At 65.0% G+C, this 56,600-nt stretch carries 55 protein-coding genes and 2 tRNA genes (2 of these 57 running past the window's edge); 21 read left to right on the top strand and 36 right to left on the bottom strand.

Features of this window, described 5'->3' with window-relative positions:
- On the top strand, window positions 1-958 hold the 3' portion of the coding sequence (locus tag ACR9ZC_RS21325; protein WP_331573971.1) for a sigma-54-dependent transcriptional regulator. Its footprint begins 419 nt before the window's first position; the window shows 958 of its 1,377 coding nt (coding positions 420-1,377); its start codon lies beyond the left edge, outside the window; the stop codon is at window positions 956-958.
- Window positions 959-992: 34 nt separating this feature from the next.
- Here ACR9ZC_RS21325 and nagZ read toward each other — a convergent pair whose 3' ends face one another.
- The 22 genes from nagZ to ACR9ZC_RS21435 form a co-directional block, all read right to left on the bottom strand.
- Window positions 993-2,021: a beta-N-acetylhexosaminidase gene (nagZ, locus tag ACR9ZC_RS21330; protein ID WP_440562990.1), complete on the bottom strand. Its 1,029-nt coding sequence runs from the start codon at window positions 2,019-2,021 to the stop codon at window positions 993-995.
- Window positions 2,022-2,070: 49 nt separating this feature from the next.
- Window positions 2,071-2,478, bottom strand: coding sequence for a holo-ACP synthase (gene acpS, locus ACR9ZC_RS21335; RefSeq protein ID WP_440562992.1), 408 nt, complete (start codon window positions 2,476-2,478; stop codon window positions 2,071-2,073).
- Between the two features lie 38 nt (window positions 2,479-2,516).
- Window positions 2,517-3,281: a pyridoxine 5'-phosphate synthase gene (pdxJ, locus tag ACR9ZC_RS21340; protein ID WP_481581837.1), complete on the bottom strand. Its 765-nt coding sequence runs from the start codon at window positions 3,279-3,281 to the stop codon at window positions 2,517-2,519.
- The gene (gene recO, locus ACR9ZC_RS21345) at window positions 3,278-4,183 is read right to left on the bottom strand and encodes a DNA repair protein RecO (RefSeq protein ID WP_481581838.1); all 906 of its coding nucleotides are present in this window, start codon (window positions 4,181-4,183) and stop codon (window positions 3,278-3,280) included. The genes pdxJ and recO overlap by 4 nt, the downstream gene beginning before the upstream one ends.
- Window positions 4,170-5,069: a GTPase Era gene (gene era, locus ACR9ZC_RS21350; RefSeq protein ID WP_331573981.1), complete on the bottom strand. Its 900-nt coding sequence runs from the start codon at window positions 5,067-5,069 to the stop codon at window positions 4,170-4,172. The genes recO and era overlap by 14 nt, the downstream gene beginning before the upstream one ends.
- 65 nt (window positions 5,070-5,134) lie before the next feature.
- Window positions 5,135-6,211: a ribonuclease III gene (gene rnc, locus ACR9ZC_RS21355; RefSeq protein WP_481581839.1), complete on the bottom strand. Its 1,077-nt coding sequence runs from the start codon at window positions 6,209-6,211 to the stop codon at window positions 5,135-5,137.
- Window positions 6,212-6,380: 169 nt separating this feature from the next.
- Window positions 6,381-7,274 carry a signal peptidase I gene (lepB, locus tag ACR9ZC_RS21360; RefSeq protein WP_440562997.1) on the bottom strand — a complete coding sequence of 298 codons (894 nt, stop codon included), beginning with the start codon at window positions 7,272-7,274 and terminating at the stop codon, window positions 6,381-6,383.
- Window positions 7,275-7,292: 18 nt separating this feature from the next.
- Window positions 7,293-9,086 carry a translation elongation factor 4 gene (gene lepA / locus ACR9ZC_RS21365; RefSeq protein ID WP_481581840.1) on the bottom strand — a complete coding sequence of 598 codons (1,794 nt, stop codon included), beginning with the start codon at window positions 9,084-9,086 and terminating at the stop codon, window positions 7,293-7,295.
- Window positions 9,087-9,253: 167 nt separating this feature from the next.
- Window positions 9,254-9,514 carry a glutaredoxin family protein gene (locus tag ACR9ZC_RS21370; RefSeq protein ID WP_331573989.1) on the bottom strand — a complete coding sequence of 87 codons (261 nt, stop codon included), beginning with the start codon at window positions 9,512-9,514 and terminating at the stop codon, window positions 9,254-9,256.
- Window positions 9,511-11,031, bottom strand: coding sequence for a DegQ family serine endoprotease (locus tag ACR9ZC_RS21375; protein ID WP_481581841.1), 1,521 nt, complete (start codon window positions 11,029-11,031; stop codon window positions 9,511-9,513). Before ACR9ZC_RS21375 ends, ACR9ZC_RS21370 begins: the two co-directional genes overlap by 4 nt.
- A 19-nt stretch (window positions 11,032-11,050) precedes the next feature.
- Window positions 11,051-12,115 (bottom strand): MucB/RseB C-terminal domain-containing protein, encoded by a 1,065-nt coding sequence (locus ACR9ZC_RS21380; RefSeq protein WP_481581842.1) that lies wholly within the window; start codon window positions 12,113-12,115, stop codon window positions 11,051-11,053.
- A 4-nt stretch (window positions 12,116-12,119) separates the two neighbouring features.
- Window positions 12,120-12,734, bottom strand: coding sequence for a sigma-E factor negative regulatory protein (locus ACR9ZC_RS21385; RefSeq protein WP_481581843.1), 615 nt, complete (start codon window positions 12,732-12,734; stop codon window positions 12,120-12,122).
- A gap of 80 nt (window positions 12,735-12,814) precedes the next feature.
- A complete protein-coding gene (gene rpoE / locus ACR9ZC_RS21390; protein ID WP_173258364.1) occupies window positions 12,815-13,414 on the bottom strand; it encodes an RNA polymerase sigma factor RpoE in 600 nt (199 codons plus the stop codon).
- A gap of 100 nt (window positions 13,415-13,514) precedes the next feature.
- Complete coding sequence (locus ACR9ZC_RS21395) at window positions 13,515-13,979, bottom strand: hypothetical protein (RefSeq protein WP_481581844.1); 465 nt, start codon at window positions 13,977-13,979, stop codon at window positions 13,515-13,517.
- A gap of 15 nt (window positions 13,980-13,994) precedes the next feature.
- Window positions 13,995-15,233, bottom strand: coding sequence for a beta-ketoacyl-ACP synthase II (fabF, locus tag ACR9ZC_RS21400; protein ID WP_331573998.1), 1,239 nt, complete (start codon window positions 15,231-15,233; stop codon window positions 13,995-13,997).
- 155 nt (window positions 15,234-15,388) lie between these two features.
- Window positions 15,389-15,628 carry an acyl carrier protein gene (acpP, locus tag ACR9ZC_RS21405; protein ID WP_004197638.1) on the bottom strand — a complete coding sequence of 80 codons (240 nt, stop codon included), beginning with the start codon at window positions 15,626-15,628 and terminating at the stop codon, window positions 15,389-15,391.
- Window positions 15,629-15,783: 155 nt separating this feature from the next.
- Entirely contained in the window at window positions 15,784-16,533 is a 750-nt protein-coding gene (fabG, locus tag ACR9ZC_RS21410) for a 3-oxoacyl-ACP reductase FabG (RefSeq protein ID WP_331574000.1), read from the bottom strand.
- 134 nt (window positions 16,534-16,667) lie between these two features.
- Entirely contained in the window at window positions 16,668-17,606 is a 939-nt protein-coding gene (gene fabD / locus ACR9ZC_RS21415) for an ACP S-malonyltransferase (RefSeq protein WP_481581845.1), read from the bottom strand.
- Window positions 17,607-17,712: 106 nt separating this feature from the next.
- Window positions 17,713-18,702: a beta-ketoacyl-ACP synthase III gene (locus tag ACR9ZC_RS21420; protein WP_440562690.1), complete on the bottom strand. Its 990-nt coding sequence runs from the start codon at window positions 18,700-18,702 to the stop codon at window positions 17,713-17,715.
- Window positions 18,702-19,805, bottom strand: coding sequence for a phosphate acyltransferase PlsX (plsX, locus tag ACR9ZC_RS21425; protein WP_173258374.1), 1,104 nt, complete (start codon window positions 19,803-19,805; stop codon window positions 18,702-18,704). Before plsX ends, ACR9ZC_RS21420 begins: the two co-directional genes overlap by 1 nt.
- A gap of 195 nt (window positions 19,806-20,000) precedes the next feature.
- Window positions 20,001-20,180 (bottom strand): 50S ribosomal protein L32, encoded by a 180-nt coding sequence (gene rpmF / locus ACR9ZC_RS21430; RefSeq protein ID WP_007741736.1) that lies wholly within the window; start codon window positions 20,178-20,180, stop codon window positions 20,001-20,003.
- Window positions 20,181-20,297: 117 nt separating this feature from the next.
- Window positions 20,298-20,963, bottom strand: a complete 666-nt coding sequence (locus tag ACR9ZC_RS21435) for a DUF177 domain-containing protein (protein ID WP_331574006.1) — start codon at window positions 20,961-20,963, stop codon at window positions 20,298-20,300.
- A gap of 98 nt (window positions 20,964-21,061) precedes the next feature.
- Here ACR9ZC_RS21435 and ACR9ZC_RS21440 point away from each other — a divergent pair, with 98 nt between their 5' ends.
- Window positions 21,062-21,709, top strand: coding sequence for a Maf-like protein (locus ACR9ZC_RS21440; protein WP_481581846.1), 648 nt, complete (start codon window positions 21,062-21,064; stop codon window positions 21,707-21,709).
- Complete coding sequence (locus ACR9ZC_RS21445) at window positions 21,706-22,425, top strand: SAM-dependent methyltransferase (RefSeq protein ID WP_481581847.1); 720 nt, start codon at window positions 21,706-21,708, stop codon at window positions 22,423-22,425. Before ACR9ZC_RS21440 ends, ACR9ZC_RS21445 begins: the two co-directional genes overlap by 4 nt.
- A gap of 25 nt (window positions 22,426-22,450) precedes the next feature.
- Here the strand turns inward: ACR9ZC_RS21445 and ACR9ZC_RS21450 are convergent, their stop codons facing one another.
- From ACR9ZC_RS21450 to ACR9ZC_RS21465, 4 genes are all read right to left on the bottom strand, one after another.
- On the bottom strand, window positions 22,451-23,470 hold the full coding sequence (locus tag ACR9ZC_RS21450) for a S49 family peptidase (protein ID WP_481581848.1): 1,020 nt from the start codon (window positions 23,468-23,470) through the stop codon (window positions 22,451-22,453).
- Window positions 23,471-23,544: 74 nt separating this feature from the next.
- Window positions 23,545-23,961 (bottom strand): Rieske (2Fe-2S) protein, encoded by a 417-nt coding sequence (locus ACR9ZC_RS21455; protein WP_481581849.1) that lies wholly within the window; start codon window positions 23,959-23,961, stop codon window positions 23,545-23,547.
- Window positions 23,958-24,617, bottom strand: a complete 660-nt coding sequence (locus ACR9ZC_RS21460; RefSeq protein ID WP_481581850.1) for an HAD-IA family hydrolase — start codon at window positions 24,615-24,617, stop codon at window positions 23,958-23,960. The genes ACR9ZC_RS21455 and ACR9ZC_RS21460 overlap by 4 nt, the downstream gene beginning before the upstream one ends.
- Window positions 24,598-25,623, bottom strand: a complete 1,026-nt coding sequence (locus ACR9ZC_RS21465) for an RluA family pseudouridine synthase (protein ID WP_481581851.1) — start codon at window positions 25,621-25,623, stop codon at window positions 24,598-24,600. The genes ACR9ZC_RS21460 and ACR9ZC_RS21465 overlap by 20 nt, the downstream gene beginning before the upstream one ends.
- Window positions 25,624-26,350: 727 nt before the next feature.
- On the opposite strand from ACR9ZC_RS21465, the gene ACR9ZC_RS21470 reads away from it, so the two are divergent.
- From ACR9ZC_RS21470 to ACR9ZC_RS21490, 5 genes are all read left to right on the top strand, one after another.
- Entirely contained in the window at window positions 26,351-29,491 is a 3,141-nt protein-coding gene (locus ACR9ZC_RS21470) for an Rne/Rng family ribonuclease (protein ID WP_481581852.1), read from the top strand.
- 182 nt (window positions 29,492-29,673) lie between these two features.
- On the top strand, window positions 29,674-30,783 hold the full coding sequence (gene moaA / locus ACR9ZC_RS21475) for a GTP 3',8-cyclase MoaA (RefSeq protein ID WP_440562707.1): 1,110 nt from the start codon (window positions 29,674-29,676) through the stop codon (window positions 30,781-30,783).
- 7 nt (window positions 30,784-30,790) lie between these two features.
- On the top strand, window positions 30,791-31,417 hold the full coding sequence (gene mobA / locus ACR9ZC_RS21480) for a molybdenum cofactor guanylyltransferase MobA (RefSeq protein ID WP_414720342.1): 627 nt from the start codon (window positions 30,791-30,793) through the stop codon (window positions 31,415-31,417).
- 125 nt (window positions 31,418-31,542) lie between these two features.
- Entirely contained in the window at window positions 31,543-32,847 is a 1,305-nt protein-coding gene (gene moeA, locus ACR9ZC_RS21485) for a molybdopterin molybdotransferase MoeA (protein ID WP_481581853.1), read from the top strand.
- Between the two features lie 42 nt (window positions 32,848-32,889).
- Complete coding sequence (locus tag ACR9ZC_RS21490) at window positions 32,890-33,165, top strand: hypothetical protein (RefSeq protein WP_173258395.1); 276 nt, start codon at window positions 32,890-32,892, stop codon at window positions 33,163-33,165.
- A 21-nt stretch (window positions 33,166-33,186) separates the two neighbouring features.
- Here the strand turns inward: ACR9ZC_RS21490 and ACR9ZC_RS21495 are convergent, their stop codons facing one another.
- The 6 genes from ACR9ZC_RS21495 to ACR9ZC_RS21520 all read right to left on the bottom strand — a co-directional run bounded on the left by ACR9ZC_RS21495 (window position 33,187) and on the right by ACR9ZC_RS21520 (window position 40,619).
- A complete protein-coding gene (locus ACR9ZC_RS21495; RefSeq protein WP_481581854.1) occupies window positions 33,187-34,677 on the bottom strand; it encodes a DNA recombination protein RmuC in 1,491 nt (496 codons plus the stop codon).
- Window positions 34,674-35,663, bottom strand: coding sequence for a 2-hydroxyacid dehydrogenase (locus tag ACR9ZC_RS21500; RefSeq protein WP_481581855.1), 990 nt, complete (start codon window positions 35,661-35,663; stop codon window positions 34,674-34,676). The genes ACR9ZC_RS21495 and ACR9ZC_RS21500 overlap by 4 nt, the downstream gene beginning before the upstream one ends.
- 32 nt (window positions 35,664-35,695) lie before the next feature.
- Window positions 35,696-37,132: a sodium:proton antiporter gene (locus ACR9ZC_RS21505; RefSeq protein WP_481582734.1), complete on the bottom strand. Its 1,437-nt coding sequence runs from the start codon at window positions 37,130-37,132 to the stop codon at window positions 35,696-35,698.
- 131 nt (window positions 37,133-37,263) lie between these two features.
- Complete coding sequence (locus tag ACR9ZC_RS21510) at window positions 37,264-37,935, bottom strand: LutC/YkgG family protein (protein ID WP_481581856.1); 672 nt, start codon at window positions 37,933-37,935, stop codon at window positions 37,264-37,266.
- Between the two features lie 132 nt (window positions 37,936-38,067).
- Window positions 38,068-39,264, bottom strand: coding sequence for a nicotinate phosphoribosyltransferase (gene pncB / locus ACR9ZC_RS21515; RefSeq protein WP_481581857.1), 1,197 nt, complete (start codon window positions 39,262-39,264; stop codon window positions 38,068-38,070).
- Between the two features lie 104 nt (window positions 39,265-39,368).
- On the bottom strand, window positions 39,369-40,619 hold the full coding sequence (locus tag ACR9ZC_RS21520) for a hypothetical protein (protein WP_481581858.1): 1,251 nt from the start codon (window positions 40,617-40,619) through the stop codon (window positions 39,369-39,371).
- A 236-nt stretch (window positions 40,620-40,855) separates the two neighbouring features.
- Here ACR9ZC_RS21520 and fdxA point away from each other — a divergent pair, with 236 nt between their 5' ends.
- The 11 genes from fdxA (at window position 40,856) to fumC (ending at window position 50,023) form a co-directional block, all read left to right on the top strand.
- Window positions 40,856-41,179: a ferredoxin FdxA gene (gene fdxA / locus ACR9ZC_RS21525; protein ID WP_331574034.1), complete on the top strand. Its 324-nt coding sequence runs from the start codon at window positions 40,856-40,858 to the stop codon at window positions 41,177-41,179.
- Between the two features lie 187 nt (window positions 41,180-41,366).
- Window positions 41,367-41,442 (top strand) — tRNA-Asn (locus ACR9ZC_RS21530).
- A gap of 76 nt (window positions 41,443-41,518) precedes the next feature.
- A tRNA-Asn gene (locus ACR9ZC_RS21535) sits at window positions 41,519-41,594 on the top strand.
- A gap of 156 nt (window positions 41,595-41,750) precedes the next feature.
- Window positions 41,751-42,578 (top strand): helix-turn-helix transcriptional regulator, encoded by an 828-nt coding sequence (locus tag ACR9ZC_RS21540; protein WP_481581859.1) that lies wholly within the window; start codon window positions 41,751-41,753, stop codon window positions 42,576-42,578.
- Between the two features lie 170 nt (window positions 42,579-42,748).
- On the top strand, window positions 42,749-43,429 hold the full coding sequence (locus tag ACR9ZC_RS21545; protein ID WP_481582735.1) for an AzlC family ABC transporter permease: 681 nt from the start codon (window positions 42,749-42,751) through the stop codon (window positions 43,427-43,429).
- Window positions 43,426-43,749 (top strand): AzlD domain-containing protein, encoded by a 324-nt coding sequence (locus ACR9ZC_RS21550; RefSeq protein ID WP_481581860.1) that lies wholly within the window; start codon window positions 43,426-43,428, stop codon window positions 43,747-43,749. Before ACR9ZC_RS21545 ends, ACR9ZC_RS21550 begins: the two co-directional genes overlap by 4 nt.
- A 237-nt stretch (window positions 43,750-43,986) precedes the next feature.
- Window positions 43,987-44,754, top strand: coding sequence for a DUF4088 domain-containing protein (locus ACR9ZC_RS21555; RefSeq protein WP_331574040.1), 768 nt, complete (start codon window positions 43,987-43,989; stop codon window positions 44,752-44,754).
- A 136-nt stretch (window positions 44,755-44,890) separates the two neighbouring features.
- Window positions 44,891-45,112 carry an RNA-binding S4 domain-containing protein gene (locus tag ACR9ZC_RS21560; protein WP_331574042.1) on the top strand — a complete coding sequence of 74 codons (222 nt, stop codon included), beginning with the start codon at window positions 44,891-44,893 and terminating at the stop codon, window positions 45,110-45,112.
- A 189-nt stretch (window positions 45,113-45,301) separates the two neighbouring features.
- On the top strand, window positions 45,302-46,702 hold the full coding sequence (locus ACR9ZC_RS21565; protein WP_481581861.1) for an MATE family efflux transporter: 1,401 nt from the start codon (window positions 45,302-45,304) through the stop codon (window positions 46,700-46,702).
- A 188-nt stretch (window positions 46,703-46,890) separates the two neighbouring features.
- Window positions 46,891-48,552 carry a phospholipase D-like domain-containing protein gene (locus ACR9ZC_RS21570; RefSeq protein WP_481582736.1) on the top strand — a complete coding sequence of 554 codons (1,662 nt, stop codon included), beginning with the start codon at window positions 46,891-46,893 and terminating at the stop codon, window positions 48,550-48,552.
- Window positions 48,553-48,622: 70 nt separating this feature from the next.
- The gene (gene fumC / locus ACR9ZC_RS21575; RefSeq protein ID WP_481581862.1) at window positions 48,623-50,023 is read left to right on the top strand and encodes a class II fumarate hydratase; all 1,401 of its coding nucleotides are present in this window, start codon (window positions 48,623-48,625) and stop codon (window positions 50,021-50,023) included.
- A 59-nt stretch (window positions 50,024-50,082) separates the two neighbouring features.
- On the opposite strand, the gene ACR9ZC_RS21580 is transcribed toward fumC, so the two are convergent.
- Window positions 50,083-50,586, bottom strand: coding sequence for an acyl-CoA thioesterase (locus tag ACR9ZC_RS21580; protein WP_331574048.1), 504 nt, complete (start codon window positions 50,584-50,586; stop codon window positions 50,083-50,085).
- Window positions 50,587-50,673: 87 nt separating this feature from the next.
- Complete coding sequence (locus tag ACR9ZC_RS21585) at window positions 50,674-50,808, bottom strand: hypothetical protein (RefSeq protein WP_331574050.1); 135 nt, start codon at window positions 50,806-50,808, stop codon at window positions 50,674-50,676.
- A gap of 184 nt (window positions 50,809-50,992) precedes the next feature.
- On the opposite strand from ACR9ZC_RS21585, the gene ACR9ZC_RS21590 reads away from it, so the two are divergent.
- The gene (locus ACR9ZC_RS21590; RefSeq protein WP_481581863.1) at window positions 50,993-51,715 is read left to right on the top strand and encodes an ArsR/SmtB family transcription factor; all 723 of its coding nucleotides are present in this window, start codon (window positions 50,993-50,995) and stop codon (window positions 51,713-51,715) included.
- Between the two features lie 151 nt (window positions 51,716-51,866).
- Window positions 51,867-54,380, top strand: a complete 2,514-nt coding sequence (locus tag ACR9ZC_RS21595) for a DUF6600 domain-containing protein (protein WP_481581864.1) — start codon at window positions 51,867-51,869, stop codon at window positions 54,378-54,380.
- 116 nt (window positions 54,381-54,496) lie between these two features.
- On the opposite strand, the gene ACR9ZC_RS21600 is transcribed toward ACR9ZC_RS21595, so the two are convergent.
- Window positions 54,497-55,468, bottom strand: coding sequence for a thymidylate synthase (locus tag ACR9ZC_RS21600; RefSeq protein WP_481581865.1), 972 nt, complete (start codon window positions 55,466-55,468; stop codon window positions 54,497-54,499).
- A 101-nt stretch (window positions 55,469-55,569) separates the two neighbouring features.
- Window positions 55,570-56,600: the 3' portion of a sigma-54 dependent transcriptional regulator gene (locus ACR9ZC_RS21605; protein WP_440561799.1), read on the bottom strand. 340 nt of this gene lie beyond the right edge of the window; the window shows 1,031 of its 1,371 coding nt (coding positions 341-1,371); the start codon falls outside the window, past its right edge; the stop codon is at window positions 55,570-55,572.

A 56,600-nucleotide genomic window follows, 5' to 3' on the forward strand; every position in this document is an offset into this window, starting at 1 on the left:
CGGTCCGATGATAGGACGTAGCAATGCGATTCAGCACGTCTACGATTCGATCGAGCGCCTCGCACCCACCGAAAGTGCGGTACTGATTGCCGGCGAAGCCGGAGCCGGAAAAGAAGTGGCCGCCCGCACGCTGCACGAGATGAGCCGGCGTCGCAAGGGTCCGTTCGTGGTCTTCGATTGCCGCGGCTTCGCGCGCGACACCGACAACGATCGGCCGCTCGATAGCATCCTGCTCGGCCAGGAGCCCGGTATCGGCGCAGAGCGGCGCGAGCCGGGGCTGTTCGAGCAGGCGGCCGGCGGGACGCTGTTTCTGGACGAGATCGCCGAGCTGCCGCTCGCGCAGCAAGAAACGCTCGTTCGTGCGCTGGATTCGCAAACCTATACGCGTGTCGGTGGCGCGAATCCGATCAGTCTCGATTGCCGGATCGTCGCGACGATGCGCAAACCGCCTCGCGAAGCGGTCAACGCAGGCGTCTTGCGAGAGGACCTTTGGCTGCGGCTCGATGCGGCTTCCGTGGCGCTGCCGCCGTTGCGTGAGCGCGACGACGATGCGGTGCTACTGGCGGAAGCCCTCGTCGACGATCTCAACCGCGAAATCAACGCAAGCGGGCTCGCCACCGTCAACAAGCGCATCGGGCCGAACCTCATGCGTGAATGTCTCAGTTACGACTGGCCGGGGAATGTGCGCGAGCTCCATGAGCGCGTGCGGCGCGCCTACAACGTCTCGGACGATATCGTCGACACACTGCGCGCCGACGAGGCCGCCACGATCGGCGGCCGGCGTTTGAACGGCGGCAGCGTTCAGGTGACGGTCGGCACACCGCTTTCGGATGTCGAGGATTTGCTGATTCGCGCGACACTCGATGCGGTCGGCGGCACGCGCCACCGCGCGGCGACACTGCTCGGCATCAGCCCCAAGACGCTCTACAACAAGCTGCAGCGCATGAAGATGGCTTGAACCGAGCATCAGGCCGCGGCCTACCGGGGTCGCGTCAGCCCAGCGTGCTGCGCAGCAGCCTTTGCGCGGCCTGATAGTCGGCTCGCGCGACGAGCTTGCCCCATCGGGGCGGCTTGCCGCGCCCGCGCAATTGACCGATCCTGCGCCCCGATTCCTTCGACGGCGCATACCTGAGCTCCTCGAGCACCGTCTCGGCCGCTTGAGGCTGGTTGCAGATGAGCACCATGTCGCAGCCCGCTGCCAGCGCCGCCGCGGCCGCTTGCGTCAACGTACCGCCCGCGCGCGCAGCCTCCATCGACAGATCGTCGCTGAAAATGGCACCGGTGAAGCCCAGCTTGCCGCGCAAGATTTCTTCGAGCCAGATGCGCGAGAAGCCGGCCGGCTTGTCATCTACTTGCGTATAAATCACGTGTGCCGGGATGACCGAACCGAGCGCGAGATCGAGCCAGCCATAGGGTGCCGCGTCGTCACGCAGGATCGTATCGAGCGGGCGATCGTCGGTCGGCAACGCCACGTGCGAATCGGCCGTCGCGAACCCATGCCCGGGGAAGTGCTTGCCGCAGTTGCTCATGCCCGCCAGCGCGAGGCCGTGGCTCAGACTCTTGGCGAGCAAGGTTACGACGCGCGGATCGCGGTGAAACGCGCGGTCGCCGATCACCTGCGAATGACCGTAGTCGAGATCGAGCACAGGCGTGAAGCTGAGGTCCACGCCGCAAGCGCGCAATTCGGACGCCAGGATATAGCCCGTCGCGGTCGCGACCTTCGTCGCCAGTAGCACGTCCTTGTCCCAGAGCTCGCCCAGCCGGCGCATGGGCGGCAGCACCGTAAAGCCATCGGTGCGAAAGCGCTGCACGCGCCCGCCTTCATGATCGACCGCGATGATGAGCTCCTCGCGCACGGCGCGAATGGCGTCGGTCAGCGCCTTCAGCTGCGCGCGGTCCTCGAAGTGGCGGGCAAACAGGATGACGCCGCCCGTCATGGGATGCGAGAGACGTCGTACATCGTTTTCGTTGAGTACCGTGCTCTCGACATCGAGCATGACAGGCCCGGGAATCCGCTTCATCGATTGAGATCCGTTGCGAAAAATAAGGAGAGGAAAGCGTGCGGTGCGTTCAGTCCGCCGGGGCGCCCGTTTCGGCGACGACGAAGGAAACGGCATAGTCGCGTTCATCGCTGAGGGTCACGCTCGCGCTGATACCGCGCTCGGCGAGCCACGCGGCGAGCTCTCCCGACGCGACGACGAACGGCTTGCCGCTCGCCTCGTTCAGTGTTTGCAACGCGCGCCAGGTCATCGGCCAGTGCATGCCGAGCCCGATTGCCTTGGAAAAAGCCTCTTTCGCCGAAAAGCGCGTCGCCAGATAGGCCAGCCCCCGCGCTTCCGAGCGCGCGCGCCTGGCATGATAGACACGCAATTCGTCCGGGCCCAATACTTTTTCCGCGAAGCGCCCATTCGTGCGCGTCATCACCGCCGCGACGCGGCTTACCTGGATGAGATCCGTGCCGATGCCGTAGATCGCCATGCGTTTTTTTCGTCCTTGCAGCTTGCCCCGAAGGCCAATCAGTGCGTGGCCGCGAGCCGCGCGGCTACCATGATGGCTTTCATCTCGCGCACAGCGTTTTCCCATCCCGTGAACACGGCGCGCGCGACGATCGCATGCCCGATGTTGAGCTCGACGATGCCCTCGATCGCCGCGATCTGCTGAACGTTCGTGTAGTGCAGTCCGTGGCCGGCGTTGACCTTCAGACCGAGCGACGCGCCAAGCGCAACGCAGCGCACGATCCGCTCGTACTCCGCGCGTTGCTCGCGCTCGTCATGCGCATCGGCATAGCGTCCCGTGTGCAGCTCGATGACGGACGCGCCGGCATCGTGAGCGGCGCGAATCTGCGCTTCGTCCGCATCGATGAAAAGCGACACGCGCGCACCCGCATCGGCCAGTTGCCTGCAGGCCGAACGCACGGCTTCCAGATGGCCGGCGACATCGAGCCCGCCCTCGGTCGTGAGCTCGGCACGCTTTTCGGGCACGAGACAGACATCGTGCGGACGGACGTCGCACGCGATGTCGAGCATCTCCTGTGTCACGGCACACTCGAGGTTCATCCGCGTAGTGAGCTGCGAACGCAATGCTCGGACGTCGGCGTCGCGGATGTGGCGGCGATCCTCGCGCAGATGCAGCGTGATCGCGTCCGCACCGGCATGCTCGGCCAGCAGCGCAGCCTCGATCGGATCGGGGTAGGACGTGCCGCGCACGTTGCGCAGCGTGGCAACGTGATCGATGTTGACACCGAGATCGATCACGAGGGGCGACGTAAGAAAAAAGCTCATAGATTCTGGAGGTCGATCAGGATCTGGCGCGTCGCAAGCGGCGCGCCGCCAAGATAGGTGTTGAGCAAAAAGCGCATGAGCGTCTTGCTTTGCGCGACAGTCTGCACGCGATGGTAATCGTCGTTTTCCATATCGAGCAAGGTCTGTCCGGCGACGACGGGCCAGTGGGCGGGCATATCGGGCGACGCTTCGCACACGCCGCGTTCGGGATCGAAGACATAACGGCCCGCGGCGTTGACCGCACGGCGCGCGGTCGTGCGATCGAGGGCCATCGCATAGCCGGTTTCGCGCAGCAGAACCCGCTCGAACGAACGGAGCACCTGCACAGCCGGCTCATCGTGCGCAAGCCGGGTGAGCGTGACCACGTAGTGATGGAAAAGCTGGGGATGCGGGTCTTCGCGCGCGCAGAACTTGACGAGCAATTCGTTGACGTAAAAGCCGCACAACAGTGCGTCGCCGGAAAGCGGCAGCATGCCGCCCACCCACTCGGCGCCCGTCAGCGTACGCATTTCGGATTTGCCCGACCACGACATGGAAAGCGGCTGGAACGTCTGAAGCACGCCGCGCAATGCCGAATGTGGACGCTTCGCGCCCTTCGCCACGAGCGCGAGCCGGCCGTGATCGCGCGAAAACACATCGATGACGAGACTCGTTTCGCGATAGGGATAGCTGTGCAGGACGAATGCCGGCTGCTCCGCGATGCGGTATTCGGACGCGCGCGCGGATGTGCGGGTGTCAGCGCGGGACTCCCCGTGCGCCTGGCTGCCCTGACGCCGGGCGCGCCGGCGCGGCGGGGCGTTGGTCGGTGCGCTGCCGCCCTCGGGTTCACCGTGGCCAGATTGTCCGTCCGCGTCACCCGGCCCGAGGGCCGATTCGCTCACGCACGTGTCATTCGTACCCATAGGCACGCAGCCCGGCTTCGTTATCGGCCCACCCGCTCTTCACCTTGATGAAAGTCTCGAGGTAGACGGGCCCGTCGAACAGTTTTTCCATGTCCAGGCGCGCCTCGGTGCTGATCTGCTTGAGCTTCGCGCCCTTCTGACCGATGATCATCGCCTTGTGCGAATCGCGGTCGACGAGAATCGTCGCGAACACGCGACGCAGACGGCCCTCGGTCTCGAATTTTTCGATGAGCACCGTGCTCGTGTAAGGCAGTTCGTCCCCCGTCCAGCGAAACACCTTTTCGCGCAGAATCTCCGCGGCCAGGAAACGCTCGCTGCGATCGGTCAGATCGTCCTCGCCATAGATCGGCTCGCCTTGCGGCAGATACGGCTTGATCGTCGCGAGCAATCGCGTGATGTCGTCAGTATGCTTGGCCGAGAGCGGAACGATCTCTTTGAAATCGCGCAATGCGCCCATTTTCTGAAAAAACGGGAACAGCGTTTTCTTGTCGCCCACACGGTCCAGCTTGTTGGCGATCAGCAGCGTCGGCACCGACGGCGGAATCAAATCGAGTACCCGCTGGTCGTCGGGACCGAAGCGCCCGGCTTCGATGACGAACAGGATCGCATCGACCGAAGTGAGCGTCGACGTCACGGCACGGTTCAGCGAACGGTTCAGCGCACCGCTGTGCTGGGTCTGGAACCCCGGCGTATCGACAAAGATGTACTGAGCATCGTCGAACGTATGGATACCCGTGATGCGATGGCGCGTCGTTTGCGCCTTGCGCGACGTGATGCTGATCTTCTGACCGACGAGTGCGTTCATCAGCGTCGATTTGCCGACGTTCGGACGGCCGACGATCGCGATCATGCCGCAGCGAAAACCGGTGGAGAGGGGGTCGTTCATGTGGCTGGCTGCCGGTTCGGATAGGGGTGCGTCGTTCGCTCGGGGCGACGAACGCACGGTTTCGCTCATGGATGATCGGGTTCGGCCGCGTGCGGCCGGGCACCGCCGGCGATGTCGGAGACGAGTTCCGTATCGCCACCGGCGGCCGCGTCCGGCGCGACGTTCGAAGCGTCCGCCTTGGCCGCCACCTCCGCCGGCTTGGCCGGCGCCTCGCCTTGTCCGCGCGAAGCGGGCTTGTGCTCGACGTGTGCCGCGCGGATCATCGCCGGCGGCACGGCTGGCGCGCGCTCGGCCGATTCGGCGTCCGCCGTGGCGGCCCTGGCTTCGCCGCGCGCCGCTTTGTCCTTTCGCTCGGGCGTTCGCAGATCGAGCGCAGCCTGCACGCCCTTCACGCCCGGCACGACCTCGGGCTCACCCTGCTTGGCCGTACGCGCGCCGCGCGAGCGCTTCGTCTTTACGCCCATGGCCGGCATCAGAGCCAGCACTTCGTCGAGCGCCTTTTTCGCCGCGGCCTGCTCGGCCGCACGCCGGCTTGCACCGGACCCCGAGACCTTCACCTCGAGCTTCGGCACCGTGCATTCGACTTCGAACTGCTGGTTGTGGGCGGCACCGTGGGTAGCCACGACGGTGTATGTCGGCAGCGCGATCTTGTGGCCTTGCAGGTACTCCTGCAGCAGCGTCTTCGAATCCTTGCCGAGCGTGCGCGGGTCGATGTGATCGAGAATCGGCACGTACAGACGCTTGATGACCGTCTGGGCGGCCTCGAAACCGCCGTCCAGGAAGATGGCACCGAGAATTGCCTCGAACGCGTCCGCAAGGATGGAAGGGCGCCTGAAACCGCCGCTTCTCAGTTCTCCCTCGCCAAGCCGGAGGCTGTCCGCGATATTAAGGGCCTGAGCAATCTCGTACAGCGACTGTTGTTTGACGAGGTTGGCGCGCACGCGGGAAAGATCGCCTTCGTCCAATTTGCCGAATCGCTGAAACAATAGTGCGGCCACCGCGCAATTTAGAACGGAATCGCCCAAAAATTCGAGCCGTTCGTTGTGCGAGGCACTGTGACTGCGATGAGTTAACGCCTGGCGCAATAATTCCGCATTGCGAAATTCGTAGCGCAACCGGCTTTCCAGCGGAGATAGCGGCATGTGCAGAGTATAACGCGCACGTCAGCCCGGTCGATTGGGCGTGGTTGGTGCGCGCAAAGCGTAACGCGCGTGGCGTCGAAAACGATCCGACGCCACGATTGAACGCGAGGCGCGGTGTCGAGCGAGAGTGAGAACGAAACGGCGAGGCCGGCGAGGCCGGGCCTCGTAATCACTCGAACGAGCCGATGCGTTTCAGATTGCTGAAGTTCATCCAGATGAAGAACGCACGGCCCACGATGTTGGCATCGGGCACGAAACCCCAATAGCGGCTGTCGGCGCTGTTATCGCGGTTGTCGCCCATCATGAAGTAATGTCCGGGCGGCACCTTGCAGATGACGCCGCGGCTGTTGTAGGTGCAGTTGTCGCGATACGGGAAGTCCTCGGCGCCGATGACGAAAGGCGGCACTGCCGGATTGTTCAGAATCGCGTTCTTGCGCGAGCCGAACGACTCTTCGAACCGCTTGGCGTAACCGATGCGCTCTTCATCGAAATAATCGGGCAGCGGCGTCTCGGGCACCGGCTGGCCGTTGATCGTGAGTTTCTTGTCCTGGTAGGCGACGACGTCGCCGGGCAGGCCGATCGCGCGCTTGATGTAGTCGACCGACTCGTCCTTCGGATAGCGGAACACTACGACATCGCCGCGTGCGAGCGGCCGCCCCGCCGTGATCTTCGTATTGACGATCGGCAGCCGCAGACCGTACTCGTATTTATTGACGAGAATGAAATCGCCGACGAGCAGCGTCGGCACCATCGAACCCGATGGAATCTTGAACGGCTCGACGACGAACGAGCGCACGAGGAACACGACGAGGATCACCGGGAAAAAGCTTGCCGTGTATTCGAGCCACCAGGGCTGGCGCAGCTTTTCTTCGCGCAGCCGCGCACGGGTTTGCGGAGCGTTTTCGTCGGCGAAGCGTTCGCCGACGCGGGCTTGCTGGCGATCGAACTCGGCTACCGCGGCATCGGCCGCGCGCCGCCGCTGCGGCAGAAAGATCAGTTTGTCGGCAACCCAGGCCACGCCAGTCAAAATGACCAGCACAAAAAGAATCAGTGCAAAATTCATGAAAGTCGGGATCCTTTGTTATTTGTCTTCCACGCGCAAGATTGCGAGAAAAGCCTCCTGCGGGATCTCGACCGACCCGACCTGCTTCATTCGCTTCTTGCCTTCTTTTTGCTTTTCGAGGAGCTTCTTCTTGCGCGTGATGTCGCCGCCGTAACACTTCGCGAGCACGTTCTTGCGCAATGCCTTGATATTTTCGCGCGCAACGATATGCGCGCCAATGGCCGCCTGAATGGCCACATCGTACATTTGACGCGGAATGATCTCGCGCATCTTGGCCGCCACTTCGCGCCCGCGATACTGCGACTGCGAGCGGTGCACGATCACCGAAAGCGCATCGACCTTGTCGCCGTTGATCAGCATGTCGACCTTGACGACATCGGACGCGCGATACTCCTTGAATTCGTAATCCATCGACGCGTAGCCGCGCGAGACGGATTTCAGGCGATCGAAGAAGTCGAGCACGATCTCGGCCATCGGAATTTCGTAGGTGAGCTGCACCTGCCGGCCGTGATACTGCATGTTGATCTGCGAGCCGCGCTTTTGCGTGCACAACGTGATGACCGAGCCGACATAGTCCTGCGGCATATAGAGGTTCACCGTGACGATGGGCTCGCGAATCTCTTCGACTTTCGACGGGTCGGGCATCTTCGCGGGATTTTCGACCATCATCGTCGTACCGTCGCGCTGCACGACTTCATAGACGACCGTCGGGGCGGTCGTGATGAGATCCATGTCGAATTCGCGCTCGAGGCGCTCCTGCACGATCTCCATATGGAGCAGGCCGAGAAAGCCGCAGCGAAAACCGAAGCCGAGCGCTTGCGAAACCTCGGGCTCGTATTGCAACGATGCGTTGTTGAGCTTGAGCTTTTCGAGCGATTCGCGCAGCGCGTCGTACTGGTTCGCTTCGACGGGGTAAAGCCCGGCGAAGACCTGTGGCTTGACTTCCTTGAACCCAGGCAGCGGCGCAGGTGCCGGCTTCGCCGCGAGCGTGACCGTATCGCCGACCTTCGCGGCCGTCAGTTCCTTGATCCCCGCGATGATGAAACCGACCTGCCCGGCCGAAAGCGATTCGAGGTTCTTCGACTTGGGCGTGAACACACCGATGTGTTCGACCGGAAATTGCGCATCGGTCGCCATCAGCTTGATCTTGTCCTTCGGGCGCAACATGCCGTTGACGATGCGCACGAGCATGACGACGCCGACATAGTTGTCGAACCATGAATCGATGATGAGGGCTTGCAACGGCGCGGACGGGTCGCCCTTCGGGGCCGGCACTTTCGCGATGAGGGCCTCGAGCACGTCTTCGACACCGAGCCCCGTCTTGGCACTGCAACGCACCGCATCGGTCGCATCGATGCCGATCACGTCCTCGATTTCGGCAATCGCGTTCTCGGGGTTGGCCGCCGGCAAGTCGATCTTGTTGAGCACGGGCACGACTTCGACGCCGAGTTCGATCGCGGTGTAGCAATTCGCGACGGTCTGGGCCTCGACGCCCTGGCTCGCGTCGACGACGAGCAGTGCGCCCTCGCAAGCGGACAGCGAGCGGCTCACCTCGTAGGAAAAGTCGACGTGGCCCGGCGTGTCGATCAGATTCAGGTTATAGACCTTGCCGTCGCGCGCGCGATAGCTGAGCGCCGCGGTCTGAGCCTTGATGGTGATGCCGCGCTCGCGTTCGAGGTCCATCGAATCGAGCACTTGCGATTCCATTTCACGGTCGGACAAGCCGCCGCAGATTTGGATGATGCGATCGGCGAGCGTCGACTTGCCATGGTCGATGTGCGCAATGATCGAGAAATTACGAATATGATCCATTCAGTGCCGATCAAGCAAAAAAGGCGCGCTCGGACAACCGCGGAGCACGCCTCGTAAGTACGTGAAAAACCGGGCTATTTTAGCTGAAATGGCCGTCCGACGGGGGATTTCGGCGACAAGCATGGCACAAACGCTGCTGGGCGCGCGTGCCGTGCCCGCGCCGATGCTCATCGTGGAGTACGCGTTGCGGCGAGCGCCGTGCGCACCCGTGCCGCATCGAGCCGGTGATGGCAAAGCTCGACGCCGTCATGCACGAGCACCGGCACCAGTACGTCATAGCGCGCTTCGAGTCCGGGATCGCTGTCGATATCGATCACGTCGACCTGCGCGCCGAACTCGGCGGCAAGCGGTGCAAGGGCCGCGAGCATGTCGTCGCACAGATGACACCAGGCCCGTCCATACAGCGTCAGCCGCGGGCCGCCCGTCACTTCGGAGCCGGCGCCGAGCGAGGGCGCATCGGCACGAACTGCGTGTTGTCCCCGCGCCGCACGAGCACGGCTACCGTCTTTTGCGGATCGAGATGCGCCACGGCCTGATCGAAATCTTTCGCCGTCGCGATGTCCGTATCGCCGATGCGCAAGATGATGTCGCCTTTTTGCAGTCCGACGCGCGCGGCCGGGCCTTCGACGCTCTGCACTTCCACGCCGCCGTTATGCAGCTTGAGCGTCTTTTGCTGATCGGCTGGCAGGTCGGCCACCGTGACGCCAAGCAGGTTGCGCGGCCGCGCTTTCGGCGGCGGCGCGCGACGCTCCGTGGTTTTGACCGTTTTATCGGTGGGCGTCTCGGCGACCACGACGGGCAGCTCGGTCGTGTGGCCCTTGCGCCAGATCGTGACCGTCGACTTGGTGCCGGGCTTCGTATCGCCGACCATGCGCGGCAGGTCGGTTTCCGCCTCGACGGGTACGCCGTTGAACTTGAGGATGATGTCGCCGGGCTGGATGCCCGCCTTGTCCGCCGGCCCGCCCGGCTCGACGCTGCTCACCAGCGCGCCGCCCGCCTTCGGCAGCCCGAGCGAATCGGCGACATCCTTCGTGACCTGGCCGATGGCCACCGCGATACGTCCGCGCACCACCTTGCCCGTTGTCTTGAGCTGTTCCGCCACACGCATCGCTTCGTCGATCGGAATCGCGAACGAGATGCCCATGAAGCCGCCGGTTCGGCTATAGATCTGCGAATTGATACCGATCACCTGCCCCTGCATGTCGATGAGCGGGCCACCCGAGTTGCCGGGATTGACCGCAACGTCGGTCTGGATGAACGGCAGGTAGTCGCCCGTGTCGCGTCCCTTTGCGCTGACGATGCCGGCCGTCACCGTGTTGTCGAGGCCGAACGGCGAGCCGATCGCGACGACCCACTCTCCGACGCGGACCTTGTTCGAATCCCCGATCGTCACCGTCGGCAGGTTCGCGGCGCTGATTTTCACGACGGCCACGTCCGTCCGGTCGTCGGCGCCGATCAGCTTGGCTTTGAACTCGCGCTTGTCCGTCAGCGTGACGTAGATGGTGTCCGCGTCGTCCACGACGTGTGCGTTCGTCATCACGTAGCCGTCGGCCGACAGAATGAAGCCCGAACCCACGCCCGCGCTTTGTTCGGAATCGCCGTTGTCGGAGCCGTCCTGGCCACCGCCGTTGTCGCCCCGGTCGCCCCGGTCGCGCGGTGCGTTGGGTGCGTTCGGCGTATTGGGCAACGGAATGCCGAAGAAGCGCCGGAAGAACTCGGACATGTCGCCTTCGTCGGCGCCGGGGGGCAGCGCCCGCTGAGTCGGCGAACTCGACACGCGCGCGGTCGTGCGGATATTGACGACGGCCGGTCCGACCTTGTCGACGAGATCCGTGAAATCGGGCAGATTGGCCGCCGGCGAGGCCGCTGCCGCAGGCGAAATGAGCGGCAGGCACGCGAGCATCGCCGCGGCCGCGAGAAAGTTGCGCACCGAATGAATCGTCATAAAGGGATCGACCGAAGTGTTACTTGCCCGGGTATTTTATGGCAGAGGCAAAGAGCTGCAGTGTGCCTTGCGGAACCTCGCCGAGCAAGGTGATCCAGTAATCCCCGTGCCGCGTGACGAGCACATGCGTCGCGCCGCTCGCGCCGGCTCCCTCCTTGCGCGAGCTTTTCTCGACGGGTTCGACGAAAACGGACACCGTCGCGAGGCCATCCGAAAACACTGCCTGATCGACCGGAATCGGCGGCGCGCCGGCTTCGCGGGCCGCCATCGGCCGCCGCAACTCGCGAATCTTACGAAAACCCGGTACTTCGGGACCGAACCGCCAGCCTTGCGCCTCCATATCGACGGGCTGCAACGGGGGGCGAACGAGCGTCCAGCCCGCCGTATTACGGATGCCCGCCGCAATCGGCGCCTTGTTGACCGGTACGCCGATGCGCAACTGCGTGAACGATATCTGCTCGAGGACCTGCGCGCTCGCGTCGAGCGTCTGGGCCCGCAGCAAAAGCCCCGTCTTCGCATCGGTCCAGAACTTGTAGGTAAAGCGATAGGCGTCTTTGGGGTCGAGCTCGATCACTTGCGCATCGATGCCGGCAACTCGATCGGGGCCCAGCAGCTTCGGCTCGTAAGTCGCCAGCACCTGCTGCCCGCTTTCGCTCAGCAAAGCCGGGAACGAATCCTTGTTCTGGCGCTGTTCGAGGATGCAAAGATGGCGTTCCGGGACGAACGTGTAGAGGCTGTCGTCATGGCGCAGAAGTTTGCGCGGCTTGCCGTCGAGGCTTTCGAGCGACTCGAACTCGCCGTCGCCGCGCGTCGCATAGTGCGCGATACGCGAAGACTGGACGAACGTGCCGCGCTGATAAACGAACACGCCCTCGTAATTTTCCTGCTGCGCCGCGCGCGGAATCCTGTCGAGCCAGGCCGCGGCGCGCTCGTGGACGGCGGCTGCGGTGGCGGAGTCGGAGGCTGGGGCCGTCCCGGTCTGCGCGAATGCCCCTGGCGCCACCGGCAACAACACAGCCACGGAAAACAATGCGACGCGCCGCCGCGCCGAGGCGGCAAGACGCCCTGCTCGCGAGGTCGGCATCAGTTTATTGACCTTGCGTCGTCATCGCGGCGGCGCGAATGAACGGAGCCGAACCCGGCACCATCGGCTGCTGCGCGAACTGCTGGTGCGCCTCGAGGTATTGGTCGAGCCCTGCATCGCGAATGATGTTGCCGTCGGAGCCGGCCGGGCCGCCCGCAGCGGCCACTTGAAGCGCGGCATCGTGGCGGGCAGGCTGAGCGGCCATCTGTACTGCGGCGTGCGGGGCATCCGCGCGCTGCAGCTGAGGCAGCACGATCCAGCTCAGCGTCGCTGCAGCGGCGGCCACGGCGAGCCCCGGAATCACGCGCCGCTTCACTGCCCGCAGCGCCGATGCACGCGCGCCAACCGCGGCGGGTGCCAGCACATGCGGTTCGGCTTCGAGCCGGACCGCGAAACCGCGCAAAAAGTTGCTGCTCGCGACCGGATGCACAGCCAGGTCGTCCGAGCGCAACGCATCACCGATGAGGTGGTACTCGGACCACGCGGCGCGCTCGGCGCCGCTCAGCTCCGCAAGAAATTCGCCGATATGCCCGGGCCCACCAGCCCATTCACCATCCACAACGGCAGATAGATGCTCGCTGCGCGAGCCCACTTGCGATTGCATCGAGACCGACCCCATGACGCTCCCCATCTCACGAACACCCCGTAATCTACCTACCCATGTCCGCCGCCACGCCAGTACTTCAAGCGCCGCCGGTTCTACCAGCGCCTTCCTTCCGGCGTATCCAGCAACGGACGCAATTTTGCCGCAATCGCCTCGCGTGCGCGAAAAATACGCGAACGCACGGTGCCGATCGGGCACCCCATCATTTCGGCGATTTCCTCGTAACTCAAGCCTTCGATCTCGCGCAGTGTAATCGCCACGCGCAATTCCTCCGGCAGCAGCGCCATCGCGGCGTTGACCGTCTGGGCGATCTGCTTGCTCATCAACATCGACTCGGGCGTGTTGATATCCCTTAGTTGATCGGCGTCCGAGAAAGTTTCAGCCTCTTCCGCGTCAGCTTCGGTCGAAGTGGGGGCACGCCGGCTTTGCGTCGCCAGATAGTTCTTGGCCGTGTTCACCGCGATGCGGTACAGCCAGGTATAGAAGGCCGACTCGCCGCGGAATTGCGGCAAGGCACGATAGGCCTTGATGAACGCGTCCTGAGCGACATCCTCGACCTCGGCGGGATCGCGCACGAGGCGCGAGATCAGCCGAATGATCTTGCGATGGTATTTGGCGACCAGGAGTTCGAACGCGGCTTTATCGCCCTTTTGCACGCGCTCGACCAGCACCTGGTCAATTTCTTTTTCGCTCACTGAATGGGTCCGTTTGCCTGGAAAGATGCGCTTCGCGGGAGCGCTATTGTAGCGTCCCCATCAACGCGGCATGCCGCATCTGTAACGGCCGTTACTGTCTTTACAGATGGTGATGCGCGGCGTTGCGCGCCCGCACGGCCAGCGAGCGGAACGTCTCGGCATCGAGCGAATCCGCTGCGACGACGAGGGATGCCGCCCGGATTCGCCCCTCCGGCCGGATGGCGACGACGAGCAGGCGGTTCGCCCACTGAGTGCAGCCCACGATGGGGCCACGCACAAGAGTATGCCCCCGGCGATCGTAGGCGGCGATCGAGTCGGACTCGATACCGAGCGCGACGACCCGCCCCCACAGCTGCGCACGCGCCACGAGCATCAGCGCGGCGTAGCACGCCAGGGATAGTACGAGCCCGGCCGCGGCGCCCGCGAGCGGTGCCAGCATCGCATAAAGGCCGAACGCGGCGACCGAGGCGAACCCGAGCGTTGCCGCGAGGAGTGCAGACGAACGCCGCAGCGCAACAACCGCTGACGGCGAATACGCCGCCAGCGTAGCGCGACTATCGGCCAATGGCTCGCCGATCGCTTACACCCGCTTGAACACGAGCGTACCGTTGGTGCCGCCGAACCCGAACGAGTTCTTCAGCGCCACGTCGATCTTCGCATCGCGCGCCGTATTGGCGCAGTAATCGAGATCGCACTCGGGGTCCTGGTTGAAGAGATTGATCGTCGGCGGCGACACCTGATGATGCACGGCGAGCGCCGTGAAGACCGACTCGAGACCGCCCGAGCCGCCGAGCAGATGGCCCGTCATCGACTTCGTCGAATTGACGATCACGCGCTTGGCCTGCTCGCCGAGCGCCCGCTTGATACCGGTCGTTTCGGCGATATCGCCGAGCGGCGTGGACGTGCCGTGCGCGTTGACGTAGTTGACTTCGTCGGCATTGACGCCGGCATTGCGCAGCGCGGCCTGCATACAGCGGCGCGCGCCGTCGCCGTCTTCGAGCGGCGCCGTCATGTGATAAGCGTCCGCACTCATCCCGTAGCCGGCGACTTCCGCATAGATCTTCGCCCCGCGCGCCTTCGCGTGCTCGTACTCCTCGAGCACCATGACACCGGCGCCTTCACCGAGCACGAAACCGTCGCGATCCTTGTCCCACGGACGGCTCGCCGTAGCGGGATCGTCGTTGCGCTGCGAGAGCGCACGCGCGGCCGCAAAGCCGCCGATGCCGAGCGGAGAGACCGTCGCTTCCGCGCCGCCCGCCAGCATGATGTCGGCATCGCCGTACTCGATGAGGCGCGAAGCCTCGCCGATGCAGTGCAGGCCTGTCGTGCAGGCGGTGACGAGCGCGAGGTTCGGGCCCTTCAGGCCGAACCTCATCGACAGATGCCCCGAGATCATATTGATGATCGAAGCCGGCACGAAGAACGGCGAAATACGCCGCGGGCCGCGATTGAGCAGCTCCGTCTGCGTGACTTCGATCAGCGGCAACCCGCCGATGCCCGAACCGACGACGACGCCGAAACGCTCGGCGTTCGCCTCCGTCACCTCGAGGCCGCTGTCTTGCATCGCCTGAACCCCGGCCGCCATGCCGTAATGGATGAACGTATCCATATGGCGGGCCTCTTTGGCCGGCATGTAGTCTTCGACGTTGAAACCCTTCACTTCGCCGGCGAAGCGGGTCGAGAAGTTCGCAGCGTCGAACTTCGTGATGGTGGCGATGCCGGACTTGCCGGCCACCAGATTGGCCCACCCGTCGGCGACATTATTGCCAACAGGCGACACCAGCCCCAGGCCAGTAACGACAACACGACGGCGGCTCACGATAACCCCTTTTTCATAAATGACAAAAGCAAAAGCCACAGCGGCCACAGGGACCTGCCCCTGTGAGCCCTGTGGCTATGAATTCGGCACCCGCTTAGGCATCTGATGCGACTCGCGCGTCGGACGCGGGCAGTGCGGGAAGTATGCGACAGGCCTTAGGCCTTGACGTTGGCGCGCGCGTAATCGATCGCTTGTTGGACCGTCGTGATCTTTTCCGCTTCCTCGTCGGGAATTTCCATGCCGAATTCGTCTTCGAGTGCCATGACGAGTTCGACCGTGTCGAGCGAGTCCGCGCCGAGGTCATTCACGAACGAGGCTTCGTTCTTGATTTCGGCTTCCGCGACGCCCAGTTGTTCGGCGACGATCTTCTTGACGCGCTGTTCGATGTTGTCCATTACCCCTCCGAGGGAAAAAAGTTCAAAAATCCAAGTGCGCGCATTTTATCAGGTTTGCTCTGGCAAAAAAGCGCGCGCAAGACTAGCCGATGGGCCGCGCCGAAGGCGCCTTTTAGAGTCGGAGCCACCAAGGCGCGGATGGTACCTGAATTCGGTTACGACATATACATGCCGCCATTGACGTGCAGCGTCGTGCCCGTGATGTAGCCCGCGAACGGCGAGGCCAGGAACGCCACCGCATGGGCGATGTCTTCGGGGCTGCCGAGCCGTCCGAGCGGAATCTGGGTCTTGAGCGCCGTTTGCTGCTCCTCGGGCAGCACCTTCGTCATGTCGGTGTCGATGAAGCCCGGCGCCACGCAGTTGACCGTGATGCCGCGGCTGCCGATCTCGCGCGCGAGCGCACGCGTCATGCCCGCCACGCCGGCCTTGGCCGCCGCATAGTTCACCTGTCCGGGATTGCCCGCCGAGCCGACCACCGAGGTGATATTGATGATGCGACCGCCACGCGCCTTCATCATCGGTCGCAATACCGCGCGCGACAACCGAAAGACGGCTTTCAGGTTCGTGTCGATCACGGCGTCCCACTCGTCGTCCTTCATCCGCATGGCCAGTTGGTCCTGCGTGATGCCTGCATTGTTGACGAGCACGTTCAGCGCACCGAATTCCTTGACCGTGGCATCGATGAGCGCATCGACCGCCGCCGCGTCGCGCACATCCAATACCGCACCGCGCCCGGCGACGCCCGCAGCCGCAAATGCTTCGTCGATGCCCTTCGCACCGGCTTCGCTCGTGGCGGTGCCGATTACCGTGGCGCCTTGCCGCGCGAGCTCCAGCGCAATGGCGCGCCCGATGCCGCGCGAGGCGCCCGTGACGAGGGCGGTCTGTTTGTCGAGTGCTTTTTCCATGTTCTATCCGAGTAATCCGCCCGCATCGGCGCTCGGCTCATGCCGCGCCCGGACGTTGGATCTGTATCGCAAAAATGGGTGAACGGTACGCGCCGCTCGCCCGCGGGGCAGCCCCGCCCCGTCCCTGCCGCCGCTTAACCGGCGACGAGCTTGAGCGTCTCTTCGAGCGAGGCCGGATCGACGATTGCGCCGCCGACGAGGTTGCCATCGATGCGCTTCGTCAGGCCGGCCAGCACTTTGCCGGGGCCGCATTCGATGACGTGCGTCGCGCCCGCCTTGGCGATCGCCTGCACGCATTCGACCCAGCGGACGGGTCCGGCCGCCTGGCGCACGAGCGCATCCTTGATCGCGGCAGGCTCCATGGCCGTGGCGACATCGACATTGTTCATGACGGGGATTTGCGGAACGCTCACTTCCACGCTGGCGAGGTACTCGCGCAGCCGATCGGAAGCGGGCTTGAGCAACGACGAGTGAAACGGCGCGGACACCGGCAATGGCAATGCGCGTTTTGCGCCCTTCGCTTTGGCCAGCTCACAGGCTTTTTCGATGGCGGCCTTGTGACCGGCGATCACGACCTGTGCCGGTGCATTGAAGTTCACGGCCTCCACGACGCCTGCGCTTTGCGCGGCCGCTTCGGCACAGACCGCGCGAACCGTGTCGTCATCGAGACCGAGAATGGCCGCCATGCCGCCGATCCCGACGGGCACCGCCGTTTGCATTGCCTGCGCGCGAAAGCGCACGAGCGGAACGGCATCGCGAAAGGCGAGCGCGCCGGCGGCGACGAGCGCCGTGTACTCGCCGAGACTATGGCCCGCCACGATTGCCGGAACCGCCCCCCCGGCGTCGCGCCAGGCGCGATAGATCGCATAGGCGGCGCTCAGCATGACGGGCTGGGTATTCGTCGTCAGATTCAATTCATCCGCCGGGCCGTCGGCGATCAGCTTGCCGAGGTCCTGCCCAAGCGCGTCGGACGCTTCCTGGAGCGTCTCACGCACGACCGCGCGATCGGCGAACGCGTTCAACATGCCGACAGCTTGAGAACCTTGTCCCGGAAAAACAAACGCAAATTTCATATCGTCCCCAGTTGCCGAGGTCATAAGGGATACGCGCGCGGCATGGCAGAGCGCGCCAGAGGCTTGGTTCGAGCGCCGCAGCCGAATACCGCGGCACCCCCCTGCATCAGTAGCGGATAACGGACGCGCCCCAGGTAAAGCCGCCGCCGACGCCTTCGATCAGAACGGTCTGACCGCGCTTGATGCGCCCGTCGCGCACGGCGAGGTCGAGCGCGAGTGGAATCGATGCGGCGGAGGTATTGCCGTGCTCGCCGACGGTCACGACCATGCGTTCCAGCGGCAGACGCAGCTTGCGGCACGTGCTGGTCATGATACGGATATTGGCCTGGTGCGGAATTAGCCAATCGACCTGGTCGGGCGACAGATGCGCCTTCTCGAGCGCCTCCACGGCAACTTTTTCGAGCACATGCACGGCGAGCTTGAATACGGCTTGACCATCCATATGGAGAAAGGCGTTACCCGCCACGGCGCCGCCGTTGACATGCCCCGGGACGCAGAGGATGTCCGCGTGGCTGCCGTCGGCATGCAACGCGCTGGCGAGCACACCGGGCTCTTCCGATGCGGACAGAATCACGGCACCGGCGCCATCGCCGAACAGCACGCAGGTGGTGCGGTCGTCGAAGTCCAGAATGCGCGAAAACGTCTCGGCACCGACCACGAGCGCCGTGCGATGCTGACCGCTGCGGATGAGTGCGTCGACGGTGGCAAGCGCATACGCGAAACCGGAGCAGACGGCCTGGATGTCGAACGCGGCGCCGTTGTTCTTGATTTGCAGCTTGTTTTGCAACAAGCACGCGGTGCTCGGAAAAACGAAATCGGGCGTGGATGTGGCCACGACGATGAGGTCGATCGACTGCGGATCGATATCGGCCGCTTCGATGGCGCGCAGCGATGCCGCGAGGGCGAGATCGCTAGTCGTTTGATCGGGCGCGGCGAAGTGGCGCGCGTGGATGCCCGTGCGCGCGACGATCCATTCGTCGCTGGTCTCCACACCATGCTCGGCGAGACGCTCCGCCAGGTCCTGATTCGTGACGCGGTTGGCCGGCAGATAACTGCCGGTGCCGAGCACGCGGGAATAGATTGTCGATTGGGCCATTATGCTTTCGAAGATACCGCAGCGTAGGGCTCGGCCGAGCGGCCTGGAGCATTCGCGGAGCCGGCGCCGCCCGCATCGCGCGCGGCCTGCTCGAGCGGGTAGGCGTTTTCTTCCATCGCGCGCGCTAGGCGTTCGAGGACGCCATTTTTGACGGCATCATACCCCCGTTTGATAGCCCACTCAAACGCGTAGGCATCCGCCGAACCGTGGCTCTTGATCACGAGACCGCGTAGACCGAGCAACGCCGCACCGTTGTACTGCCGATGATCGACACGCTTTTTGAAACGCAGCAGCACCGGCAGCGCGAGCAACGCCATCAATTTCGTGAGCAGCGAGCGGCCAAATTCTTCGCGAATGATTTCGGATAGCATCTGGGCGAGACCCTCCGACGTCTTCAGCGCGACATTGCCGACGAAACCGTCGCAGACGATCACGTCGGTCGTGCCCTTGTAGATATCGTTGCCTTCGACGTTGCCGTAGAAGTTGAGCGTGCTCGCCCGCAGCAGTTCGCCCGCGCGCTTGATCGTTTCGTTGCCCTTGATCACCTCTTCGCCGATATTGAGCAGCCCGATCGTCGGCCGCTCCTTGCCTTCGAGCGCCGAGACGAGCGCGTGTCCCATTTCGGCGAACTGCAGCAGGTGCTGCGGCTCGCAATCGACGTTCGCGCCGAGGTCCAGCATCATCGTGTAGCCATGCGGGTTGGGCAGCGCCGACGCGATCGCCGGCCGCTCGATGCCCGCGAGCGTCTTCAGCACGTAACGCGACACAGCCATCAGCGCGCCCGTGTTGCCGGCCGACACGCAGGCCTGCGCCGCCTCCTCTTTCACGAGGTTGAGCGCGACGCGCATCGACGAATCTTTCTTTTTGCGCAGCGCGACTTCGACGGGATCGTCCATGGCGACGACTTCCGATGCCGCGACGACGGACAGGGCGTCGAGATCCTGTGCTTTGAGCTTCTTCAGTTGAGCGCGGATCGGGGCTTCGAGGCCGACGAGCACGAGGTGGGCGTCGGCATGCGAGCGAACGAAGCTGACGGCAGCGGGAACGGTCACGGACGGGCCGTGATCGCCACCCATGCAATCGATCGTGAGCTTTATGGTCATTGACTGCGGCGAATTTCAGGCGCGGTGCATGAAACTGGAGTCGGCACGCAAAGCGCGCGCATTCCAGTCGACGCAAAAAAGCGGCAGTTGAATGCCGCCTTTTCGTTGAACCGGGAAAATGTCAGACAAGCGGTCCGACAAGCCGCCGGCCACGCGATGCGCGACCGAGCCGGACAAGCATCGCACCGATCGCGATTAGTCGTTTTTCGTCTTGACGACTTTCTTGCCGCGGTAGTAGCCATTCGGGCTGACGTGGTGACGCAGATGCACCTCGCCCGTGCTCGGTTCGACGGCGAGCGGCGCTGCATTCAGGAAATCGTGCGAGCGGTGCATGCCGCGCTTCGACGGCGACTTCTTGTTTTGCTGAACTGCCATGGTAACTCCTAAAAATTTTCGGGATTCTAACACAGCGCAACAGGCGCAATGCCACTGGCCATCAGGCCGGGCCCTCGCGTGCTGCCGCGCGTTCCACTCATGCGCCGCACGGTACGGTCAGTGCGTATTGCCGCCCGTACCGCCGTCGCGCTTCAATGCTTCGAGCGCCGCAAACGGATTCGGCTTGCCGCCTTCACCGTCTTTGCCACCCTCGCCTTCATCCGACGATTGCTCGCCCGCCTCGCCCGCCAATTCCCCGCCGGCTCCGGAGCTCAAGCTCTCGTGTACCTGCGGACATACGTCGTGCTTGGGAACGAGCGGCAACGACAACAACAGTTCCTCTTCGATCAAATCGACGAGATCGAACTGGCGCGAGCCAACGATCACGTCGAGTTCATCGTCATCGAGCGGATAAGCCTCGGCCTCTTCCTCCGTCTCGACGAGCCGATAAGTGGCATCGACATCGAACGACTGCTCGTACGGCGCGAGGCAACGCTGACATTCGAGCCAGGCCGAACCGTGCACCGCCAGCCGCAAATACGGCTGTGGGGCCTCGCTGCCGTCGTCCTGCAGTTCCGGTTGCGTCGAACCCTCGGCTTGCCAGGTGAACGACGCCTCCCGCTCGCGGGCATCGGCCGGCACCTCGTTCGACAACCGCGGCAATTGCGATATCCGCAAACCGCCGGCGGCCTGCCGCCCGCTTCGCGCGAATTCGAATACGTCGAGCGCGCGCGGATCCACGACGCCGCCTGCACCGCCTGATTTACCAGCCTGCTGAGTCATGAACACGCTCCTCGGCCGAAGGCGCGAACTGGCCGTGAAAAGCCAGCTAGAATAATGCTTTTGCCGTTTCCCGTCAAATACTTAACAGGTCACCCCGGATGTCGATTCGATCCGCCCAGCTGCCGCGCCTCATTCTCGCTTCGAGCTCGCCCTATCGCCGCGCGCTGCTCGAGCGGCTGCGCATCCCGTTCGAGGTGGCCGCGCCGTCACTCGACGAAACGCCTCATCCCGGAGAAGCACCGGCCGCCACGGCGCTGCGGCTCGCCGAGGCCAAGGCCCGCGCCGTCGCCGCACGCGCAGCCGATACCCCTGACTCGCCGGGGGCGGCCGGCATGCTCGTCATCGGCTCCGATCAGGTCGCCACGTTCGACGGACGCCAGATCGGCAAGCCCGGCGGCCACGAGGCTGCGCTCGCTCAATTGAAAGAGATGCGTGGGCGCACCGTCGAATTCCATAGTGCGCTCACGCTGTTCGACGCCGCGCGCGACATCGTCCAGATCGAGGACGTCGTCACGCGCGTACGCTTTCGCGACTTGCCGCAAGAGGAGCTCGAGGCCTACTTGCTTGCCGAGACGCCATACGATGTCGCCGGCAGCGCGAAAGCCGAAGGGCTCGGCATCGCGCTCGTCGACGCCATCGACTCCGACGACCCGACTGCGCTCGTCGGCCTGCCGCTGATCGCACTCACCCGCATGCTGCGAACCGCCGGCTATCCGCTTTTCGGCACCGCGCGAGGTGTGCAATGAGCGGCACCCTCTATTTGATTCCGAACGCATTGGGCGACGGCGACGCCACCGCGCTCGCGACCGTCCTTCCGGCCAGTGTCATTGCGCGCACCGCGCAACTGCGCTACTTCATCGGAGAAAACGCGAAAACGACGCGCGCGTTTCTGAAGCGCGTCGGTACCGAACGCCCGATACAGGAAATCGAGATTCGCGAGCTGAACGTCAACACGCCGGCCGTCGGCATCGAGCAATTGCTCGGCCCCGTGCTCGCGGGTGCCGACGCGGGCCTCGTCTCGGAGGCGGGGTGTCCCGCCGTCGCGGACCCGGGGGCGCTGCTGGTGCGCCGCGCGCACGAGCGCGGCATCAAGGTCGTACCGCTCGTCGGACCGAGTTCGATCCTGCTTGCGCTGATGGCATCGGGCCTCGACGGTCAGCGTTTCGCCTTTCACGGATACCTGCCGGTCGATGCCGGCGAACGAACGCGCAAGCTGCGCGAGCTCGAAGCGCACTCGCGCAAGGCCAGGGAAACGCAGATATTCATCGAGACGCCGTACCGCAATCGCGCGCTGCTCGAGGCGATACTGGCCGGCTGCGCGCCGTCGACGCTCGTCGCCGTTGCCGTCGACCTGACGCTCGAGACCGAAACGATCGTGAGCCGGCCCGTGTCGGCCTGGAAAAAGGCCGGTGCGCCCGAACTGCACAAGCGGCCCGCCATCTTTCTGCTGCTCGCGACCTGAACCGGCCGCGAGCAAGGCGGCGCTATCAGCGCAGCGATACGCCGGCACCCGCCAGCGCGTGCACGGCTGCGGCACCGAAGGCGGTGCCGAACTTGCGGGCGATCCGATCGGAAATGCTCTCCTTCACCGTGTAATCGACGACGCGCGGCGCCTTGATGACGTCGCGCGCGACGTAACCCGTATCGCCAATGCCGTCCGCCAGGCCCAGCTCGACGCTCTTTTCGCCGGTCCAAAAGAGCCCCGAGAACAGATCGGGCGTCTCGTGCAACCGCTTGCCACGGCCTTCGCGCACGGCCTCGATGAACTGCCGGTGGATCGCGTCGAGCATCACTTGCGCGTGCTCGTTCATGGCGGGCGTTTCGGGCGAGAACGGATCGAAAAAGCCCTTGTTGGCACCCGACGTATGCAGGCGCCGCTGGATGCCCAGCTTGTCCATCAACCCTGTAAAGCCGAAACCGTCCATCAACACGCCGATCGAGCCGACGATACTTGCACGGTCGACGTAGATCTTGTCCGCGGCCGCGGCGATGTAATAACCACCCGATGCGCACATGTCCCCCACGACGACATAAAGCGGGATCGACGGGTATTTCGACCGCAGACGGCGAATTTCGCGGTTGATCATGCCCGCTTGCACGGGCGAGCCGCCGGGACTGTTGATCTGGAGCACGACACCTGCCGTGTCCGTGTCTTCGAAGGCCCGGCGCAACGACGTGGCGACGTCTTCGGCGTTGGCGTTCTTGTCCGAGGCGATCTCGCCGTCGATCCTGACGAGCGCGGTGTGGCGGCCGGCCACCGCGACCTTTTCGCCCGGCACGTAGAACAACGCGAATGCGATGAGCGCCAGCACGAACAGGAACGCGAAGCGGAAAAAGATCCGCCAGCGCCGCGCGGCCCGCTGCTCTCGAACGGCGGCGAGCGCCACGCGCTCGAGAACGGCGCGCTCCCAGTTGGGCTCGCGCGAAGGCGGCGTCTGCGGCGCGGGTGCGGCGCCGGAGGGGCGATCGGCGTTCTCGCCGGATTCAGGAGTCAAATTGTCGGTCATGCTCGATGATGAATCGCCGCAGAGGAAAGGAAGTGAATGAGGGCGGGAACCGATGCCCGGCCCCGCTTTGTACCCTACTCGGGAGCAGGACGAAGCGATTCGTCCGGAAGCCAGAATACCGCCCGGCCATCGGGCGTTTCGCGCTCTTCGACCGTCACGGGCCGCAAGCGGCCGCCGCGGCACGGCCCGCCGACGCAGCGCCCGCTATCCGGCGCATAGATGGCGCCATGGGTGGCGCACATCAAGTATAAGCCTGACGATTCGAAGAACTGGCCCTCGACCCAGTCGAGCTCCATCGGTACGTGCGCGCACTGATTCAGGTATCCGTAGACGGCCTCGCCGTAGCGCACGAAAAAAACCACAGCGTCCTGCCCGTCGTAGCGCGCCGCAACGCGCACGCCCGCCCCGCCATCGACGAGCGCGCCGGAGGCGCACACGCGCACCGCGTCGGGGCCCTCGGCCCGACCGCCCTGCGGCCGAGCGTCGCTCATGCGTGCTCCCTGAGCCAAGCGGCCAGCGTCGCCACGCTGTCGGCCACGAACCGCGGCGCGAGCGCCTCGAGCGCATCGGCCCGATGCGCGCCGTAAGCCACGCCGATGCCTGCCGTTCCGGCGTTTTGCGCCATCTGCAGATCGTGCGTCGTATCGCCGATCATGACCGTGCGGGCGAGATCCTGCCCCAATTCGCGCGTCAGCTCATGCAGCATGGCCGGGTGCGGCTTCGAGAAGGTCTCGTCCGCGCAACGCGTGCCGTCGAACATCCGCCAGAGGCCCGCGCCGTCGAGCGCGCGATTCAGCCCGACCCGGCTCTTGCCGGTGGCCACCGCGAGCAGATAGCCCGCATCGCGCAACTCTTCCAGCAACTCGCGCACCCCATCGAAAAGCGCGATCTGCGCGTCTTTGAGCAGGAAGTGATAGCGGTAGCGCTCAGCTAGACGCGGATACCCGCTCGGGTCGAGCGTCGGCGCCGCAATTTGCAGCGCGTCGCGCAACCCGAGTCCGATCACGTAGCTCGCCGCCTCGTCGGCCGGCACGGGCAGCCCGAGATCGCGGCATGCCGCCTGGATGCTGCGCGTGATGTGCGCGGTGGAATCCATCAGCGTGCCGTCCCAATCGAAAACGATCAGGTCAAAGAGTTCTCGGGCCATCGGCTCGCGCCTCGTCGGTCGATTCGTTCAGTTGATCCAGAAAACGCCGGCATTGCGCGGGCAATGGCGCTTCGAACGTCAGCGGCTCGCCTGTGACCGGATGCAGGAGACTCAAGCGGTGTGCGTGCAAAAACATGCGTTTGAGCCCCGGCCGGGCGTCCGCGCGCGCCAGCGCCTTGTTCAGCGCAAAATCGCCGTACTTCGCATCGCCGACGATCGGCAAGCCGAGATGCGCGAGATGCACGCGAATCTGGTGGGTGCGCCCCGTTTTCAGCTCCGCTTCGACGAGCACATAGCCGGGCCACCGCTCGACGAGATTGAACACGGTATGTGACGCAAGCCCATCCGGATCGACACGCACGCGACGCTCGCCGTCGGCCGTCAGGTATTTCGTGAGCGCAGCCTTGACCGCGCGCCGCTGCCCCCAATCCGGCGCCCATTCGCCGTGCGCGCAGGCGTAATAGCGCTTGTCCATGCGGTTCTCGCGAATCTGTTCGTGCAAGCCGACGAGCGCGACACGCTTTTTCGCGAGCATCAGCACGCCCGAGGTTTCGCGATCGAGCCGATGCACGAGTTCGAGAAACTTGCCGAGCGGCCGCGCCTCGCGCATTTGTTCGATGACGCCGAACGCGACGCCGCTGCCCCCGTGCACCGCCACGCCGGCCGGTTTGTCGATGACGAGCAGGTATTCGTCTTCGAACAGCACCGGAAACTCGGCGGCCGGCGCCGCCGGTACGAATGCGGCCGCCTCGCTCAGCGCGACGCGAATCGGGGGCACGCGGACGAGATCGCCCGTGACGAGACGATATTTCGCGTCGACACGCCCCTTGTTGACCCGCACTTCCCCGCTGCGCAGGATCCGGTAAATGTGACTTTTCGGCACCCCTTTGCAGACTTTCAGCAAAAAATTGTCGATCCGCTGGCCGGCAACGCCGTCATCCACCTGTATGATCGAGACTTGGTCGCTCGCGACCAATTTCTGGGATATTTTGCCTAACTCATTCATTCTGAATATAATTTGCCCCAGCAGCCTGCGGCTGCCGGCGTGTTGGCCGGCGAATCCGGCGAGCTGCGCGGGGGCGAAGCGAGAAGCTGCTATTTTACTTGCTTGGCGGTACCCCAGGGCGCGTTGCTTGCCCTTTCAAAAGTAGCAACGAGTTGCACGCACGGAATTGGCGAGCGGCAAGGACGGCGCCCGCAGGCGCGTTCGGTCGCAGCCGGTTCCGACGGTAACGGAAGGTTGGTAAAAAAGAATTCATCAGGCGAGCCTCGGTATCGGACGATGTCGTAGGTCACGAGGCTCCCGATTGCGAAAACTACGGCGAGCGCCCGCAAGCGTTCCGCGACGAGCGGAGCTTTTGGCGACGTCAATATTGGCGAGACATCCCGCGCGGCTGTCGAGCGTCATACGGGCTTCGTGCCGCGTCGCTGACGACGCGGCACCGCTCCGGCCGGCAGGCGTGCGCCGCACGTCACGAGCCGCGGCACGCGAGGCACTGCGACGCAAAGCGCGCCCTGTGCATCGCCGTTATTTGAAGCCGTGTTCGCATGCGCCCGGCGGTTCGCGGCCCATTGGACCCGCAGCGAACCCCATCCAGGCAATTCTCCCCGCCATCGTTCCTGCTCCAGCGTGCTTGTGACAACAAAACGAAGACGCGGCGCGCCTTCGCGAATGCGGTCGCGGCTCCATGCCTCGCCCGCCCTCGCCGGCCAAGCCGCTCTGGAGCCGTTCAATGAAACGCATGCTGTTCAATGCGACGCAGCAGGAAGAACTGCGCGTCGCCATCGTCGATGGGCAAAAGCTCATCGATATCGATATCGAGACCGCCGGGCGCGAACAGCGCAAAGGCAACATCTACAAAGGCATCGTCACCCGTATCGAGCCGTCGCTCGAAGCCTGCTTCGTCAACTACGGCGAAGACCGCCACGGCTTCCTGCCGTTCAAGGAGGTCGCCCGTCAGTACTTCCGCGACGGCGTGGAAATGCGCTCGGCGCGCATCCAGGATGCCCTGCGCGAAGGTCAGGAGTTGATCGTCCAGGTCGAAAAGGAAGAGCGCGGCAACAAGGGCGCGGCCCTGACCACGTTCATTTCGCTGGCCGGCCGCTATCTGGTCCTCATGCCGAACAATCCTCGCGGCGGCGGCGTGTCGCGCCGAATCGAGGGCGACGATCGCCAGGAACTGCGCGAAACGATGGCGCAGTTGCAACTGCCCGACGGCATGAGCATCATCGCGCGCACGGCCGGCATCGGCCGTAGCGCCGAAGAGCTGCAATGGGATCTGAACTATCTGATGCAGCTGTGGCGCGCGATCGAAGCCGCCTCGCAAAGCGGCCAGACCGGCCAGCCCATGCTGATCTACCTCGAATCGAGCCTCGTCATCCGCGCGATTCGCGACTACTTCCAGCCCGATATCGGCGAAATACTGATCGATACGACCGAAATCCACGATCAGGCCCGCGCCTTCATGGATATCGTCATGCCGGACAACGTCGGCAAGGTGAAGCGCTACCACGACGACGTTCCGCTCTTCTCGCGTTTTCAGATCGAGCACCAGATCGAAACGGCGTACTCGCGCACGGTGCCGCTGCCCTCGGGCGGCGCGATCGTGATCGACCACACCGAGGCGCTCGTCGCCATCGACGTCAACTCGGCGCGTGCCACCAAGGGCGCGGACATCGAGGAGACGGCCACGCGCACGAACCTCGAAGCGGCCGACGAAGTGGCCCGGCAGTTGCGTCTGCGCGATCTGGGCGGCCTCATCGTCATCGATTTCATCGACATGGAATCGGCCAAGAGCCAACGCGAAGTCGAACAGCGGCTCAAGGATGCCCTCAAGCACGACCGCGCCCGTGTGCAAATGGGCAAGATTTCGCGCTTCGGCCTCATGGAGCTGTCCCGCCAGCGCCTGCGCCCGGCGCTGTCCGAGGGTAGCCACGTCACCTGCCCGCGTTGCAACGGCACCGGCCACATCCGCGATACCGAATCGTCGGCTCTTCAGGTGCTGCGCATCATCCAGGAAGAGGCGATGAAGGAAAACACCGCGGCGATTCATTGCCAGGTGCCAGTGGAGGTCACGGCGTTTCTGCTCAACGAGAAGCGTCAGGAAATCAACAAGATCGAATCGCGCTTCAAGGTCAACGTCGTCCTCATTCCGAACAAGCATCTCGATACGCCGCATTACAAGCTCGAGCGCCTGCGCCATGACGACGCCCGCCTCGACGATCCGCGCGCTTCATGGAAAATGGCCGAAGAAGCCGCGCGCGAGCTCGAATCGGAGACCGGTTACAGCAAGCGCAGCGAAGACCTCAAGCCCAAACAGGAAGCGGCTGTCAAAGGCATTACGCCCGAGAAGCCGGCGCCGAGCGCGCCCACCCGTCCGGTACCTGTCGCGCAGCCCGTCATCGCACCCGTGCGCACAGGCGGCGGCGGATTCTTCGGCTGGCTCAAGGGACTATTCGGCGCTGCGCCGGCTGCTCCGGCGCCCGCCACCCCCGAACCCGTGCAACAGCCGAAGCCGGCGCGCGAGCGCAGCGAGCGTAGCGGCGGCGAGCGTGGCCGGAATAACCGTCGTGGCGGCGCGGGAGGCCGAGACGGCGCAGCACGCGCCGAAGGGACAGGCGCGCGCCAGCAAGCCGCGGGGCAACGCCGCGACGAGCAGTCGCCGCCGCGCGAACCGCGCGAGCCGCGCGAAGGTCGCGGTCAACGCGAGCAACGCGAAGGCCGGGAAGGTCGGGAGGCCCGCGATGGCCGCGAGCGAGCGCAGGAGCGTACCGAACAAGGTGCCGAAACGACCGCGCGCGCCGAACGGCAAGAACGCGGCGAGCGCCGGGAGAAGCCCGAACGCGGCGAACGGCCGGAACGCGGCGAACGGCCGGAACGCGGCGAGCGCCGCAAACCGCTGACCGAAATCGCACCCGAGACGGTCCTGCGTCCCGAAGCGCCTGTCGTCGAAGCCGGAGCTTCAGCCGCGGCTACGGCGGGAGGACTCGTCGCTGCCGCCGAGCAGGATGCCGGTGCCGCCCGTGAAGGAGAAGAGCGTCGTCGCCGCCGTCGCGGCCGCCGCGGCGGGCGTCGCGAGCGCGAAGAGGATGGCGTGAACGTCACGCATGCGGCCGACGTCGCCGAAGCCGAGGGCGCCGTGGCCGAAGTCGCACCGCAAGCGCCGGCTACCGCTCGTGCCGAGCCGGCCGCCGTAACTCACGCGGGCGATGCCGTCGTCACCCCCGTGCCGATGCAAGCAGCACCCGTCGCAACGCCGCTGCCGGAGACCGAAGCCCCCGCGGCGCCTGTCGAGGCACGCGAGCCGACGCGGGCCATCCCCGCCGAGGCGCCGACTGCCGCCGCCGAGCCAGCGCCCGAGGTCGTACCGCACGCCGAGCCGCTGCCGGCCGCAGCCGAAGCTGCGCTCGAGCGCATTCCCGTCGAAGCCACCCCTGCGGCCCTCGGCGCGGTCGAGCAACCCGCAGCTGCCCCGGCCGAACCGGTGTCGGCGGTGTCAGGCGGCGCGCTGTCCGATCCGAACGTCGCAGCGAAGCTCGCGCCGACGCACGCCGAACCGGCAACCGAAACGCCCGCGGCAGCCGCTCAGCCGACTGCCGTGGCCGAAGAACCGGCACAGCAACAGGCAGCGGTCGAAACGACATCCGCGGCCGCGCCCGCCAAGCGGGCAAACGGTCTATCGGTGGGCGACTTGCAGCCGATGCTCGAATCGGCCGGCCTCGTCTGGGTCAGCACCGACGCCGAAAAACTGCGCAGCGCGCAGGAGGCGGCCGCGCGCATTGCTCCGCCCGCTCGAGCGCCGCGCGAGCGCAAGCCCCTGCCGCCCGTCGACACCGCCCCGATGCAGCAGATCGAAACGCGCAAATCCGAGTAATCCGAATCCGGTTGTTGTCCGGCCGCGCCAGCCCGCCTCCTCGAGGCGGGCTTTTTTGTGCCGACGGCGACCCGAAGCGCGGATCTCCCCGCTCGGCGATACCCGCAACACCGACCGGGCAAAACCGGCCGAATGTTGCGGGTTCGGCTAGAATGGCCTTCTGACCTTTTCCAGATTCGACCATGTCCCGCCGTATCATTCCCGTCGCCGATATCAGCGCGGTCCCCGATATCGCCGGCGCCGCGTTCGCGCCCCGGGGGACACTGACCGATGCACGCAGCCGTCCCATGCGCGATTTGCGCATATCGATCACCGACCGGTGCAATTTCCGCTGCGTCTACTGCATGCCGCGCGCTGTGTTCGACAAGGATTACCCGTTCCTGCCCCACAGCGCGTTGCTGACGTTCGAGGAAATCGAGCGTCTGGCGCGTATTTTCGTCGCCCACGGCGTCGAAAAGGTCCGGCTGACCGGCGGCGAGCCGCTTTTGCGCAAGAACATCGAATGGCTCATCGAACGGCTCGCGCGTATGAGTACGGCCAGCGGCCGGCCGCTCGACGTCACACTGACGACGAACGGCTCGCTGCTTGCGCGCAAAGCCCGTTCGCTCAAGGACGCCGGGCTCACGCGCGTCACGGTCAGTCTCGACGCGCTCGACGATGCGCTCTTCAAACGCATGAACGACGCCGACTTCGCGCCGTCGGCCGTCCTCGACGGCATTGCCGCCGCCGAGGCGAGCGGCCTCGCGCCGCTGAAGGTCAACATGGTCGTCAAACGCGGCACCAATGACGGTGAAATCCTCCCGATGGCCCGGCATTTCAAGGGCTCCGGTGTGGTGCTGCGCTTCATCGAATACATGGACGTCGGTACGTCCAACGGCTGGAACATGACCGAAGTGCTGCCTTCGGCCGAAGTCGTAGCGCGAATCGGCGAAGTCTTTCCGCTCGTTCCTCTCGAGCCGAATAGCGCGGCCGAAACGGCTCAACGCTGGGGTTACGCGGACGGCACGGGCGAAATCGGCGTCATTTCGAGCGTCACGCGGGCCTTTTGCGGAAGCTGCACACGGGCGCGGCTCTCGACCGAAGGCAAGCTGTACCTCTGTCTTTTCGCCTCATCGGGGCACGACCTGCGTGCGCTCGTGCGCAACGGATCGTCCGACGCCGATATTGCGACAGCCATCGCGCGTATCTGGCAAGCGCGCGAGGATCGCTACTCGCAGTTGCGAGGCAGCGGCGTGCCGGCCGGCCGCGACAACGATGCACCGCGCGTCGAAATGTCCTATATCGGCGGTTGATGCCGCCATGGCTCGCATGGAGCGCTCCCCCTCCTCCCTCGTCACCGGCCTGATCCTCGCGGGCGGCCGCGGTACACGCATGGGCGGCCTCGACAAGGGGCTGCAGCCGCTGCGCGGCGAACCGCTGGCGCTGCATGTCGCTAGACGCCTCGCACCGCAGGTCGGCGCGATGCTCATCAGTGCAAACCGTAACCTCGATGCCTATGCGTCGCTTGGCACAGCGTTTCAAGCGAACATCGTCAGCGACGCCAGCGGCGACTTCCCTGGCCCGCTCGCCGGCATACTGGCCGGACTACGCGCGGCGCGCACACCGCTCGTCCTCGCGGTGCCCTGCGACGCGCCGAACCTGCCGTCCGATCTCGCCGAGTGTCTCGGCAAGGCGCTCGATGCCGCGTCAGCGGACATCGCCACCGTCATCACACGGGACGGCACCGGCCGAACCACGCTGCACCCCGTCTTCGCGTTGCTGCGCACATCGCTTGCCGACGACCTCTCAGCCCGGCTCGCGGCCGGGGAGCGCAAGGTTCGCGCGTGGTACGCGCGCCACAGGCACGTCGAAGTCGCATTTGCCGACGAGCACGCGTTTTACAATGCCAACTCCTTGCAGGAGCTCGCCGACCTCGAGCGTGCCTGATATCGAAGGTGTGGACCGGGCCAGGCACGCAAGCCGCCGGTACGCGCACCGCGCCGACGGCCGGGCTACCCCAAAAAGAAGGACGTTCGCGGCCAATCGCAGATAATCGCCGCGTCCAATCATCGATGACCACCTCCGAAGACATTTCCCGCTGCGTCCCGGCACATGACGCCCAGGCACTGCCGGTCGCGCAGGCGCAAGCCATCGTGCGTCGCTGGGCGCAGCCGGTCGCCACGGCGGAGCGCGTTGGATTGCGCACCTCGCTCGACCGCGTGCTGGCCGAAGATGTGATCTCGCCGATCGACGTGCCGTCGCACGACAACGCCGCCATGGACGGCTATGCGTTCGACGGCGCAGTCCTCGCCGATCCAGCCCCCGGCCCAGCGGAGCTCGAACTCGAAGTCGCCGGGCAGGCGCTGGCCGGACATGCGTTCACTGGCCACGTGGCGCGCGGTCAATGCGTGCGCATCATGACAGGCGCGCCGATTCCAGCCGGATGCGATACGGTCATCGCTCAGGAGCAAACCGTACGCACCGGCGAGCGCATCGCCTTCGACGCACGGAAGATCTCCCGAGGCGCCAACTGCCGCCGCGCCGGCGAAGACTTGGCCCGCGGACACGCCGCGCTCAGTGCGGGGCGTATCGTCCGCGCCGCCGATGTCGGTCTCCTTGCTTCGCTCGGCGTAGCGGAAGTCGCGGTGCATCGCCGGCTGCGCGTCGCTTTCTTTTCGACGGGCGACGAACTTCGCTCGGTGGGCGAGCCGCTCGATGCGGGATGCGTCTACGACAGCAACCGCTACACGCTCGGCGCGATGCTCGCGCGCCTGAATGTCGAGGCACTCGATCTCGGCATCGTACGCGACGAGCCGGCGGCGCTCGAAGCCGCATTGCGAAGTGCCGCGTCCTGTGCGGACGTGGTTCTGAGCTCGGGCGGCGTCTCGGTTGGCGATGCCGATTTCACGCGCCGCCTGTTCGAAACGCTGGGCGATGTGGGGTTCTGGCAACTCGCGATGCGCCCCGGACGTCCGCTCGCATTCGGCCGGCTCTGGCCCACGCATCGGGACGACGATCTGCGCCCCGCGCTGTTTTTTGGCCTGCCGGGCAACCCCGTTGCCGTCATGGTGGCGTTCTATCAATTCGTGCGCGAAGCGCTGCTGGCGATGTCGGGAGCGAAAGTCGAAGCACCTTTGCAGTTGCGGGCGACCAGTTCGACACCGATCAAAAAACGCCCGGGCCGCACCGAATATCAGCGCGGCGTTGCGACACGCGCAGCCGACGGCACGTGGCTCGTCGCACCGACCGGCTCACAAGGCTCGGGCGTTTTGAGCTCGATGAGCCGAGCCAATTGCCTCATCGTGCTTGCGCACGAGCAAGGCGACGTCGCGGCCGGCACGCCAGTCGAGATCGTGCCCTTCGACGGCCTGATCTAATCGTCCAATCGAAAATATCGTCTCCAACGGGGCCTGTTCCACATGAAAAAACAAATCCTTTCGATCGCACCCGGTCAGACCGCCAAAGCGCTCATCCTCGTCTATCTCACCTTCAGCGTACCGATCGTGCTGCTCGGCATGCTCGTCGCGTTCATCAAGTACGGTTCCGTCGAACTGAGCACGATTTTCAGCGCGTTGCTGCTCAACGCGATCCTCGGCTTCGTACTGCTGTGGATCGCCTGCCACGCTTATAACTGGGTGGCCTCGCGTTTCGGCGGCATCGAGATCGTTCTGGCGGACGTGCCGGAAGAAGCCTGACGGCCATTGTCACGGCCGCCCTCAAGCGTCCGATTCCGACCCGCCCAAGTCCGCCTCGCCGAGCAAGCCCTGCGCTTCGTCTCCAGGCAAGGCTTCGACCGTGCGCAGCTTGGTACTCATGACCCGCGTACGGCGCTCGGCCGCCTCGATCGAGCGCGTCACCGTCTCCAACTGCGATTTCGTCTTTGCGAGCACGTCGCCGAACTTGCCGAATTCGGTCTTCACTGCGCCGAGCACCTGCCAGACTTCGCTCGAACGTCTTTCGATCGCAAGCGTACGGAAACCCATCTGCAGGCTGTTGAGCAATGCACTCAGCGTCGTGGGACCCGCAACCGAGACCCGGTAATCCCGCTGCAACAAGTCGGTGAGCCCGGGGCGGCGCAACACCTCGGCGTATAGCCCTTCCGTGGGCAGAAACAACAGCGCGAAATCGGTCGTATGCGGCGGCGCCAGATATTTTTCGGCAATCGTGCGCGCCTCGTTGCGCACACGCGTCTCGAGCGCGCGCGATGCCTCCTCCACGGCCACAGGATCGGCGCGCTCCTGCGCATCGATGAGCCGCTCGTAGTCTTCCCGCGGAAACTTCGCGTCGACGGGTAGCCAGACAGGTGCCGCGGCGCCCTCGCCGTTACCGCGATCCGATCGTCCCGGCAGCTTGATCGCGAATTCGACCCGCTCGCCGCTTCCCGGCACCGTCGCGACGTTCTTGGCGTATTGGTCCGCCGTCAGCATCTGCTCGAGCAGCGCTTCGAGCTGGACCTCGCCCCAGGTGCCGCGTGTCTTGACGTTCGTCAGCACCTTCTTCAGATCGCCCACACCGGCGGCGAGCGTCTGCATCTCGCCCAACCCCCGGTGCACCTGCTCGAGCCGATCCGATACGAGCTTGAACGATTCGCCGAGGCGCTGCTCGAGCGTCGCATGCAGCTTTTCATCGACGGTGCGGCGCATCTCCTCGAGCTTCGCCGCGTTATTCGCTTCGATGTCCTTCAGGCGCGCTTCGAGCGTTGCGCGTACTTCGGCAAAACGGCGGTCGTTGGCTTCCATGAGCTGCGCCAGTTGCTGCGCGAGCGTGTCGCCAAAACGTTTGAGCGTGGCGCTTTGCTCTTCGCGAGACTGGAGCGCCTGACGTTGCAAGCTCTCGCGCATCGATTCCAGTTGCTTCGCATTCGTATCGATGAGCAACGCGAGACGCTCCGAGAACCCGTTGATCTGCTGGTTCTGAACCGCGGCGACGCTCGTCAACTGTGTCGCAAGCGTCTGCTGGAACTGCGCGAAACCGCCGCCGAGTTCCACGCGGGACAGCCGCGCCGTTTCCGCGATTTCCGAGCGCAGCTCGCGTTCGAGCCGCTCATATGCCTGCGCCTGGTGCTGCCCGGCGGCCTCGACGCGCTCCCCAAGTTCGGCGAGCGGGTCGAGGCCGCTGGCCCGCGTGAGACCACGCAGGGCCAGTGCCAGCGAAAAAGCGAGGATAAGAACCGCGATCGCGAGCGCGACGGTAAGCAGTGTCGTCATGAGCGCGCCTTCCCGAGCACTTGCGGATTGATCGGATTGGGCGGCTGCGTCGCATGCGGTCCGACGCCGAGCCCCGCTATCAGATTGTCCGCCGCGAGATTGGCCATCGCCCGGCGCGTCGTCTCGCTCGCGCTGGCAATGTGCGGCGTCAGCACCACGTTCGGCACCGAAAGCAGGCCGGGATGCACGCCCGGTTCGCCTTCGAAGACATCGAGGCCTGCGGCCGCGATGCGCCGTTCGCGCAACGCGACGGCGAGCGCCGCATCGTCGACGATCCCGCCGCGGGCGATATTCGTCAGGGTGGCCGTACGTTTCATCAGCGCGAGCTCGGCCGCGCCGATGGTATGGTGATTCTCGGGTGTGTACGGCAAGACCAGGACGACGTGATCGGCTTCACGCAGCAAATCCGCCTTCGGCCGGTACTGCGCGGCAAGTTCGGCTTCGACGTCGGGCGCGACGCGCGAGCGATTGTGATAGATGACGTGCATGTCGAAGCCGCGCGCGCGTCGAGCGAGCGCCTGCCCGATGCGTCCCATGCCGATGATCCCGAGCGTCGAACCGTGTATATCGACGCCGAGAAAGCCGTCATGGCGCCAGCCCTGCCATTGCCCGTCGCGCAGCCAGCGCTCACTCTCCGTGATTCTGCGCGCCGCCGCCATCATCAGTGCCCAGCCGAAATCGGCCGTCGATTCGTTGAGTACATCGGGCGTGTTGGTGGCGAGCACGTTTGCCGCGTTGAATGCGGCGATATCGAAATTGTTGTAGCCCACCGCCATATTGGCCACCACGCGCAGGCGAGGCGCGGCGGCGAGGACGGCCGCATCGATCATGTCGCCGGCCGTCAGCGCGCCGTCCTTGTCGGCGAGCCGGCGCACGAGTTCGTCAGGCGCAAGCGCGGGGCCGTCGTTCCAATCGACCTCGAAATGCGCTTTGAGCCGCTCGACGACTTCCGGGAAGATCGGGCGCGCGACAAGAATTTTTTGCATCGGGTGTCTCCGTCACTGAGGCCGCACGTTCGTCACGGCCCCCAAAAAAACATCCACGTCGTCAACAGGAAAACCGGTACGAGGACGATCCCCGACCAGGCAAGATACGCGAAGAAACTGGGCATGCGTACGCCGCGCGCCTCGGCCATCGACTTCACCATGAAATTCGGTGCGTTGCCAATGTAGCTCATCGCGCCCATGAACACCGCGCCGGCCGAAATGGCCGCGAGAGTCGTCGCGCCTGACGTCGTCAGCACCTGCGCGTCGCCACCCGCGAGGTTGAAGAACACGAGATAGGTCGGCGCATTGTCGAGAAACGACGACAAGAGCCCCGTGGCCCAGAAGTACATCGCGTCGATCGGCTGGCCGCGCGCATCGGTGACGAGATCGATGACAGCCGCAAACGGCCCCTGCGGCCCCGCGCGCAACATCATGATGACGGGCGCGATGGTGACGAAGATGCCGGCGAACAGCTTGGCGACTTCCTCGATCGGCGCCCAGTTGAAGGCGTTGCCGACCCGTGCCGAGCGCGGCGTGAGCGCAAGCGACGCCAGCGTCAGCGCAACGAGCAGGACATCGCGCGCCGCGTTTTGCAGCTCGAGACGGGCACCCAGTACTTCGAGCGCCAGGCCGGGCCGCCAAAGCCCGCTCGCCAGCACGGCGGCGATGACGAGCGCAAGCAGCGCGAAGTTCGCTTTGCCCTCGATGGCGAGACCCCGCGTATCGGGCGAGGGGTCGAGAAACGGCGAGCGCTCCTCGTCTTCGCGCCGATAGAAGTAGCTGTCGAGCACATAAAAGAGCGCGAGCAGCAGGCCGCAGACGACGAGCATCGGCGCCACCAGATGCTGCGTGGTCCAAAAGAAACCGACGCCGTTCAAAAAGCCGAGAAAAAGCGGTGGGTCTCCGAGGGGCGTAAGGGAGCCGCCCGCATTGGCGACGAGAAAGATGAAGAACACGACGACATGGACGACATGCTTTCGATTGTCGTTCGCACGCAAGACCGGCCGAATGAGGAGCATCGCCGCCCCCGTCGTGCCCATGATGCTGGCAAGCAAAGTTCCGAGCGCGAGCATGACGGTATTCGTCCTGGGCGAACCGTGCAGGTTGCCGCGCACGCAAATCCCGCCGGCGATCGTATAAAGCGCCGTCAGCAGCACGATGAACGGCAGATATTCCTCGAAGAGCGCATGCGCCAAGGTTGCCAGTGCCGCCCCGCCGCCATGCGCATAGCCGAACGGCACGACGAACAGCGCGGCCCAGGCCGCCGCGATCTTGCCGAAATGGCGATGCCATAACGCCGGTGCCACGAGCGGAGCGATCGCGATCGACAGCAAGATGCCGGCAAACGGCAATGCCCAGGCGGGGGAAAGCGCCGCGCCGTCGAGCGTTGCCGCATCAGCGGGCGCGGGCAATACAACGCTTGCGAGCGCCACGACCAGCATGATCGCAAAACGACCGTCGAACGGCATGCGCGGCATTGCCGCATGTCGTGATTTCATTGACTTCCTCTTGTGATGCGGTATGCGGTGCGCAGGACGCCCGTGGCCTGCCGACGCGTCAACGCGTCGCGAAGCCTGCCGCATACCCGGTACCGGAGCGCTCAGGCACCCCGGACGACGATCGCGTGAACGCGATAGGGACCGTGCGCGCCCAGCACGATGGTTTGCTCGATATCGCCCGTGCGCGAAGGTCCCGAAATGAAATTGACCGCGCGCGGCAACTGCCCGCGCTCCGCACGCATGAGCGCGAATGCCTCCTCATGCCCGGCAACGATGCGCGAAGCGAACACGACGGCGATATGAGTCTCGGGCAGAAGCCCCGCCGAGACCTCCATGCCGGGCCCTGAAAGCAGCGCGAGCGAGCCCGTTTCAGCCGTCGCGCAAAAGCAGCCGGTGATACCGATCAGATCGGCGTCGTGCGGTTTGCGAAACTCGATCGACAGCCCCGCCTGCGCCCACGGCAGCGGCTCCAGATCCCGCCATGCAACGGCGCGCGCCGGCAAACCGCCCGCCGTCAGATAACGCGCGGCAGCCTCGGGGACCTCGGCGAGCGTCGCCACTTCGTCGACGGTGGTGCCCATGAGACGCGCTTCCGCGATGAACCGCGCGACAAGCCCCGCGGCATCCTCGGGCATCGGAGGACGTGGCCCGGCCGGATGCCGCGCGAGATAATCGGCCGCGGCCTCGAGCTCGTCCGCCTCCGGCTGCGCCGCACGACCGCTCGCGGCACGTATGCGCGAGAGGATGTTGCGGCGGGCAGCCGTTGTATCCATGACGATTCTCCTTGGCGACATCGAATGGCCGATTATACCGATGGACTTTTTCGAGATATACCGTCCCGACGGACGAACCGGACGAAGCGCCGCAAATGAGACGATTCTCGCCGATGCCGGCGAACCGCCGCGCTACTCGCCACCGACGTCGATCGGTGTCGTGATGCCGAAGACCTGTCGCAAATAAGCGATGTAGGCCTTGTCGTCGCACATGTTCTTGCCCGGCGAATCGGAGAGCTTCGCGACGGGCTGGCCATTGCAGCGGACCATCTTGATGACGATCTGCAGTGGACTGTAGCCGAGATCGTTGGTGAGATTGGTGCCGACGCCGAACGCGAGCCTGCAGCGTCCGCGAAACCGTTCATAGAGTTGCAGCACCTTGGGAATATCGAGCGCGTCCGAGAAGACGAGCACCTTGGTCCGCGGATCGCAGCGATTCTCCTCGTAGTGGCGCAGGAGCTGCTCGCCCCATTCGAAGGGATCGCCCGAATCGTGGCGCGCGCCGTCGAACAGCTTGCAGAAATACATGTCGAAGTCGCGCAGGAACGCCTGCATGCCATAGACGTCCGACAGCGCAATGCCGAGATCGCCCCGGTACTCTTTTGCCCAGACCTCGAAACCGTAGGTCTGCGAGTCGCGCAGGCGCGGCCCGAGCGCCTGGCAGGCCTGCAAGTACTCGTGGGCCATCGTGCCGAGCGGCGTGAGACCGTGCTTTTTCGCGTAATAGACGTTGCTCGTGCCGGCAAACTGCTCGCCGATCCCGCTCATCAGCGTGAGCAGCACTTCTTCGTGCCAGCGTCGCGAGAAGCGCCGCCGCGTGCCGTAATCGGCGATCTTGCAATCGGCGAACTCGGGGCGCGCGCCGAGCAGCGCGATCTTCTCGCGCAGGCGCTCGCGACCGATCGCGTAATCGGGCTGACGCTGCGTATTGCGGAAGTAGACCTCGTTCACGATGGCCAGTACCGGAATCTCGAAGAGAATCGTGTGCAACCAGGGGCCGCTGATGCCGATGTCGATCTCGCCGTTGCGTTTGGGGGACGGCGAAACCGAGATGTACTTCTCGTTCAGGTGAAAGAGCGCGAGAAAGTCGACGAAATCGCTTTTGATGAAGCGCATCCGTCGCAGATACTCGAGCTCGTCCTCGCTGAACGAAACCCGGCAGAGCTGGCGGATCTCCTCGCGGATCTCTTCGACGTACGGCGTGAGATCGACGTTCGGCGTACGGCAGCGGAACCGGTATTCCACGTTCGCCGCGGGGAAATGATGCAGCACCACCTGCATCATCGTGAACTTGTAAAGATCGGTGTCGAGCAGCGAGGTAATGATCATGGAACGCACGTGCCAGAGAACCAGTCGATGGGAAACCGTATTCTTGCACTACTTTGCCCGCGAATGCCGAATGTCGCGCGAGCGCGATGGCAGGTGTGCCCGCTTCAACGCGGCTCCGTTGCGGCAAGCCAGTGTTCATATACGTTGAGCGGCTCGATACGCCTCGCGATCCGCGTTGCCATCATCTGCATTGCAAGGCGGTTGCGCAACGCCGCCACGGCCGGCCACATCGGAGCCTCGAGAAACGAGGAAAGCGTAGCGGCGTAGCGCCCGTAGTACGGCTCGCCGCGAAACGGAATCTCCGGCACCTGCCTGCTCGGCGCCGCATGCAGAAAGTCCATCATCAGGCGGTATCTTGCGGGCTCGGGTAGTCGCACGACGATTTGCTGGAGCGCGGCATCGTCCGCATCGGGAGCATCGAGAAGAGATGAGAGCCGAACGCGCTGAGCCGCGCCGAGCGTTCGCACGTCGATCCGCAACGGCTCGTTGAAAGCGGCCGTCGCGATGACGGAACCGGAATAACGCTGCGCATCCTTCCATTCGGTCAACGAAAGCGGCCGGGTGCGGTCGTGCGCGAGGTCGATGACCATCGGTTCGATGTCGCCCCGAACCGGATGCCGGGTCATGACGGCTAGCGCGAAGTGATTGCTGTATTGCGATTCGCCCCTTTGCGGAATCCCCCACTCGGAACCGATCTGCACCGCCGGCCGGTCATCGTCCATGCGCGAAAACTCGAATTCGAATTGTCCGATCCGAAAGCCCTCGGCACTGTCGCCGTCGTGCGCACCGAGCGCTTTGCTGCGTCGCAGGCGCTCGGCGAACGGAATGTCGGCGAAACGCGATGGCGCCGACATGATTTCGCCCCGGGTATGCGCATGCTCGAGCCCTTGCGGCGAAACGTCGGGCACGAACATCGCCGCCACACGCAAGGCGGCGCACGGCACGCCCGCCTGCCGCAGCTCGAGTGCCCACAGTTGCGTTTTCGCGCCGCATGCGCTGACGAGACGATCCGGCGTCCGAACGCGCTGCGCCAGATATGTCGTCATTTCGCATGTTTGCGAGAAATCGAAGTAGCAATGCCCTCGGACATCGTGCGCAACTCGAAACACTCGCGCATCCGACGCTGTCCGGCCCGCGGCGGACGCAACCGGTCGCCGATCGGCGGCCACCGTGGCGCCCGCCTCTTGCTTGCCCGGGTCGCGAGCACGAAGCCGCAGCAGTTCGTCGAGCCAGAGCGCACCGCATCTCGGCATAGGCTCGACAAACGCCGCTTGCCCGCCGCACCCGGCGGTTTCCGCGCTCAGGCTCGCCGGCGGCAATCCCGAGGAAGGATGGATACGCGCGGAATCGTTCATTGTGACTTTTGGCGACGTCTGGTGAACCCGCAGCGTAGCAGCGCGCATCGATGCAAAGAGCGCCCGCGCGAAGCTGTCGGACACGAAGCCGAAGCCGCGCGCGCCATAAACTAATCACGAATCAATCTAAAGCGGAGTCGGGGGGTTTGGCCGATCGGGCCTTTACCTTACGCTACAATATCTCGTTTGCTCGCCTGGCATCCGCTTCCCCCGATATTCCGTATGCAGGAGTTTGAATGACTCACGTTGTGACCGAAAGCTGCATCAAGTGCAAATACACCGACTGCGTGGACGTCTGTCCGGTCGACTGCTTTCGCGAAGGTCCCAACTTCCTCGCGATCGATCCCGATGAATGCATCGACTGCGCCGTGTGCGTGGCCGAATGCCCGGTGAATGCGATCTACGCCGAGGAAGACGTCCCCGGCGATCAGCAGCAGTTCATCGAACTGAATTCCGAGCTTGCCAAAGGCTGGCCGAGCATTACGAAGACCAAAGGCGCACTGCCCGAAGCCGATCAGTGGAAAGACGTCACGGAAAAGCTGAGCCAGCTCGAACGATAACGCGTCGGAACGCTCGCCCGATGCGCCGGTTCGTGCGCGCGCCCGGCGTGTTCGTCTCCGGCGCCGCCGCCGCCGCTCCTCGCGCGGCTTGCACGGCTTTGCCCCAGATGGCAGTCCCTGCTTGGAGCACCCCGGGGTATTGACAGTACCTGCATCACCCCATAGAATCTCGCTTCTCTGCTGTTGTTCCCCGATAGCTCAGTCGGTAGAGCGCCGGACTGTTAATCCGTAGGTCCCTGGTTCGAGCCCAGGTCGGGGAGCCAAAGAATGCACGCGAAGAGCCCGTTCTCAAGACGGGCTCTTTTGCATCGAGCTCGTTCGATTCAGCACCCAGTCTTTTCCCCGATAGCTCAGTCGGTAGAGCGCCGGACTGTTAATCCGTAGGTCCCTGGTTCGAGCCCAGGTCGGGGAGCCAAACACGCGCAGACAAGCGAAAGGCCCGCCCATCCGGCGGGCCTTTCGCTTTGGCGGTCCCATGCGCCTTCGCCACCTGTGGTACCGTTTTGAGATGATGCTCGCCTCCTCCCAGCGAGCTTTTTGGCGGCTCGCGCGCGCTTTTTGATCGACACCCATGACTTTGCCCCGCTTTCGCGACTCAGCCCGCTACTGGCGCACGCCGCTCGTGCCCGGAGCCGAGATGCTGACTGCCGAGTACCGCGAGCACACGTTCGCGCCGCACTGGCACGAGGCGTACACCGTGGCGGTCATCGAGGCGGGCGCCGAAGGCTACGACTATCGCGGGGCCCATCATGTCGCCGATGCCGGCACGGTACCCGTCATCAATCCGGGCGAGGTTCACACCGGCTCGCGCGCGATCGAGGCTGGCTGGCGCTACCGTGTGCTGTATGTGCCGATCGACTATATCGAACGCCTCGCCGAACAAGTTGCGAACCAGCGGCAGGCGATGCCGTGGTTTCCGCTCGAGCCGATACGCGATACCGATCTGGCCGTGCGCATTGCGCGCGCGCATCGTCTCCTGGAGAACGGTGCGGATCCGCTTGCCGCCGAGACCGCCCTTCTCGACGCGTTCACGACGCTCGTCACCCGCCATGCGCAAGCGCGGCCCGATGCCGCGCTCGCCGGCATCGATCATCCGCGCGTCGCCGCGATGCAGGCGCGGCTGGCTGCCGATCTCACGGAATCGCTGAGCCTCACTGAACTCGCGAGCGAAGTCGGACTTTCCGCGTTCCACGCGGCGCGCCTGTTCGCGCGCGCGACAGGCCTGCCACCGCACGCATGGCGCAACCAGCTCCGGCTGCAACGCGCGCTCGCCCCGTTGCGGGCCGGCGTGCCCGTCACCGAAGTCGCCGCCGCCAGCGGGTTCACGGACCAAAGCCACTTCACCCGGCACTTCCGGCGCATGTTCGGCGTGCCGCCGGGCCGCTGGCAGACGAGCTGAACGCTCCCTCGCCGCGGTCCGGGGCCGCCTGCGTAAGCGCCCGGAGCAAGAACCCAGAGCAAGAACATACAAGCTCCTTTTCCTACGCACGGCTAAGCTCGTGGGAAAAGGAGGATTCGGCAGTGAACCCACGCACTTCGCTCAACGAATTTGCCGACGGCGCGCGCGACATGGTCCCGATGATGGTCGGGGCGGCGCCGTTCGGCGTCATCTTCGGCACGCTCGTGAGCTCCGGCCCGCTGCATCTGTGGCAGGGCCAGCTGATGTCGCTGACGGTATTCGCCGGCTCGGCCCAGTTCATCGCGCTCGGCCTGATCGCCGGTCATGCCGGGCTCGCCGTGGTATGGGCGACCACGTTCATCGTCAATCTGCGCCACCTGCTCTACAGCGCGACGCTCGCACCGTATGTCGCCAAGCTGCCGGCGCGCTGGCGATGGACGCTTGCGGCAGTCCTGACCGACGAGGTCTTCGCCGTCGCCTACGCGCACTACCGTCACGCCCCGCCCGGGGCGATCGGCCCGCATTACTTCCTCGGCGCAGGGGTCGCCATGTACGTGAACTGGCAGATCTGGACCCTCGTCGGACTGCTGTTCGGGGCCGCGTTTCCGCGTCTGCAATCGATGGGCCTCGATTTCGCCATGGTCGCCACCTTCATTGCGATCGTCGTGCCGCAGCTCGTCGCCCTGCGCTTCATTGCGGCCGCACTGACGGCCGGCGTACTCGCTCTCGCCTGCGCCGCATGGCCCTACAAGCTCGGGTTGCTCGCGGCCGTGGCGGGGGGTGTCGCCGTCGGCGTCGTGCTTTCGCGTCCATGGGCCCGCCGGCCGGCGCATGCGGAGGCCACCCGATGAATGCGGTCGTCCTCATCCTCGGCATGGCCGTCATTACGTGCCTGATCCGGGCCACGCTCTTCGTACTGGGCGAGCGCGTTACGTTCCCGCCGCTCGTGCGCACCGCGCTCGGCTTCGTGCCCGTCACCGTCCTGACGGCCATCATCGTACCGATGGCCGTAGCGCCGCATGGCGGGCAGCCAGAGCTCACCTGGCGCAACCCGCAGCTCGTCGGCGCACTGGCCGCCTGCGTCGTATCGGCCGCCACGCGCAGACCGCTCGTCACGATCGCGGCCGGGCTCATTGTGTTCTTCGCCTGGCAATGGCTCGTCGCGCACTGATCCGGTGCACGAAAACCGCCTCAAGTTCCGGCTCGGGCGGCCGATAAACAGACGAAACGCGTGCGCCGGACAGCAGCCGGACTGCACGCATCGTACTGGGGTACATCGACGCCGCGTGGAATTGGCGGATTGCGCACGCGCACGCACCCGGCCGCGAGGCGAAGCGCACGGCATGCCGATGTCCCGCCCGCGCGTCGGCGCCGGCGCACACGCACGGACGAGCTATCAGGACATGCCATGGGTCAGATCACCCTTTCTCTTCGAGATGAGACCATCGCCTCGCTGCACAAGGACTTCGAAGCCTTCGTGCGCGTGTCGCTGAAGCTCGACCCGCAATTCGCGACGCCGTCGTTCGAGGATTTCCTGCGCGCGAAGCTGCTCGACAACATGGTGCCGCTCACCGAGCACGCCGTGCAGCGCATGCTTCAGGGCGGTCAATACGCATGGGCCAAGCGCACGCTCGACAAGGAATTCCCCGACGTCGTCGGGATCCTCGTGCGACAAGCCGAGGAGTTCGGCTTCGCATTCGCTTACCGCTCGCAATGGACGCCGGAGGAGCTGGCCAAAGCCTGCCGCGACTGGGCCGCGGCCATCGTCAAGGAAGCCGGCGGCGACGCGGCGCTCGTCGATCCGCTCTCGGCGCAAATCAAATCGTCGGCCAAGGACATCCTGGCGCTCGAAGAAAAAATGCAGACGCCCGCCTGGCGTCTTGCCGAATCGTTGCGCCAGCGCGTCTACGAGGCCAAGATCGCCTGCGAGACGAGCGTCGGCAGCACCGCGCGCGAGAAACTCGGGGAGCTACGCGGTCTGCTCAAGCTGGGGCTCGCGCACGGTTCGTTCCAAAAGCAGGAAGCTCAGCAGATCATGGAATTCCTGCGCCTGCTCAAGCCCGAAATCTTTGTCGAAGAGCCGTACGACATTTTTTCGCGCATGGCAGTCTGGCTGCGCAATTTCTTTATGCCACCCGCGCAGCAGCCGCGCGCCCAGGAGCGCCGCCAGCGCTAGCGGAGCGGGCCCGCGCGCCCGGCATTGCACGAATGCGGTCCGGGTCGGTCGACGCGAATCGGACTTGTCCTATTCCCGCACCCCGCTACTTGGCTTATGATGCGTGCCCTGTCTTCCCTCGGTGCGCGCATTTGCCATGGCCAACCTCAATTTCACGCTCACCGGCGAATACGTCGAATTGCACAACCTGCTCAAGCTGACGGGGCTGGCCGATAGCGGCGGCTCGGCGAAGATGCTCGTCGCCTCTGGCGCCGTCAAGGTCGATGGCCGCCCCGAGCTGCGCAAGACGTGCAAGATTCGCGCAGGCCAGGTCGTCATGTTGGGCGATACACGGATCGCCGTGCTCGAAGCGCCGTGAACCGCTCGCGCCGCTTGTAAGCGGCGCTGCCACTGCCCCGCCATTCGCCGCCATGCGTTGCACCTGCCGCGGACAGGGGCATCCATCGACACGCACGCCGCAACGCAATAAGCTTTCCGTTCTTTCGACCCAATCCGTCGCCCGTCTATCGCAGCCGCTTTGGCTGGCGCTTTGCGCCTTCGATCTCTCATGTCGCACTCAGGTCTTTCGCACGCCGCCGGCGCGCCACCCACATTCTCCCGCCACGCAGCCGAAACGGCCCGGCTGGCGGCGCCGCTCGCAATCTCCCAGCTTTCGCAAATGGCGATGGGCGTGACCGACACCATCCTGCTGGGCTCGCTCGGGGCAGACGCACTCGCGGCCGGCGGCCTCGGCGCCGGCATCTTCTTTGTCGTCGTGACGCTGTTGCAAGGGGTGCTCACTTCGGTCAGCGTCACCGTTGCCAACGCGCGCGGCGCCCAGGCCGACGATCGCGTGCCGCATATTTATTGGACCGGCCTCGTACTGTCCGCGCTGCTCGCCGTGCCGGCGTTCGTTCTACTGTCGTTCAGCCAGCCGATCCTGCTGGCATTCGGCGAACCGGCCGCGCTCGCGCGCGACGTCGGTGCCTACACCGGCGTGCTGCGCTGGGCATCGCTCGGCAGTCTCATCGGCATCGGCATGATGCGCGCCTTCTTGCCGGCCATCGGCGCGGCCAAACGGCTGCTCTGGATATCGATTGCCAGTGTGGGTGTCAACGCGGTGCTCAACTACGGTCTCATTCATGGCGCCTACGGATTGCCGCGGCTCGGCTTGCTGGGCTCCGCGGCGGCTACGTCGATCACCGTCTGGGCCACCGCGCTGGCGCTCGTCATCTTGCTGCACGGCCGCCGGCGCTACCGCCACTTCGTCAGCGCCGCGCGCCCCAACATGCCGCTCATGGGCGAGCTCTTCGGCATCGGCTGGCCGGTGGCGATCACCTACGGTGTCGAGTCGATGCTCTTTCTAGGCACCGGTCTCATGATCGGCCTCCTCGGCGAGACGCAGCTCGCCGCGCATCAGATCGCGCTCAACGTGGCCTCCGTTTCGTTCATGGTGCCCCTCGCGATCGGCCAGGCCGCCAATGTTCGCGTCGGCTACTGGCTCGGCGCCGGGCAACCTGTCGCCGCGCGGCACGCGGGCTTCGTCGCGCTCGGTCTCGGCATCGCATTCATGTCGCTCTCCGGACTCGTCTTGATCGTCGCGCCGCGCGCCATCGTCGGGCTCTACCTGCGACTCGACGATCCGGCCAACGCCCCGACGGCGGCCATCGCGGCGTCGCTGCTCGGCGTGGCGGCGGTCTTCCAGATCGTCGACGGCATGCAGACGATCGGTTCCGGGTGCCTGCGCGGCTTGAAAGACACGCGCATCCCCATGCTCGCCGCCGCGTTCGGCTATTGGGGCGTCGGCTTTCCAACCGGCTATGTGCTTGCATTCCATGCCGGCCTCGGCGCGCGCGGATTGTGGTGGGGACTCGCGGCCGGGCTCGCGAGCGTCGCGCTTCTCATGACACTGCGCTTTCACCGCATGACGCGCGCGGCGCCGTCCCGACAGCCAACGACGCAAGGCTGAATCCGCCAAACTCCAGGCCCCTACCCGCGTGGGCCTTCTTCTTGCATGGATTGCGGGCAGTGCGCATAGAATGACTTTTCGTGCCAGAGCAGACGGTTTTACTGCGGCGCAATAACCATTCTTGGCGACGGAGGGTCTGCAACGTGTTCGAATCGAGGCGAAAACGGTCCGCGCCGCATCCCGCGGGGTTGCCCGTTCAGCCACGCCTCGACATCGCTCGCTGCGCCGCGGCGCGAGAGGCAGCACGGCGTGCCCTCACCTTCACGCTCGGTTTCGCCCTCGTGCTGCTGACTGCATGTTCGACACTGCCGCCCGCCACTTCGCTCCATCGCACCGAAAGCCACGCGCTCGCCGACCCGCAAAACACACCTCTGGGCAAAGCGCTCGCCCCGCTCGATGCGGCGCATCCCGGCCAAACGGGCTTTCGTCTGCTGACCGATGGCACCGATGCGCTCCAAATGCGCGTCGCACTCGCACGCGCCGCAACGAAAACACTCGATCTGCAGTACTACATCGCCTCCGAGGATACGACCGGGCGGCTCCTGCTCGCCGCCGCGCTCTACGCGGCAGACCGCGGCGTACGCGTGCGCATGCTCGTCGACGATCTCAATTTCCATGACAGCCAGCGCCTCATGGCCGCCCTCTCGACGCATCCGTCGATCGAGGTACGCGTGTTCAATCCGTTCGGCAGCACCCGCAGCAGCGTCTTCGCTCGTACCGAAGACGTCTTCACGCGCATCGACCGCTTCACGCGACGTATGCATAACAAGGCGATGATCGCCGACGGTTCCGTGGCCATCGTCGGCGGGCGCAATCTCGGCGACGAGTATTTCAGCGCGAGTCCGACGCTGCAGTTTCGCGATCTCGACGTACTCGCCGCCGGCCCCATCGTGCAGCAGGTTTCGCGCAGTTTCGACATTTTCTGGTCGAGCGCACTCGCCTACCCCGTCGGCGCGCTCGAGAAACACCGTTACGCACCCCAGGAACTGCACGATGTTCGCGAAGCATTGCGCGCGCATTGGCGAGCGCAAGCGCAAGCGGTCGGCGCAAAACCGCTCAACGGCGAATCGCTGGACGTGCAGATCTCGAAGAAAGAACTCGGCCTCGTATGGGCTCCGGCGCAGTTTGCCTTCGATTCACCGCGTAAAGTCACCGATGACGATGGCAGCTACCGCAGTCCGCCCATGCACCGGCTCGCGGATCTGCTGAAAAACGCACAGCACGAAGTGCTGATTCTTTCCCCGTACTTCGTGCCGCACGATGCGGGCGTGAACATGCTCGGTTCGCTCACGCAGCGCGGCGTGCGGGTAGCGGTGGTGACCAATTCGATGGCCTCCACCGACGCGGTCGCGGTACAGGCGGGCTATAGTCCCTATCGCATTCCGTTGCTCGAGAACGGGGTCGAGCTCTACGAATTCCAACCGCTGCAGCAAAACGGCTCGCGCATTTTCCTGGGCTCGACTTCGCGCTCGAGCCTGCACGCGAAAGCCTATGTGATCGATCGGCGCATGCTCGTCATCGGCTCGCTGAACTTCGATCCGCGCTCCGCGCATCTGAACACCGAACTCGCGCTTTTCATCGACAGTCCGAAGCTGGCCCAAGCGACCGCTTCGCTGATCCTTCGGGCCATGTCGCCAGACGCGAGTTTCCGGGTGACGCTGGCCACGCCCGAAGAAAACGCGCATCTGCGCGCGCTCGGCGCTCCGGTGTCGGGCCTCGTCTGGACCGGGAACGAAACGTCGGGCAACACAACTTACCTGCGCAGTTGGTCGCTCGATCCCGAGGCCGGCCTCGTACGAAATGTCCTGACGGGGCTATTCTTGTTGCTGCCGATCGATTCGCAGCTCTGAGCAGCAGCCCGCGAGCCCGGATGCAACTCTCTTCCTTCAATTTTCGATTGTCCAACCGACGGAGCGCTTCATGACCGAGGACGTACGTATGGAACGCGACACATTCGGCGAAATCGCCGTACCGAGCGCCAGGCTTTGGGGCGCCCAGACGCAACGCTCGTTGCTCAATTTCCGGATCTCCACCGAAAAGCAGCCGCCCGAGCTCATCGATGCGCTGGCCTTGATCAAGCGCGCGGCAGCCGAAGTCAACCTCGAGCTCGGCGTGCTGCCCGAAGACAAGGCGCGCGCGATCATTCAAGCAGCCGACGAGATCATCGAAGGCCGGCACGCCGGAGAGTTTCCGCTCGCCGTCTGGCAAACGGGCTCGGGCACGCAAACGAACATGAACCTGAACGAAGTCATCGCCAATCGCGCCAGCGAGATCCTTGGCGGCGAGCGCGGCGAGAACCGCAAGGTTCATCCGAACGACGATGTCAATCGGGGACAGTCGTCCAACGATGTCTTCCCTACCGCCATGCACATCGCCGCGGCGCTCGGTATCGTCAAGCATCTGCTGCCGCGGCTCGCCGCGCTGCGCGCAACGCTGGACGCGAAAGCGAAGGCATTCGCGGATATCGTGAAGATCGGCCGGACGCATCTGCAAGATGCCACTCCGCTTACGCTGGGCCAGGAGTTCTCAGGGTACGTGGCGCAGCTCGAGCACGGCATCGCGCATCTGGAGGCCACGTTGCCGCACCTGTACGAGCTCGCGCAAGGCGGCACGGCCGTCGGCACCGGCCTGAATGCGCATCCGCAATTCGCCACGCGCGTCGCGGCCGCGATCGGACGGCTGACCGGGCTCCCGTTCGTCAGTGCCGCGAACAAGTTCGAAGTGATGGCCGCGGCCGATGCGCTCGTGTTCGCGCACGGAGCGTTGAAGACCGTCGCGGCGAGCCTCATGAAGATCGCCAACGACATTCGCTGGCTCGCGAGCGGCCCCCGTTGCGGGCTCGGGGAACTGACGATTCCCGAGAACGAGCCGGGCAGCTCGATCATGCCGGGCAAAGTCAATCCGACGCAGTCGGAAGCCGTCACGATGCTGTGCTGTCAGGTATTCGGCAACAACGTCGCGATCAACTTCGGCGGCGCGAGCGGCAATTTCGAACTCAATGTGTTCCGGCCGATGATCGCGCACAACGTCCTGCAATCGATCCGGCTGCTGGCGGACGGCGCGCAAAGCTTCAACGACCATTGTGCGGTCGGCATCGAAGCGAATCGCGCGCGCATCGATGCGCTTCTGAACGAATCGCTGATGCTCGTGACCGCGCTCAATCCGCACATCGGCTACGACAAGGCGGCGCAAATCGCGAAAAAAGCGCATAAGGAAGGGACGACCCTCAAGGCCGCGGCATTGGCGCTCGGCTACGTGAGCGAAGCGCAATTCGATGCATGGGTGCGGCCCGCCGATATGGTCGGGCGTAGCGGCGACTGAGGCTTCGCCACGCAGGGCAACACGGGGCGCGAGGGCCGAGGGTGTCGGCGCTGCGCCGCTCAGATCCTGCCTTGCGCCATTTCTTCAGGCTTCAGCTCGACGATAGCGTCGAGCGCCGCCTTCACGTCCATCGCATACTTCGCCACGCGTTTTTGCTCTTCCGTTGACGGTACGAACGGCGGAACAGGAATCGGCGTGCCGTTTTCATCGACGGCCACGAACACGACGAGGCAATCGGTCGTGAGCCGCAGTTGACCGCTTTTCGGGTCGCCCGCATGCACCGTCACATGGATGTGCATGCTGGTGCGGCCCGTGGCGACGACGCGGGCGCGCAGCTCGACGAGATTGCCGACGAGAATCGGGCGCCGAAAGCGGATATTGCCCACGCTCACGGTGACGCAATAACGGCCTGACCAGACAGCCGCGCAGGCATAGGCCGTCTCGTCGATCCATTTCATCAGCGCGCCGCCATGGACCTTGCCGCCAAAGTTGACCGAGGTCGGCTCGGCGAGGAAGCGAAAGGTCGTCTCGGACCGATCGAGCGGGGCGGTGACGTTTGACATCGGGGCTCCGGTGCTGCGGCGAAAGCGCATATTGAAAGGAGCCGATTATACGGGGGCAAAATTCGCGTCGAGGGCACCCGATTGCCGTTACTTGCGAACGGTGACGCCGGTATCGATCGTGCCGTACATCGTGACGCTGCCGCTGCCGCTGCTGCCGCCACCTCCCTGCGCGCATGCCGCGCACAGGCATGCGGCCAACACCGCCGCTATCCATGCTTTCATCGCAAACCACCTCGCTCGCTTCACTGCATGAACTGCGATTCTAGCCGCTTGGGCAACAGCCCTCAGGGTTCGCGGTGCGTTCGAGTAAGCCACACTCCGGATTCCACATTTCAGCCCGCCCCGAAACATCGAATGCCGTCGGCGAGTAAAGTGAAACCTTCAGCGCAATACGCCGGAGCAATCCATGACCTCCACGTTCACCGACGATCCCCGCGAAAGCGGCCACTTCCCGGGCTTGAGCCGCATCGCGACGCTGCTCGCGGATCCCGGCCGCGCAGCGATGCTATGGGCGCTCATGGACGGCAGCGCACGCCCAGCCGGCGAATTGACGCTCATCGCGGGGCTTTCGCCATCGGCCGCGAGCGGGCATCTTGCGCGGCTTGCCGAAGGCGGGCTGCTGGCACTCGAAGTGCGCGGCCGACACCGCTACTACCGAATCGCGACACCCGAAGTGGCCGCCGCCCTGGAAGCGCTGGCCAATGTTGCCCAGGTCAGCGCGCCGCAACGCACGAGCGTGCGTGCCGCACGGACAGTGCCCCTCGATCTGCGCTACGCCCGCACCTGCTACGACCATATGGCCGGCGAGCTGGCGGTGCGCGTGTTCGACGGCCTGCTCGCGAAGGGATGGCTGATCGAGCGTGACGGTGTCGTGGATACGACCGATGCGGGCGACGACGGCTTGCGTCGCTGGGGCATCGATCTGGCGGGGCAACGCACGCGTCGCAGGCGGTTTGCCTGCACCTGTCTCGACTGGAGCGAGCGCCGTGCGCATCTGGGCGGTGCGCTTGGCGCGGCGTTGCTCACGCATTGGTGCGAACGCGGCTGCGTGGAGCGCGCGGAAAAGCCGCGCGTCTTGCGGGTGACTCCGGCAGGCAGGCGCCATTTCGAGGCGATGCTCGCGGCTTGAGAACCCGTGGCGGCGGGCGCAACAGCGTTCGTCGATATTTTTCGTTACACGGGGCGTGCGCGGATTTACAAAACACCGACCCTTGATACAGGCGATCGCGCTACATTGATCTCACGGATGCCGACACCTTGCACCCGCTTACGAGATCATCATGACAACGCGGACCACCTCCCCTCTCGTCACATTTCATCGGGCGACAGCCTGTGCGCTAGCCGTCGCCGCGGCGCTCGCGGCGATGCCGCACCCGTCATTCGCGCAGAGCGCCCCGTCGGCTGACGCACCGGTTGCCGGACAAAGCGCCGATCCGCCCGGCCGCGTCGCGCGGCTCAATTACATGGCGGGTACGGTCACGACCGAGCCGGCCGGCGCAACGGACTGGTCCTACGCCTCGGTCAACCGCCCGCTCACGACGGGCGATCAGCTCTGGAACGACGCAAACGCACGCTCCGAACTGCACATCGGGTCGACGGCGGTACGCCTGGGCGCGTCGACCAATCTCGATATTCTGAATCTCGATGACAGCAACGCACAGTTGAAAGTGACGCAGGGCACGCTTTCGACGCACGTGCGCGACCTCGTACCGGGCTCCGCCTATGAGGTCGATACCCCCAACGTGGCGCTCGCCGTCACACAGCCCGGCGATTACCGGGTCGATGTCGCCCCCGACGGCAGCACGACGACGGTCACCGTCCGGCGCGGCGCCGTCACGGCATACGGCGATAACGGCCAAATGCCGCTCACGGCCGGACAGCAGTTGACGTTCTCCGGCACCAATCTGCAGGTCGCGGCCGAGGATCAACCGCCGCCGCCCGATGCCTTCGACCAATGGGCCGAAGCGCGCGACGCCGCGGCGGAACGCTCGATTTCGGCGCGCTATGTCTCGCGCGAGGTTCCCGGCTACGAAGATCTGGATGCCAATGGCACGTGGCGGGACGATCCGCAATACGGCGAAGTCTGGGTGCCGCGCGCGGTTCCGGCCGGATGGGCGCCCTACCACGACGGTCATTGGGCGTGGGTCGCGCCTTGGGGATGGACCTGGGTCGACGACGCGCCGTGGGGATTTGCCCCGTATCACTATGGGCGCTGGGCCTACGCCGGTTCGTCCTGGTGCTGGGTCCCGGGCCCCGTCGTGAGCGCCCCGCCCGTCTATGCACCGGCGCTCGTCGCGTTTGTTGGCGGGGGCGGCAGTGGCTTCAGTTGGAGCGTCGGACTGTCCATCGGCGGCGCACGCGCCCCGGGCGTAGCGTGGTTCCCGCTCGGCCCCGGCGAAGTCTGGCGCCCGAGCTACGGCGGATGGAGTCCGCGGTATTACGACCGGGTCAATCAGACGGTCATCGTCAATAATCAGCACATCAACAACGTCAATAACATCAACATCACGAACATTCACAACACCTACGTGAACTACCGTGCACCGGGCGCTGTCACGGCGGTGCCGGCGGCCGCGTTCGTACAGGGCCGCGCCGTCGCTCATGTCGCGCAGCGCATCGACCCGCAGCAGCTGCGCAACGCTCAATTCCATCCCGGCGCGCCCGGCATCGCGCCGGTACGTGAGAGCTACGCGCCGGGGCTGCGCCATGCGACCTACCATCCTCCCGGCGCGGCCGGCGAGCGCCCCGTCGTCGCGACGCGTGCCCCGGCAATACCTGCTGTCTACCGCGATCCGCTCGCGCAGCGGCTCGCCCGAAACGGCGGGCAGGTGCCCGGGGCCGGGCGCCCCGTGGCCCACCTCACGCCGCCGGCCGGCGTCGCCTCGCAATTGGCGCACCCGACGGCCAACCCGGGGCCCGCACGTAACGTGCGCATCGTCGAGCGTCAGTCGCCTGTCATCGAGCCACACCGAGCGGCAAACGAAGCGCACCCGGGCCCTGGTGCGCCACCCGTCGCGGCGCAAGGCGGTGTCCGGCCCGCCCCGCAACAAGAGCCCCATGCTCCAATGGCGGCTTTGCAACCTCGAGCGCAGCCAAGCAATGGCGTGCCGCGTCCGCCGAGCCAGCGCGGTCCGGCCGAAGGTGCGCAAAGCGCCGCGGCGCCGATGCGCAAGGAACCGACGTGGACGCAACCGCACGCGCCCATCGCTCAGCAGCACGGGCCCTCGGCGCAACCCGGCGCGGCCAGGGGCGAGCCTGGCTCACCGCAGCAGCCGGTAGGCGCGCAGCGCACACCGGAACACGGTCCGCAAACGCCGATGGCCATGTCGCGACCTGGCGCGGGTGCGGAGCCGCAAGCATCGCCGCATGTGCCCCAGCCACGCATAGAGCCCCGCTCGCAAGGGCCGCAGGCCGCCCCGCAACCCCGCACCGAAGCGCCCGCGCCGCAGCGCGTGGAGCCCAGGGCGCAGCCACAGCCGCAACCTCGCTTCGAAGAGGCCCGGCCGCAACCGCAGCCGCACATCGAACAACCGAGGCCGCAACCCCAGGCTCGTTTCGAACAGCCGAGGCCACAACCGCAGCCGCGCATGGAACAACCGAGGCCACAACCGCAACCGCAGCCGCGCGTGGAACAACCGAGGCCACAACCGCAACCGCAAGCCCATTTCGAACAGCCGAGGCCGCAGCCCCAGCCTCAGCCCCACATCGAACAACCGAGGCCGCAACCGCAACCGCAGCCGCACGAGCCTCAGCACCCCCAAGTGCAAGGCCACGAGAACCGCCATCAGGGCTGACTCGAATACCGAGCGGACGATGTGAAGAAGCCCACTGCGGCCACGCAGTGGGCTTCTTTCACTTCGGGCGTGTCTCCACGACTCGAGCCGAGCGGCTCTCCCATCGATAGAGAACGTCAAACGGCCATGGGCGCGGTCAACGGCTCGTGATGTCGATAACCGACGAGCGAAAAATCGGATGGCTCGACTTTTTCGAGCCACTCGGGCTCGTAACGCCCGGTTTCGGCGAACGACGGTACGCGCTCGGCGATCGAAAGCGTCGGACTCTCGTACGGCGTGCGCTCGAGTTGCCGCTCGAGCATCGCTAGCTGATTTTCGTAGATGTGAGCGTCGCCGATGAAGTACGTGAACCAGCGCGGGGTATAGCCGGTCAGCCTCGCGACCAGTGTCAGCAGCGCGGCACCTTCGGCGAGATTGAACGGCGTGCCGAGCCCTACGTCGTTGCTGCGGATATAAAGGCAAAGCGAAATCTCGCGGCGCACGACGTTCGGGACGAACTGATAGAGCAAGTGGCATGCAGGCAGTGCGATTTCCTCGAGCACCGCCGGATTCCAACCGTGAAACAGAATGCGGCGATCGGTCGGATTACGCATGATCGTATCCAGACACTGACGCAACTGATCGATGGCCTTGTACAGCAGCACCTTGGGGACCCCGTCTTCCTCGAAGCGGGTCACGATCTGGTAGCCGCGCGAGCGGGCATCTTCGATGCGGGCCGACGCGTCCTCGGCAAGGACCTTATAGGCCGGCCACTGGCGCCACTGGACACCGTATACGCCGCCCAGGTCGTCGGGGCCCACCCGATAGGGATTGGCGAGCCACTGAGGATTTTCGTTCGCGTTGGCGTCCCAGACCTTGCAGCCGAGCTCGCGAAAATCGGCTGCGCTACGGGAGGCCCGCAGAAAACCGATCATTTCGCCAATGGCCGATTTGAATGCGAGCTTTTTCGTAGTGACCGCGGGGAATCCCTGTTGCAAGTCGAAACGCAGCATCGCGCCGGGCATGCTGATGGTGCGGATCCCCGTGCGATTTTCCTGCCAGGTGCCCGTTTCGAGAATCGTACGGACCAGGTCGAGATACTGTTTCATCGAGAGATTCGGCAGGCGGCAGCCTGCGCCGGTTCGCGGTAATACGCGATTCTACCAAGGCGCGCGGATTGGGCCCGTGCTCCGCGCGCCCGGCTACCCGGTCAACTCGTCAATCGCTGCGAACCTTGGTGCACTTCGATATGACGCATGCCGTGCGAACTCAGCAAGCGATAAAGCGTCACGCGCGATATTCCGAGCTCTTGCGCCGCATCGCCGAGGCGCCCGCGATGACGCAGCAGCGCCAGCTCGATCGCCTGCCGCTCGGCCGCCTCGCGCGCCTGCGCGAGTGAGACCGGTACCACGTCGACGTAATCGGCGAGCTCGAGATCGCTGGCCGTAATCAGCCGCCCTTCCGACATGACGATCGCGCGGCGCACGCGGTTGATGAGTTCGCGTACATTGCCGGGCCATCGATAGTTATGCAGCGCGGCGATCGCATCGGGCGAGAACCCGCGCAGACGCCGGCTCGCATCTTTCTTGAAGCGCTCGAACATATGCTGCGCAAGCAACTCGATATCCTTGCCGCGCGCGCGCAACGGCGGCTCGTCGATTTGCAGCACACACAGCCGATGATAAAGGTCGGCGCGAAAACGGCCCTCGAGCATCGCGCGATGCATATCGACGTGCGTGGCCGAGATCACGCGTACATCGACGGGCGTGGCTTCATGGCCACCCAGACGCTCGACATGGCCTTCTTGCAAAAAGCGCAGCAGGCTCGCCTGGCTTTCAAGCGGCAGGTCGCCAATCTCGTCCAGAAAAAGGGTGCCGCCGTGGGCCGCTTCGATACGCCCGATCTTGCGTTGGTTTGCGCCCGTGAACGCTCCGCGCTCATAGCCGAACAGTTCCGATTGCAACAGGTGCGGTGGAATCGCGCCGCAATTGATGGCCACGAACGGCTCCGTGCGCCGCGTCGATCGTTCGTGGATGGCGACGGCCGTCAGCTCCTTGCCGGTCCCGGATTCGCCCGAGATGAAGACCGGCGCGTCCGTCATGGCGACCTTGTGGATGGCGCGGAAAAGCTGGCGCATCGCGTCGCATGACCCGATCATCTGACCTTCGCCCACACGCGTGGCACCTTCCTCTTCCGCCTGGGCGAGCACGACCATGCCGTACGCATGACCGACCGAATCGG

The sequence above is a fragment of the Trinickia sp. HAY1-2D genome (assembly GCF_056754935.1).

Coding starts and splice junctions, on each gene's coding strand:
- fabD (WP_481581845.1), bottom strand. CDS start 17,606: ATGAAATTTGCGTTTGTTTTTCCGGGACAAGGTTCTCAAGCTGTCGGC.
- mobA (WP_414720342.1), top strand. CDS start 30,791: ATGGCTCGCATGGAGCGCTCCCCCTCCTCCCTCGTCACCGGCCTGATC.
- ACR9ZC_RS21560 (WP_331574042.1), top strand. CDS start 44,891: ATGGCCAACCTCAATTTCACGCTCACCGGCGAATACGTCGAATTGCAC.
- rpmF (WP_007741736.1), bottom strand. CDS start 20,180: ATGGCAGTTCAGCAAAACAAGAAGTCGCCGTCGAAGCGCGGCATGCAC.
- pncB (WP_481581857.1), bottom strand. CDS start 39,264: ATGATCATTACCTCGCTGCTCGACACCGATCTTTACAAGTTCACGATG.
- ACR9ZC_RS21540 (WP_481581859.1), top strand. CDS start 41,751: ATGACTTTGCCCCGCTTTCGCGACTCAGCCCGCTACTGGCGCACGCCG.
- ACR9ZC_RS21555 (WP_331574040.1), top strand. CDS start 43,987: ATGGGTCAGATCACCCTTTCTCTTCGAGATGAGACCATCGCCTCGCTG.
- fumC (WP_481581862.1), top strand. CDS start 48,623: ATGACCGAGGACGTACGTATGGAACGCGACACATTCGGCGAAATCGCC.
- ACR9ZC_RS21470 (WP_481581852.1), top strand. CDS start 26,351: ATGAAACGCATGCTGTTCAATGCGACGCAGCAGGAAGAACTGCGCGTC.
- ACR9ZC_RS21465 (WP_481581851.1), bottom strand. CDS start 25,623: ATGAATGAGTTAGGCAAAATATCCCAGAAATTGGTCGCGAGCGACCAA.
- ACR9ZC_RS21580 (WP_331574048.1), bottom strand. CDS start 50,586: ATGTCAAACGTCACCGCCCCGCTCGATCGGTCCGAGACGACCTTTCGC.
- ACR9ZC_RS21505 (WP_481582734.1), bottom strand. CDS start 37,132: ATGCCGTTCGACGGTCGTTTTGCGATCATGCTGGTCGTGGCGCTCGCA.
- era (WP_331573981.1), bottom strand. CDS start 5,069: ATGAACGACCCCCTCTCCACCGGTTTTCGCTGCGGCATGATCGCGATC.
- pdxJ (WP_481581837.1), bottom strand. CDS start 3,281: ATGAGCTTTTTTCTTACGTCGCCCCTCGTGATCGATCTCGGTGTCAAC.
- ACR9ZC_RS21380 (WP_481581842.1), bottom strand. CDS start 12,115: ATGCCGACCTCGCGAGCAGGGCGTCTTGCCGCCTCGGCGCGGCGGCGC.
- lepA (WP_481581840.1), bottom strand. CDS start 9,086: ATGGATCATATTCGTAATTTCTCGATCATTGCGCACATCGACCATGGC.
- ACR9ZC_RS21460 (WP_481581850.1), bottom strand. CDS start 24,617: ATGGCCCGAGAACTCTTTGACCTGATCGTTTTCGATTGGGACGGCACG.
- moeA (WP_481581853.1), top strand. CDS start 31,543: ATGACCACCTCCGAAGACATTTCCCGCTGCGTCCCGGCACATGACGCC.
- fdxA (WP_331574034.1), top strand. CDS start 40,856: ATGACTCACGTTGTGACCGAAAGCTGCATCAAGTGCAAATACACCGAC.
- ACR9ZC_RS21585 (WP_331574050.1), bottom strand. CDS start 50,808: ATGAAAGCATGGATAGCGGCGGTGTTGGCCGCATGCCTGTGCGCGGCA.
- ACR9ZC_RS21545 (WP_481582735.1), top strand. CDS start 42,749: ATGGTCCCGATGATGGTCGGGGCGGCGCCGTTCGGCGTCATCTTCGGC.
- ACR9ZC_RS21385 (WP_481581843.1), bottom strand. CDS start 12,734: ATGGGGTCGGTCTCGATGCAATCGCAAGTGGGCTCGCGCAGCGAGCAT.
- ACR9ZC_RS21600 (WP_481581865.1), bottom strand. CDS start 55,468: ATGAAACAGTATCTCGACCTGGTCCGTACGATTCTCGAAACGGGCACC.
- lepB (WP_440562997.1), bottom strand. CDS start 7,274: ATGAATTTTGCACTGATTCTTTTTGTGCTGGTCATTTTGACTGGCGTG.
- ACR9ZC_RS21595 (WP_481581864.1), top strand. CDS start 51,867: ATGACAACGCGGACCACCTCCCCTCTCGTCACATTTCATCGGGCGACA.
- moaA (WP_440562707.1), top strand. CDS start 29,674: ATGTCCCGCCGTATCATTCCCGTCGCCGATATCAGCGCGGTCCCCGAT.
- plsX (WP_173258374.1), bottom strand. CDS start 19,805: ATGACCATAAAGCTCACGATCGATTGCATGGGTGGCGATCACGGCCCG.
- ACR9ZC_RS21500 (WP_481581855.1), bottom strand. CDS start 35,663: ATGCAAAAAATTCTTGTCGCGCGCCCGATCTTCCCGGAAGTCGTCGAG.
- ACR9ZC_RS21565 (WP_481581861.1), top strand. CDS start 45,302: ATGTCGCACTCAGGTCTTTCGCACGCCGCCGGCGCGCCACCCACATTC.
- ACR9ZC_RS21445 (WP_481581847.1), top strand. CDS start 21,706: ATGAGCGGCACCCTCTATTTGATTCCGAACGCATTGGGCGACGGCGAC.
- ACR9ZC_RS21510 (WP_481581856.1), bottom strand. CDS start 37,935: ATGGATACAACGGCTGCCCGCCGCAACATCCTCTCGCGCATACGTGCC.
- ACR9ZC_RS21450 (WP_481581848.1), bottom strand. CDS start 23,470: ATGACCGACAATTTGACTCCTGAATCCGGCGAGAACGCCGATCGCCCC.
- fabG (WP_331574000.1), bottom strand. CDS start 16,533: ATGGAAAAAGCACTCGACAAACAGACCGCCCTCGTCACGGGCGCCTCG.
- ACR9ZC_RS21550 (WP_481581860.1), top strand. CDS start 43,426: ATGAATGCGGTCGTCCTCATCCTCGGCATGGCCGTCATTACGTGCCTG.
- ACR9ZC_RS21440 (WP_481581846.1), top strand. CDS start 21,062: ATGTCGATTCGATCCGCCCAGCTGCCGCGCCTCATTCTCGCTTCGAGC.
- recO (WP_481581838.1), bottom strand. CDS start 4,183: ATGGGTACGAATGACACGTGCGTGAGCGAATCGGCCCTCGGGCCGGGT.
- acpS (WP_440562992.1), bottom strand. CDS start 2,478: ATGGCGATCTACGGCATCGGCACGGATCTCATCCAGGTAAGCCGCGTC.
- rnc (WP_481581839.1), bottom strand. CDS start 6,211: ATGCCGCTATCTCCGCTGGAAAGCCGGTTGCGCTACGAATTTCGCAAT.
- ACR9ZC_RS21590 (WP_481581863.1), top strand. CDS start 50,993: ATGACCTCCACGTTCACCGACGATCCCCGCGAAAGCGGCCACTTCCCG.
- ACR9ZC_RS21495 (WP_481581854.1), bottom strand. CDS start 34,677: ATGACGACACTGCTTACCGTCGCGCTCGCGATCGCGGTTCTTATCCTC.
- ACR9ZC_RS21375 (WP_481581841.1), bottom strand. CDS start 11,031: ATGACGATTCATTCGGTGCGCAACTTTCTCGCGGCCGCGGCGATGCTC.
- ACR9ZC_RS21490 (WP_173258395.1), top strand. CDS start 32,890: ATGAAAAAACAAATCCTTTCGATCGCACCCGGTCAGACCGCCAAAGCG.
- acpP (WP_004197638.1), bottom strand. CDS start 15,628: ATGGACAACATCGAACAGCGCGTCAAGAAGATCGTCGCCGAACAACTG.
- ACR9ZC_RS21435 (WP_331574006.1), bottom strand. CDS start 20,963: ATGACTCAGCAGGCTGGTAAATCAGGCGGTGCAGGCGGCGTCGTGGAT.
- ACR9ZC_RS21455 (WP_481581849.1), bottom strand. CDS start 23,961: ATGAGCGACGCTCGGCCGCAGGGCGGTCGGGCCGAGGGCCCCGACGCG.
- ACR9ZC_RS21420 (WP_440562690.1), bottom strand. CDS start 18,702: ATGGCCCAATCGACAATCTATTCCCGCGTGCTCGGCACCGGCAGTTAT.
- ACR9ZC_RS21520 (WP_481581858.1), bottom strand. CDS start 40,619: ATGAACGATTCCGCGCGTATCCATCCTTCCTCGGGATTGCCGCCGGCG.
- nagZ (WP_440562990.1), bottom strand. CDS start 2,021: ATGAAGCGGATTCCCGGGCCTGTCATGCTCGATGTCGAGAGCACGGTA.